Below are 57,671 nucleotides of genomic sequence, written 5' to 3'. Positions count from 1 at the left end.
CATCCGCTTCAACGCGGAGCTGGCTCCGGACAACCTGAGCTCCGACGTCGAGGTCGTCGGCTCTCCGCCCACCCTGGACGTGGGCTCCAGCGCCGCGGGCGTCACCGTGGACCAGGACTTCATCCGCAACATCGCCGTCATCCGCCCCGGCACCAAGGGCTCCGCGTCCCGCTCCTTCGAGGGCCTGGCCGAACTGGCCCCCGGCGCCACCGAGGACCGCTACGGCGTGAGCATCAGCGGCAGCTCCTCACCTGAGAGCCAGTACGTCGTGGACGGCCTGTCCGTGAACGACCCCGGCGTGGGCACGCTGGGCACGCCCCTGTCCGTGGAGTTCGTGAAGGAGGTCAACATCATCACCGGCGGCTACATGCCGGAGTACGGCCGCTCCACCGGCGGCGTGCTCAACGTCGTCACCAAGTCCGGCTCCAACGAGTTCCACGGCTCCGTGTTCGCCAACTACGCGCCCGGCGCGTTCCAGACGTCCGGCAAGGAGATATTGCGCGAAGGCAGCGTCATCTCCGCGCAGGGCAGCGCCCACAACCTGGGCGACTTCGGCTTCGACCTGGGCGGCCCCCTCCTCAAGGACAAGCTCTGGTTCTACGTGGGCGTCGCGCCGTCCTTCAATCGCATCCAGGTGGACCGCCAGCTCAGCAGCTACGAGCTGTGCTCGGAGGTGGACCCCGAGAACGGCTGCTCCGCCGTGGGCGCGCGCCGCAAGGACCCCACCACCGGCTTCTCCCAGGTGAACCCCATCGAAGGCAGCCGCACCAGCCGCTTCGCCGACGAGCGCAGCGTGCAGTACCTGGGCAAGCTCACCTACAACTTCAACCCGGACCACAGCCTGTCCGTGTCCGTGTTCGGCACGCCGCGCTCCTCCGGCGGCAGCGGCAAGTACTCCTTCAGCGACGACGGCGAGCCGGAGGTGTGCACCAGCCTGTCGTGCACCGCCTTCGTGCAGGGCGCGTATGAAGCCATCGCCACCCGGCGCAGCAACAGCGCCATGGACATCGTCGCGAAGCAGGCGTCGTCCTTCTTCGACAAGAAGCTGCTCGTGGACGCGACGCTCGGCTGGCACCATCAGGCGGACTCCATCCTCCCGTCGGACGGCTCCGGCCTGGGCTCCGGCGAGGGCCTGTCCGCGAAGTCCAACATCGCCTGGCGCCGCACCCGCAACCCGGGGTTCCACACCATCAACGAGTTCGAGACGCTCCCGTACGCGGACGCCTGCGGCACCACGCCCGAGGAGCAGCGGCTGCGCTGCCCCGTGGCGGCCTACTCCACGGGCGGCCCCGGCACCATCAGCATCCAGCGGCTGGACCGTGTGCAGGGCAAGGTGATGGGCACGTACCTGCTGGAGGCCCTGGGCCACCACATCCTCAAGGCGGGCGCGGACGTCGAGCGGATGAGCTTCTACAACAAGCGCGCGCGCACCGGCCTCACGCCCTGGCAGGAGTGCACCGGCGGCGACTGCTTCTTCAGCCTCAACCAGTACGGCTACCTGCAGGGCCCGGACATCCCGGTGTTCCTCCCCAACAAGGAAGGCACCTCCACGTCCACCACCGTGGGCGGCTTCCTCCAGGACAGCTGGTCCGTCATGGACAAGGTCACCGTCAACGTGGGCCTGCGCTACGACGTGCAGACCATCTACGGCCTGGACGGCGAGGTGGGCCTGCACCTGCCCAACCAGTGGTCCCCGCGCCTGGGCGTCATCTACGACCCGACGCAGAGTGGCCGCGCCAAGCTCTTCGCCAACTACGCGCGCTTCTTCGAGAACGTCCCCCTGGACATGGCGGACCTGTCCTTCCCGCAGCAGCAGCTGCTGTCCGCCACCTACGACTCGCCCCCGTGCGTTCCCTCCCGTGAGGATTCGCTGCTCGGGGACTGCACCCAGAACGTCAACCGCCAGCCCATTGGCAACCGCGAGAGCCCCAACCAGCTGTGGGACGCGCAGGGCGGCGACCGCGTGCCGGTGGATCCCCAGATTCGCGCCCAGTCCGCGGACGAGTTCGTGCTGGGCGGTGAGTACGAGCTCTTCACCGCGAGCCGCCTGGGCGCCACGTACACCCGGCGCTACCTCAACGACGTCATCGAGGACATGAGCCGCGACGACGGCAGCACCTTCTTCCTGGGCAACCCGGGCAAGGGCTACTCCACGGACTTCCCGCTGGCCCGGCGCGAGTACGACGCGGTCAACCTCTACTTCCAGCGCGCCTTCACCAACGGGTGGCTGGCCCAGGGCAGCTACACCTGGTCCACCCTGCGCGGGAACTACTCCGGCCTGTTCCGCGCGGACACCGGCCAGCTGTCCCCCAACCTCACGCGCGACTTCGACCTGGTGTCGCTCACCGTCAACCGCGAGGGCCAGCTCCCCGGAGACCGCACGCATTCCTTCAAGGTGTTCGCCGCGAAGGAGCTGGTGCTGGGGCCGAGCACCAGCATCAACGTGGGCGGCAACTACCGGGCGCGCTCCGGCGCGCCGCTCAACTACCTGGGCGCGCACCCGCGCCGCAGCGGTTCGGAGACGTTCATCCTGCCGCGCGGCAGCGCGGGCCGGCTGCCCTGGGTGCACGGCGTGGACGGACACGTGGGCCTCAACCAGCGGCTGGTGAAGGACTACGTCCTCACGGTGTCCCTGGACGTGTTCAACCTCTTCAACTTCCAGCAGTACACGGACGTGGACCAGACCTTCACCACCACGCGCGTCTACGCCATCGAGCAGGGCGGCAAGCCGGACGACCTCACCGCCTGCCTCACCAACGGCAACTCCCACTGCAAGGTCATCTCCACCGCCACGAACCAGCCCATTGGCGAGGCGGACATCAACCCCAACTTCAAGCGGCCCACCGCCTACCAGGCTCCGCGCTCCATCCGCCTGGGCGCGAAGCTCAGCTTCTAGGTCTCGAGCCATGAGGACTCCCGCGATGAAGTTTCGTTGGATGGCAGTGAGTGCAGGGCTCGCGGCGGCGGCCGTCGCCGTGGGTGCGTGCGGCAGCGAACCGGAGCCCGAGTGCGTCGTGGCTCGCGCCGTGTCGGACGGCTCCACCGGCTCGTTCGCCGCGACGTACCAGCTCAAGCCCGGGCAGAACCCGGACCTTGTCTGCGCGCAGCTGAAGCCAGAGCCGCTGGGGCTGCAGAAGTTCTTCAGCCCGGACCCGGCCGCGCCCGACACCGTGGGCGTGCGCAGCGCGCGGCTGGGCAAGTTGCTGGCGGACTTCGCGTCCCGGCTGACGGAGGACTCGAAGGCGACCGCCACCGCGGTGGGCCCCTTCGCCTCCGTGACGCCGGGGGCGGACCACTTCTGCTCGGTGCCGGCCCTGACGCCCACGCGGCTGGAGGTGCCCGCTTCCACGGCGCCTGACGGCGGCCCGCTGCCCGCGCAGGACTTCGGCTACGCGTGGAGCAACCTGCGCATCTACAACACGCCAGAGATTCCGGGCACGCAGTTCACCGCGGACCTCGTGTACTCGGAGAACGGCTGCAGCGCCGAGTACACCGTGAAGGGCATCTGGCCGGTGGTGAAGTGCCAGAACAGCGCCACGAAGCTGCCGGACGACGCGCTGTGCGACCCGTACGCGGACTACGACGCGGGCCGGCTGCGCGGCTCCGGCATCAACCCGCTGTTCCCCGTGAAGTGCGACCCGGACGCGCTCATCTGCGTGCTCACGGGTGAGGTGCCGTCGGCGCCGTGAAGCCGTGACTTCCGGGACGCAGCGCCTGCGGCAGGTCCCGGAAGTCCTTCACCAGCCAGTCCGGCCGCTCGCGCACCAGGACCTCGCGCGGGAACGACGTGGCGACGGCGACACACGCCGCGCCCGCGGCCCGCGCGGCCCTCAGCCCCGCCACCGCGTCCTCGAACACCACGCACGCGTGCGGCGGGACGCCCAGCGCGGCGGAGGCCTTGAGGTACACCTCGGGATCCGGCTTGCCCCGCGACACGTCCGTGGACGTCACGCGCACGGGGAACAGGTGCTCCAGCCCCACGCGCTCCAGGGCCCGCTCCGCGTTCTGGGCCAGGGCGCTCGTGCCCAGGGCCCAGGGCACGCCCGCCCGCTTCAAGGACATCAGGTAGGCGCCCACGCCGGGGACGGGGGACACCGGCTCGTGGTCGAGCAGCCGGTGGAAGGCCCGCTCCCGGTCGTCCGTGAGCACGGCCACCTGCTCGTCATCCAACTCCGCGCCGAACCACGCGCGCAGCGTCTCCCCGGCCCGCAGGCCATTGGTGGCGAGCAGCTGCTCGCGCGTGGGCACGTAGCCCCGCTCGCGAGCGAACTCATCCCAGACGCGGTAGTGCAGTTCGGTCGTGTCGATGACGACGCCGTCCAGGTCGAAGAGGACGGCGCCGAAGACAGGGATGTTCGAGTTCGATGGAGTCATGAAGGTCGCGCTCCCTCTCGAAGAACCACACGGCACGCGCCACAAACCTATTCATTGGATGGGGCGCGGGCGTGGCTCCCGCTCCTACGGCCCGTGCCCACCTTGCGAGCAGACGTGGGGACGGCTCCCCGCCGGAGCAGGTAGGAGCGCGAAGGAACGCCGCCTGCCAGGCCCCGGGGCAGCCAGCCCGTTGTAGGCTGCCTGGGAGGTCCATGCCGCTCAAGAACCCCACGAACTTCTCCACGACCGCCGTCCGCACCCAGGGCACGCCTTCACAGGCCGCCCAGGTGATGCCGGCGTTGACGCTCATTGGCCATGCCCAGCCCCAGCGCATCGGGGAGCGGCTGCTGCTGGACGGGTTGCTGTCCGGAGAGCGCGCGGTGGCCCTGTCCCGCAACGCACCGGACTTCAGCCGTCCGGGGGCGGTGCTGGCGTTGCCCCTGGGTGACCCCTTCCTCAGCCGGACTCCGGTGCGCTTCGAGGCGGGGACGGACGGCAGCGTGCGGCTGCGGGTGCCGGAGGGCGGGACGCCGGTGTGGGTGGGCAGCGAGCCGGTGCGCGGCGGGCGGGAGTTCCCCGCGCAGGCGCTGGTGGCAGGCGTGCCGCTGGTGCTCGCCGGGCGCGTGGCGCTGCTGCTGCACCAGGCCACCGTGCGCGGCGCCAGTGCCCAGACGGAGCTGGCGGGGCTGGGCATGGTGGGCGACAGCGAGGGCGTCGTCCGCGTGCGCGAGGACGTGCTGCGCGTGGCCGACCTCCTGGTCCCCGTGCTGGTGCGGGGCGAGACGGGTACGGGCAAGGAGCTGGTGGCGCGCGCGCTCCACGCGCGGAGCCCGCGCCGCGCCGGGCCCTTCGTCAGCGTCAACCTGGGCGCCCTGGCCAAGGACCTCATCGCCGCGGAGCTGTTCGGCGCGGTGCGGGGTGCGTTCACCGGCGCCGCGCGCGACCGGGAGGGCTTCTTCCGCGCCGCCCACGGCGGCACGCTCTTCCTGGACGAGGTGGCGGAGGCGCCCCCGGAGGTCCAGGCGGCGCTGCTGCGCGTGCTGGAGACCCAGGAGGTCTATCCCGTGGGTGCGCAGACCCCGGTGCGCGTGGACGTGCGGCTCGTCACCGCCACGGACGCGGACCTGGAGGCGCACATCCGCGACGGCCACTTCAAGGCCCCGCTGCTGCACCGGCTGGCGGGCTTCGAAATCACCGTGCCACCGCTGCGCGAGCGCCGCGAGGACATCGCGCCGCTGTTCCTCCACTTCGCGCGCCAGGAGCTGGAGTCCACGGGCGAGGCGGGGAGGCTGAGCTCCTCGGATGCGCGCGCGGAGCCGTGGCTGCCCGCGTCGCTCGCCGCGCGGCTGGTGCGCTCCGCGTGGCCCGGCAACGTGCGCCAGCTTCGCAACGTCGCGCGGCAGCTCGTGATTGGAAGCCGGGGACTACCCGGGCTGCGCGTGGATGCGCGGCTGGAGCAGTCACTGGACGCCGACGCGCTCCCCATCCCCGGACAACCCCTGACCGAGCGGTCGCCCTCCCCTGCCTCGGAGGACACGCCCGCGCCTTCGGAGACGCGCGCACCCGCGCGGCGCAAGCCGTCGGAGGTGAGCGAGCAGGAGGTGCTGGAGGCCCTGCGCGCCTGTGCGTGGGACTTGAAGGCCACGGCGGACTGGCTGGGCATCCCGCGCTCCTCCGTGTACGTGCTCATCGACAAGAGCTCGCTCCTGCGGACCGCGCGCGACCTGAGCCCGGAGGAGATCACCCGCTGCTTCCACGAATGCGAGGGCGACCTGGACCGCATGGTGCAGAAGCTGGAGGTCTCCCGCCGCGCGCTCCATCGCCGCGTGCGTGAGCTGGGATTGGACGCGAGCTGAGCTGGTACGGCGTCTGCAATGTCCACCCGCACCATGCCCACCAACACCATCACCATCGACGTCTCCACGACCCCTGTCAGCTACAGCCCCAGCCCCGATGTGAAGCACGGCGACAAGGTGGTCTTCACGTTGGGCAACGCGGTCAGCGCCACCGCCACCGTGACGTTCCCCGACGGCACCTGCCTCACCACGTCCGGCCCGTACACGCTGGGAGGCGCGACGATGGCGACCTCGCCCCTGACCGTCGCCCTAACGGCCTCGCGCGGGGTCTATGCCTTCGACGTCGACTTCAACAACGGCCAGGAGTCCCAGGCCCGCAAGGGCCACGAGTGGGACCGGAAGAACGGCGGCATCGACGTGACCAGCGACCCGCCGAAGGAGCTGCTCCGGTAGACGCCGGACACGTCAGCTCCCGGACCGTGACGTGTCACTGACACGTCCGGGAGCGCGCGTCCGCTGTCGCAGCCGTGAAACATCCGAGCACGTATTCAAGCCATGCATGTTGGTACGGGGGCTGCAATGCTGCGCGGACCTATGGCCAACATCACAGTCGACCTCTCCACGGTTCCCGTCACCTACAGCCCCGGTCCGGAAGTGAAACACGGTGACACGGTGATCTTCTCGCTGGGCAGCTACCCTCCGGGCGCGACCGCCACCATCACGTTCCCCCACGGGAACTGCCTCACCGTTTCCGCCTCGAACCCGTACCCGTACGAGCTCGGAGGGACCCACGCGCTGGCGACCTCCCCGCTGAACGTCTCGATGACGGCGGTGAAGCGGATCTACGAATTCGACGCGACCATCGACGATGGGTCGAGCACCCGGAGCGAGGACAAGGTCGGTCCGCTCAAGCTGGACCGGAAGAACGGCGGCATCGACGTGACCAGCGACCCGCCGGAGGAGCGCGCCTAACCGGCGGACACGTCAGCCCCGGACCGTGCCCTGTCATTGACGTGTCCGGGGTCCTGTCCCGTGTCGCGGCCGTGAAACATCCCAGCGGTGTTCACGGTCCGCGCACTGGTACAGGCGATGCAGTGCAGTCCGGGCCTATGGCCCTCATGACAGTGACTCTCTCCCCCCAGGACATCACCTACGACCCGTCGCCGGAGGTGAAGCACGGCGACCTGGTGGTCTTCGTGATGGCTGGTTACGCGGCTGACGCCACCGCGATCGTGTCGCTCCACCACGATGATTGCTTCACCGCGCGGAGCCCGTTCAAGCTGACCAGCGACAACGCGGTGCCCGTGCCGCTGACCGTCGCCTCCCACGCGAAGCGCGGGATGCATCCCTTCCAGGTGCGCATCCACACGCGCAGGGCCCAGGACGACAGCTCCATCGAGGGGCAATCGGACCGCAAGAACGGCGGCATCGATGTGACGAGCGATCCGCCGGCGGAGGTCCGCCGGTAGTCTCCTCAGGGCGTGGGTGCGTCGACCACGCTCTCCGGGGTCGGGGGTCCGGCACGAAGCGCTGCCAGGCCGGCCCTCACCTCGCGCGCGTGATTCCACCGGGGACGGGCCGACACCACCGCATCGGCCAGCGCCAGCCCTCGCGTCAGCCCGGCCGTCGCGTCCTGCCCTTCACGGATGCGCCACCGCGCCCATGCGCCGTGGAGCTCCGCCGCCGCGAGCCGGTACTCCAGCCTGGGGTCGAGCTTCAGCGCCTCCTCGAAGGCCTCCGCCGCGCGCGTGAACTCGCCGTCCGCCGCCCCGTGGCCCCGCGCCATCCAACGCGCACGGACGCCGGAAGCCTCCGCCAGGTAGCGCCAGGCATTGCCCAGGCGCGGGTTCTGCTCGCGGGCCCGGTTCAGCGCCGTCTCCGCCTTCGTCAGCTCCGCCGCCGGATTTCCCGCCTGTGACAGCGTCCACGCCGCGTGGCGCACCCAGGCCTTGCCCAGGTTCGCCAGCAGGTCCGCGTCGTCCGGCAGCCGCTTCAGCGCCTCCGAGTAGTCGTCCACCGCGGCGCGCAGCGCGACGCTCGGGTCCTCGCCCTTCGCGAGCTGGAGCTCCGCGCGGAAGACCTCCCACTCGCCCAGGTTGTTGAAGGCGAAGCCCTGCGTGGGCGCCAGGGCGCGGGCCTTCTCGAAGGACGCCTTCGCCTCGTCGAGCAGGGCCTTCGTGTCGCCGCCCTCCTCCGCGCGCAGCTCCGCCTGCCAGAACACCGCGGAGCCCAGCGCGTTGTGGAGCGCGGGCTGCTTCGCGTTGAGCGCCAGCCCCTGCCGGTACAGCGTCAGGGCGCGCTCCAGGTCCACGCTCACGTCCTCGCCCTTCAGGTAGCGGGCTCGCGCGAGCTGCTCCGCCACCTCCGCGCCGTTGAAGCACGCGCTGAAGTTGTCCGGGTTGAGGGACAGGGCCCGCGTGAGCGCGCTGTTCGCGAGGCGCAGGTCGCCCATCGCATCCGGCGCGTTCCGGGCGTCCGCCCGCTTGCGGTACGCGACGCCCAGGTTGATCCACGAGAACGGCTGCTGCTCGCTCAGCTGGAGCGCGGATTGGTACTCAGTGATGGCCTTGTCCAGCAGCGGCAGCGGGTCTCCGCCGCGCGCGGCCTCCGCGTCCGCCTGCCCCTGCCACGCGAGCCCCAGGTTGGCGTGGAACGCGTAGTCGCGGTCCTCCGGGCGCAGCTGTTCGAAGGAGGCAATCGCGAGCTTCAGCTGTCCGCGCGGGTCCTCTCCGCGCAGCTGCTGGTAGCGCGCCCACTGGCGATGCGTCAGGGCCCGCTCCAGCGGGATGCGTTCGCTCGGCGTGGCCACGGCCTCCGCGGTGCGCAGCGCGGCCAGGGACTTCTCCAGCAGCGCCTCCACGCCCTCCCCGCCCTGGTTCGTGCGCTGCTCCGCGAGCCGGCGGTGGAAGCGCGACACCAGCACCAGCGAGCGGGCATGGTCCGGCGCGGCGGCGAGCGCGCGAGACAGCGCCTCCAGGCCCCGCTCGTAGTGCGGCAGGATGTTTCCCTCGCCGTACAGCTCCATCACCAGCGCGGCCAGCTCCAACCGCCCCAGCACCGAGTGCACCACGGGCTGGCTCTCCGCCGTGGCGACAGCGGCGGCGTACGCCTCGCGGCTCAGCGCCAGGTCCGCCTGCGAACCCGCGCGGTCCCCGCCGTTCCAGCGCCGCGTGGCGCGTGCGAGCAGGATGTCGCCACGCAGCAGCGGCGCCTCGTAGAACCACGGCGACTGCGTGCCCGGCGCGTCCAGCAGCGCCAGCGCGTCCTCCGGCCGGTCCTCGTAGAAGGCGAACAGGGCCTTCACGAACGACGGCGGCGCGGGCACGTCCGGCCCCTCCGCCTGGCGCAGGTACGCGAGCGCCGGGTCGCGGTAGCGCCCGTTCAGCTCCTTGAGCCGGGCCTCGCGCTGCGCGGGGGCTCGGCGCTCCACGTCCAGCAGCAGCTGCTCGCGGTACAGGTGGCCCAGCGTCTGAGCCAGCGCCCAGGCCACGCGGGGCTCGCGGAAGCCGTGCGCCCACGCGGACTCCAGCTTCTCTCGCGCGCCGTCCAGGTCATCCAGCGCGAACAGGGCGCGGCCCAGCGCGTACTCACCGGGGCCCACCGCCTGCTCGCCCGCGCGGGAAATCTCCTGCTCCAGCGCGGCCATGCTCGCGCGCAGCGCCTCGCGGTCCTTGCGCGTGTCGTGCAGGCGCGACAGGGCGGAGTAGCGCGCCGAGGACTCGATGCGCTCCACGCGCTCGGTGAAGGCGCGGGCCAGCCGCTCGCGTTCGGCCACCTCTCCGCGCGCGAGCTGCGCTTGCGTGAGCGCACCGGCCACCACCGCCACCACCGTGCCACCCAGCGCCAGCGCCGCGCGGTGCTTGCGGACCTTCTTGCCCAGCCAGTAGCGCGCGCCATGGCGGGCTCGCACCGGCTCGCCGGACAGGAAGCGCTCCAGGTCGTCCGTGAAGGCGCGCACGGAGTCGTAGCGGAGCGGCCGCTCCTTCTCCAGGCACTTGAGAACGACGGCCTCCAGGTCCTCCGGGATGTCCGGCTCCAGCGCGCGCGGACGCGGAGGCGGCTCCGTCTGGAGCTTCGCGAGCACCTCCTTCTCCGTCCCGCCGGTGAAGGGAGGCTGCCCGGTGAGCAGCGCATATAATGTAGCGCCCAGCGCGTAGACGTCCGCGCGGCGGTCCAGGCGGTGGCCTTCGCCGCGGGCCTGCTCGGGCGGCATGTAGTGCGGCGTGCCCAGCACCGCGTTCGGGGTGGTGCTGTCCTCGCGCCAGTCCCGCGCCAGGCCGAAGTCCATCACGAACGGGTGGAAGCCTCCGTCCTCCGTGCGCTCCACCAGGATGTTGCCGGGCTTCAGGTCGCGGTGGACCAGCCCCACGCGGTGCGCGGCGTGCACGCCCTCCGCGGCCTGGCACAGCACCCAGACGCGCTGCTCCAGCGTGAGCGAGTTGGAGAGCTGCCCCAGCGACGGGCCCTCCACGTAGCGCATGGCGATGAAGGCGTGGCCGCGCACCTCGCCCACTTCGTAGACCTCGCACACGCGCTCGTGGCGCACGCGGGCCTGGGCGCGGGCCTCGGACAGGAAGCGGCGGGCCAGCTCCGGGTCCCCGTCGCGCACGAACTTGAGGGCGACGTTGCGGCGCAGGAGCGGGTCATAGGCCAGGAACACCTGCCCCATGCCGCCCTGCCCCAGGAAGCGCACGGGCTCGTAGCGGTCCCAGCCGGGCACCGGGAACGAGGGCACGCCATGCACGGCCAGCGAGGACGGAATCGCCGTGCCCAGCGTGGCGGCCTCCTGGATGGGCGCTTCACCCCGGTCCGTGACGCCGCGAGCCAGGTCCTGCCGCAAGAGGTCCAGGGTGTCCTCCGTCAGCCGGCCCCGTTCCTTCAACAGCTCCAGGGGCCCGCGGTGCAGGCGAAGGGCCTCCTCGCGCAGGGCCGCCGCCTCCTCGGAGGACAGCAGCCCCTCGTCCAGCGCGAGCAGGACCTCCTCCTCGTAAGACGCTTGATGACCTGCCCCGGGCACGGACGAAGCATACGGGGAAGGCAGGGGGACGCGGGAGCGCCGCCGGAAGGGCGCCATGAGAGGGAGCGAGGGGGCGCTCCCGGGAAGGGGGTAGGCCCTCCCCTCCGGCGGGCTCCGCGAGGCTATGCGGCGCGGCGCTGACGGCGGCGCAGCCCCGGCACTCCCATCAGGCCCAGGAGGGCCAGCCAGGAGGCATCCGGCGCGGTGCTGCACCCGCCGCCCGCGAAGGCGCGCGTGTTCACCACCGTCCAGGTGTACTCCGCCGGGGTCGCATCCGTGTTGCCGCTGCCGTCCACCGCGCGGACGCGCAGGACGTGGTCCCCGCCGCCGACGGTGTAGCTGTCACGGCACGGGCCCCAGGCGCCACCGTCGAGGCTGCACTCGAACGTGGAGCCCACTTCCGTGGAGGCGTACTCGAAGTCCGCCGTGCGGTCGGAGGTGGTCGGCGCCGGGCCCTTCACGATGGACGTGTCCGGGGCCTGGTTGTCCAGCACCACGCTGTCCACCACGAAGGGGACGGTGGCGGACGGAGGGCTGGTGATGCCCGCGGGCGATTCGGCAGTAGCCGTCACGCTGTGCGGGCCGTCCGTCAGCGGCGTCGTGGGCACGCAACTCCACTTGCCGGCCGCGTCCACGGTGGCGGTGCAGATGACGGTGGTGCCTTCACGCACCGTCACCAGCGCGCCGGGCTCGCCGGTGCCGGTGATGGCGGGCGTGCCGGTGGTCACCGTGGTGTTCGCCTCGGGGCCGGTGATGACCGGGGCCGGGACCTCCGTGTCCACGATGAAGGGGACGGCGGTGGACGGGGGGCTGGTGGTGCTCGTGGACGTCTCGGCCGTGGCCGTCACGTTGTGCGGGCCATCCACCAGCGGCGTCGTGGGCGTGCAAGTCCAGTTGCCGGCCGCGTCGGCGGTGGCGGTGCAGACCACGGTGCCGCCCTCACGCACCGTCACCTGCGCGTTGGGCACGCTGGTGCCGGTGATGGGAGGCGTGCCGGTGGTCACCGTGGAGTTCGCCGTGGGGCCGGTGATGACCGGGGCCGGCGTCACGGGCTGGGGCGCCTGCGCCACGCACAACTGGGTGGACAGGTCGCAGTACGCCTCGCAGACGTTGGACGCGTTGCACGCCTGGCCCACCTCCAGCAGGCAGCGCGGCGAGCAGGTGTCTCCGCCCACCAGGTTGCCGTCGTCGCACACCTCGGCGCCCGCGCGGATGCCGTCGCCGCAGGTGGTGCCGCAGGCGCTGGGCGCGCCGTTGCAGCTGTAGCCCGGCTCCACGGCGCAGGTGGCGTTGCAGCCGTCGCCGCTGGCCGCGTTGCCGTCGTCGCACGACTCGCCTACGTCCACCGTGCCGTTGCCGCAGGTGTTGAAGCACACGTTGCCAGGGGCGGGGCAGCTCCAGCCCGGCTCCACGGCGCAGGTGGCGTTGCAGCCGTCGCCCGCCGTGGCGTTGCCGTCGTCGCACGCCTCGGAGCCCGCGCGGATGCCGTCGCCGCAGAGGGTGGCGCAGGTGCTGGGCTGACCCGAGCAGCTGTAGCCCGGCTCCACGCGGCAGCCATTGGAGCAGCCGTCGCCGGACGACTGGTCCGCGTCGTCGCAGGTCTCGTTCGGATCCAGGGCGCCGTTGCCGCACGACTGGACACACACGGAGGGGCCGTTGGACGGCGTGGAGCAGGCATAGCCGCCCTCCACGCGGCACTCGGTGGCGCAGCCGTCACCGGACGCGAGGTTGCCGTCGTCGCACTGCTCGCCCGGGTCCATGTTGCCGTTGCCGCACGTCTTCGCGCAGGGCTGGCCCGGCGTGGCGCAGGCATAGCCCAGCTCCAGGGTGCAGGCGTTGGAGCAGCCGTCGTTCAGGTTCGTGTTGCCGTCGTCGCACAGCTCACCGGCGTTGAGCACGCCGTTGCCGCACAGCGGGGCGCAGACGGACGGGGCGCCGTTGCAGGAGTAGCCCGTCTCGATGCGGCACGCCGCGGAGCAGCCGTCGGAGCTGAACACGTTGCCGTCGTCGCACTGCTCTCCCGCGTTGATGGCGCCGTTGCCGCAGGTGGCCGCGCAAACCTGGCCCGGCGTGGGGCAGGCGTAACCGTCTTCCACGCGGCAGCTGGCGTTGCAGCCGTCGTTGGCGGTGGTGTTGCCGTCGTCGCACTGCTCACCGGGGTTCAGGTTGCCGTTGCCGCACGTCTTGGCGCAGGTGCTGGGCGCGCCGGCGCAGCCATAGCCGGACTCGATGCCACAGGTGGCGTTGCAGCCGTCGCCCGCCGTGGTGTTGCCGTCGTCGCACTCCTCGCGCGGGGAGACGGCGCCGTCACCGCAGCGGTCGTCGTAGGCGTCCACGAAGAGGTAGCGGAAGGCGTTCGGCGGGCTGGCCTCGTTCTCGTTGCACAGCTCGATGCGGTTGAGGCCCGCGTGCCAGGCCGCGTTGGTGCCGAACTCACGGAAGATGTTCTTCTGCCAGGGCTGGCCGGGCGGGTCGTTCACGGTGACGGGCGAGATGGCCACGCCGTTCACCTTCGCGCCGTCGAACTGGTTGTCATTGAAGGTGGCCAGGCGCAGGCGGAACTGCGCGATGTGGGTCGTCGAGGGGATGAGGAAGTCCTGGTACACGCACGTCTGCAGGCCCTGGGGCGCCATGAAGCGCGCGGTCTGCATCTCCAGCGGCCAGTCGTTGGCGTTGCGCACGCCGGTGTCCGCGCCGGTGGTGGTGCCGGAGTAGAACCAGTGCGTATCCACCGCGCCCGTGGGCAGGCGGCGGTTCTGCGCGTCCACGCCAGTGTTGAACACCGCCACGCCCGCCCTCACGCAGCGGCTGGGGCTGCCCGCGCAGGCGAAGCCGGGCTCCACTTCGCACTGGCGGCTGCAGCCGTCGCCCTCGAAGCGGTTGCCGTCGTCGCAGATCTCCTGCGCGTAGGACGGGTACTGGCGGTTGTCGAACGCGCCGTTGCCACACAGCGACAAATCACACGTGGCCGAACAGCCGTTGCTGCCGCTGACGGTGTCGCCGTCGTCGCACAGCTCGCCGGTGTTCACCACGTTGTTGCCGCACAGGCTCGCCAACGAGCACGCGTTGCCGGGCACGTTGCACAGGTAGCCCGCCTCCACGGTGCCGGTGGACGAACAGCCGTCCCCGCTCACCGTGTTGCCGTCGTCACACTGCTCGCCGGGCTGGAGCCGGCCGTCACCCACGAGCGAGGACGACTGGCTCGTGAGCACGGGTTCGGAGGCAGCGGGCCGCGGCGTGGCCGACTCGCAGCCCGCGAGGAGGAACAGCGAACACAGGGCCAGCGCGTGGAAGCCCGCGCTCAGGGCCATCCGGGGTGAATCTCCCCGGACAAGGGTATGCATCAGGGTCTTGAGCATGAACGGTCTGCCTTACTTCCGAAGGGTGTCGGGGGAAGAGGAGGAGGCCGGCGTCGTCTGCACGCCCTCGGCCTCTCCGACGATCTTGAACTCGACGCGGCGGTTCTTCGCGCGGCCGTCCGCCTTCGCGTTGTCCGCGATGGGCTGCGTGGGCCCGAAGCCCTGCGCCACCAACCGCTCACGCTGCACGCCCTTGCTCACGAGGTAGTCCACCACCGCCTCGGCGCGCTTCTGGGACAGCTCCAGGTTGTAGGAGGCCTTGCCGGTGTTGTCGGTGTGGCCTTCCACGCGTACCTTCTCGATGTCCGGATGGGACACGAGGATGGACGCGACCTTGTCGAGCACCGCGTTGCTGCGCTTCTGGATGACGGCCTTGTTGTTCTCGAAGAACACGGCCTCCATGATGCGGATGCTGCCGGAGTCGATGCGCGCGACGGGCGCCTCCTTGCAGCCGCCGTTGGCCTCGGTGCCGGGCTCGTCGGGGCAGTTGTCCAGGCGGTCCACGATGCCGTCGCCGTCACGGTCGGGCTCCACGTCCGGGCAGCCGTCCTTGTCCTTGTAGCCGTTGAACGTCTCCGGCTCCTTCGGGCACTGGTCCTTGGAGTCCACGATGCCGTCCCCATCGGAGTCAGGGTCGTCCGGGCAGCCGTCCTCGTCCTCGAAGCCGTTCTTGTTCTCCGCCTGCGTGGGGCACTTGTCCGCCAGGTTGGGGATGCCGTCCTGGTCGTCGTCCTTGTCCGGGCAGCCCTGGAGCTGCGCCAGGCCGGCCGTCGTGGGGCACTGGTCGTCGCTGTTCTTCACGCCGTCGCCGTCGGCATCCAGGTCGGGACACTCGGCGGCCACGTGGGGCTGGCCCGCGATACAGACGGGGCCCTTGGGCGCGGGAGGCGTGCCGAAGGACACACCGGCGAGCACGCGGAAGCGCGGCGTGCCTGGCGTCTGGCCAAAGCCCGGGCCGCCCATGACGTACACCTCGGTGCCGTCAGCGGTGGGGACGCGCAGGCCCAGGAGCGCTTCCATCGAGCTGGGCGAGTCCTGGGTGGGAATGGTGCCGCGCAGGATGACCTCTTCGCGCAGGCCCCAGAGGGCGGCGGACAGGTTGACGCCGCCGTTGACCTCCACGCCCATCTCGTCGAGGTAGGGCTGCGTCTGCGGCGTCAGCGCGTACGTCTTCGTGCGCACGAGCGCGCCGACGTCCGCGCCCACGCGGAAGGTGCCGCCCAGCTGCTTGCCGGCGCCCAGGCGCGGGGAGAAGGTGAAGCCCTCGTCGCGGGTGAGGGCGGCCTTGCTGCCCAGGGGCAGGGCCGCGGCCAGGTGCAGACCCAGGTCCATCGGTCCGCCCCGGCTCTCGGAGAGGAAGCCCACGCGCGCCTGGACCCACGGCGTGCCGAGCGCGCTGGTGGTGGGACGGGACACGCCATTCGACGCGGTCTCCGGGCCCCACTGGGCGACGATGGGCACCTGCGCGCCCAATTCCAGCCAGTTCGTGAGGGAGTACGCCGCGGTGATGTGCGTCGTCACGCGGTTGGAGATGATGTCGGCCTGCCGCTCGTCGTTCTCCACCAGGACGAGGGGCCGGTTCTCGTAGTGCGCCGTCAACCCGATGCGGAACTGACCCGCGGGGAGCAGGTCACCGGTGGACAGCACGAGGCTGTCACGCATGGCGGGGTTGAGCTGCAGGCGCTCCAGTTCGATGCCCGGAATGGTGCTCTGGGCCTGGGCGCTGAAGGCGCAGAGGACGGCCAGTCCTCCGAGCCCCAGGTGATGCCTTCGTGCGAACAAGCGTTCCTCCACATGCACACGCGGACGCAAGAGCGTCGCGCGTCCCTTCGCCAGGCGAGGGGTACGCAGGCGGTTGCATGCCAGGGGCCAGGAGGTGTTCGGAAGACAACGTCCAGCAATCACGCGGGGATGCGGCGGGGGCCGGCCTCCCCGGGGGTGGGAATGACGCGTCAGCGCGGGACGCGGACACGGCGCTGACGCGTCATGGGAGGACGCGGAGCCTACAGGTGGAAGTGACCGGCGGCCTCCGGCTGGTAGGGCACGGCGATGATGCGCAGGCGGCGGGTGCGGCCCTGGGGGAGGGGCCACTCCACGGTCTGGCCCACGGACAGGCCCAGGAGGGCGCTGCCCACGGGGGCGAGGATGGAGATGCGGCCGGCGTCGCTGTTGGCGTCCTTGGGATAGACGAGCGTGACTTCGCGCGTCTCGCCGGCCTCTCCGTCTTCATAGACGACGGTGCTGTTCATGGTGACGACGTCGCGGGGAATGGTGCTGGAGGACGTGACGACGGCGCGGGCGAGCTCGGACTCCAGCTGCTCCACGAGTTCGGCGTTGCGGGCGTTGCCGTATTGTTCGACGACGCGCTCCAGGCGCTGCAGGTCGGTGTCGGTGACAATGAGGGAGTGGTCGTGGGTCATGGCGATTGCCTCCTGTGGGAAGGGGGATGGGGACGGCATGCACACCTGGAAAGGTGGGCGTGCGTGGCGCGAAGGTTCAGTGGGGGTGGAGCGGACGCCGTCCGTCTTGAGCTACGCGAGACGGGCGGCGTGGGTGACAAGCCAGGCGGTGGCTCGGCCGTGCGCGGGCAGCGTCCGGCGCACGGAAATCCGGCGCGGAGCACGCTGCAGGCAGGCTGTGAGCGAAACCGTCATCTGACGAGGAACCCGGGGGTTGCGACTGCGGTGAAGTGCTGAATGTAGCCGTGTGCGCCCTGATTGCAACCGAGCCTCGGAAACAAGCGGCCTGGCGGACAGTCGCCGTGACGCACGGAGGCGCGGAAATCAGCGGAGCGGGGACACGTCCTTGAACTGAACACCCGTGGCGCCAATCGATTCCAGCGCGAGCTTGATGTCCTCGGGGATGACGAGGACCACTTCCCAGTGCAGGGGCCGGAAGACCCTCGCGCTACCGAGCCGTGTGGTGTCGATGCGCATGCCCCAGACGGAGAGATAGGTTCCTACCTTCTCCGTCAGCCCATTCTTGGGCGTCCAGTACCGCGCTTCCTCCGAAGCCTCATCGTCGATGCAGTTCACGCGACGAATGGCGTTCAAGATGAAGAAGTCATCGGACTGTCCCTCGATGTTCACGGGGAAGAGCTGGATGTCGTTCGGAGCCAACCGCTCGAAGATGGCGGCGACCCGGGAGGTGACCACCGGCGTGCCGAATGCCGCATGGGAGTAGTCAAGCGTATTGCCTGGAATCTCCACCGGGACCCGCAGGCTTCCTTCCCACGAGCTTGGTCGACCCATCCTGAACTGCCAGGAGTCCTCAAGGTCCCGCCCCTGGGCGTCCTGTGGATGCCCCAGTTCCCAGCGGCCCTCAATGTACACGTCATCAGCGAGTTCGAAATATCGCAAGGACATGGGTCGGGTTCCTGCACTCACTCCGTGCGGGTCACCAGCTTGTTGAGGAAACTGCCCTTCTGGACGATTTCACTCGCCAGAACGCGCAGCGCACCTTTCAACGCCTCTCGGCATTGGTCGATGGTTTTGCAGGTCGACGTTACCTGTTCAAGTCGCTGATGGACTCTTTCATGGTACTCGCGAGGATGCGGACCTCGATGGCCGGGAACGTCCACCTGGTTCTCGGGATCGTTCAGTGACATCCCGCCCTTGTCGAAGATCCGCTGGTAGCGCGGAGTCCACGGGCCACCGTTCGCGGTGGACGTGCTGAACTTGTCCGAGGCGATATGGTGCTTGGGTCCTGGCACCTCCACAGGCCCACCGGTCGCCACCGCGCCCGGCGCCAGGGTGAGCAGGATGTCCCCCGTCGTGGACATGGCCACGGACTCCACCTGAGAGACCGCGCCCAGTCGGAAGCCGCCCTCCGCCACGCCCACGAGTGACGCCTGCGCCGAACCGGGCAGCTTGGGCAGCTTCGCGGCCAGCGTCTCCGCCGTACTGCCCAACGCCGCCGTGGCCAGCATGACGAAGGCCCGCGCGGCGTTCTCACCCAGCACCTCGCCGTACTGCTCCCCCGCGTCCCGAAGCTCGTCGAAGGTCGTGGCCTCCACCACCGCCTCCGAGAGCCGCATCCATCCCTGGATGAGGCTCCACACCGTGTCGACGCCCAGGTACGCGATGAGCACCGCCGTCATCGTCGCCGCGACGCCCTTCGACACCGGCTCGGGCAACAGCCACAATCCCAGATACAGGGCGCCGGTCGTGACGATCATGGAGAGCACCGCCCCGCGATCCGTCATCCCGCGCAGTGCGTCCTCCGTCTCGTCCCACACCGAGTCCAACGCGATGGAGAAGGCCAGCGTGCGCTTGCCGTCCTCATCCAACGTAGACCCGCGCTCCAGCAGGTGGAGACAATCGCCAGTGAGCGCCTTGCGTTTGCACCATCGGCCATACGCCGCCGCCAGCTCCACCTCCGGTGCATCGTTGAGTCGGAGGTGTCCGCGCCCAGGCTCCTGCACGGAGATGAGTCCCAGGTGCCCACGCACGTGAGCGTAGGGGCGTGACGGAAGCGAAGCTGCCAGCAGCCGGCGGGCCGCCTCCATGGGGTACGAGGAAACAGGCGCGGTGCGTGCGAGCCCCGCGACCGCGGACACGAAGGCGTCTTCGTCCAGCGCCACGGGCCGGACGCCCCGCTGTGGCGTGTGGACACGGGTGGGTTCTCGACCCGCACTGAGCCGCACGGTCCGGGACGCCGCACAGCCGGTCCCTACGAACAGCATCCACGCGATGACGGCTGCGTGCGTCATCCGGACAGTGACACTGGATCCGAGCGACCGGTGCGGTTTACCCGGGACGTGGGCCTGCGGCATGGGTGAGTGAAGTCTATCTCGAGCCTCTCCCTCGCCTTACTGAATTGGCCGCACACTGCGGACGGCGCGGCTTCGGTCTCCGTCACCAGGGCCCAGCCCTCGCGTGACAGGCCAATACCCTGCCCCGCCCACAAGGCGGCGCTGCCCACGGGCGAGGATGAAGATGCGGCCCGAGTCGCTGTTGACGTCCTTGGATAGACGAGCGTCACCTCACGCGTCTTATCGGCCACATACGGAGACCCGGAGCGAAGCACGCTGCAGGCAAGCTGTGAACGACACCGTCATCTCACGAGGGACCCGGGGGCTGCGGCTGAGGTGAAGCGCTGGATGCAGCTGCGTCCTCCCTGATTGCAACCGAGCCGCGGGAAACGGGTGGCATGGCGGACAGTCGCCGTGACGCACGGAGGCGCGGACTTCAGCGGAGCGGGGACACGTCCTTGAATTGCACGCCCGTGGCACCGATGGATTCGAGCGCGAGCTTGATGTCCTCGGAGACGATGAGCGCGATGAGCCAGCCCCAAGTGCGGAAGACCTTCGCGTCCCCCGTCCTGGCAGGGTCGATGCGCAGCCGATGAACCGCTTGATAGGTGCCGACCCGCTCGGGCCGTCCATCCTCCGGCGTCCAATAGCGCACCTCGCCCGAAGCGGTGTCGTCGATGCACTTCACGACGCGCACAACGTTGACGAGGAAGTACGGGTCCGGGGCGCCCTCCAACGTGACCGGGAACAACTCCACGTCCCCCGGAGCCAGTCGGGACAGAACCTCCGCGACCCGTTGGGAAACGATAGGGACAGCACCCGCGTCCGCGAGCGAGAAGTCGAGCGCCCTTCCCCGCGCATAGGACGGAACGCGCAGCGCGCCCTCCACCTGCGCGGGAGTTCCCTGCATGAACAGCCACGAGCCGTGGTCCTGCCCCTGGGCATCCACGGGCGTTCCAAGCTCCCAGCGGCCGGGCAGTGTCACGTCGTCCGTGAGCTTGAAGTACCGGGGCGTCACGCGGGCATCCTGCCTCATCCACCACTCCGGGTGACCAGCTTGTTGAGCCAGGTGTTCTCCGTCGCGAGTTCCTTCGCGAGGATCCGCAGCGCCTGCGTCAGGTCGACCCGGCACTGCTGAATCGTCCGGCATGTGCTGGTCGCGAGCCTCAACCGTTCAAAGACCTCCGCGTGGTACTCCTGCGGATGCGGCCCCCTGTGCCCCGGAACATGAACCTGGTTCTCCGGGTCGTTCAGGGACATCCCGCCCTTGTCGAAGAGTTGTTGATAGCGAGGCGTCCACGGGCCTCCGTTCGCGGTGGACGTGCTGAACTTGTCGGAAGCGATGTGGTGCTTCGGCCCCGGCACGTCCACGGGCCCGCCGGTCGCTACCACGCCCGGCGCCAGGGTGAGCAGGATGTCACCCGTCGCGGACACGGCGACGGACTCCACCTGCGCGACCGCCCCCAGCCGGAAGCCGCCCTCCGCCACGCCCACGAGTGACGCCTGCGCCGAACCGGGCAGCGTGGGCACCTTCGCGGCAAGCGTCTCCGCAGTACTGCCCAGCGCCGCCGTGGCCAGCATGACGAAGGCCCGCGCGGCGTTCTGGCCCATCACCTCGCCGTACTGCTCCCCTGCGTCCCGAAGCTCATCGAAGGTCGTGGCCTCCGCCACGGCGTCCGCGAGCCGCATCCATCCCTGGATGAGGCTCCACACCGTGTCGACGCCCAAATAGGCGATGAGCACCGCCGTCATCGTCGCGGCGACGCCCTTCGACACGGGCTCCGGCAACAGCCACAAGCCCAGGTACAAGGCGCCAGTCGTGACGATCATGGAGAGCACCGCTCCGCGATCCGTCATGCCCCGTAGCGCGTCCTCCGTCTCGTCCCACACCGAGTCCAACGCGATGGAGAAGGCCAGCGTGCGCTTGCCGTCCTCATCCAGCGTGGCCCCTCGCTCCAACAGGTGGAGACAATCGCCATCGAGCGCCTTGCGCTTGCACCACCGGCCATACGCCGCCGCCAGCTCCGTCTCTGGAGCATCACTGAGCCGGAGGTGTCCGCGCCCAGGCTCCTGCACGGAGACGAGCCCCAGGTGTCCACGCACGTGGGCATAGGGACGTGACGGAAGCGAAGCCGCCAGCAGCCGGCGGGCCGCCTCCATGGGGTACGAGGAAACAGGCGCGGCGCGTGCGAGCCCCGAGACCGCGGACACGAAGGCGTCTTCGTCCAGCGCCACGGGCCGGACGTCCCGCTGCGGCGTGTGGACACGGGTGGGTCCTCGGCCCGTACCGAGCCGCACGTTTCGGGACGCCGCACAGCCGGTCCCCACGAGCAGCATCCACGCGATGACGGCCGCGTGCGTCATCCGGACAGTGGCACTGGATCCGAGCGACCGGTGCGGTTTACCCGGGACGTGGGGCTGTGGCATGGGTGAAGAGAGTCTACCCGCCATGAAACGCCGCCCCGAGTTCGACAGCCTGCGCGGAGTGCTGCTCGTCCTGATGACGCTGACGCACCTGCCCACCCGGCTGAGTGTCATCGGCAATCAGCCGTTCGGCTTCGTGTCCGCCGCCGAGGGCTTCGTGTTCCTCTCCGCGTTCCTCGTGGGCGTGGTGCACGCGAAGAAGCTGGGGACCTCGAGCCCCGTGGCGATGTTCAAGAGCCTCTGGAGCCGCGCCCTCAAGGTGTACGGCTACCACGTCGCCCTGCTCTCTTTCGCGTTCACCATCATCGCCACGCTGGGCGTCGCCGCGCGCAGGCCCGCCATCCACAACCTGCTCGGGTTCTTCCATCAGGACCCGTTCACCGCCCTGTGGAGCAGCCTGTTCCTCCTCTACTGTCCCCCGCTGCTCGACATCCTTCCGCTCTATGTCGTGCTGCTGCTGCTCACTCCCGCCGTGCTGCTCGGTGCGCGCAAGGAGGGCTGGTCCCGGGTGCTGGGGCTGAGCGCCCTCATCTGGGTCTGGGCGCAGGTGGGCCTCAAGCGCGCCCTGTATGACCTGCTCGTCGCCATCCCCGTGCTGCCGTGGCCGCCGTTGAGCATCGACCTGTCGGGCGCGTTCGACCTGTTCGCGTGGCAGTTCCTCTGGGTGCTCGGGGTGTGGATGGGCGTGGCCCGCGCCACCGCGCCGGAGCAGCGCGAGCCCGTGTCCCGCCGGCTCCTCACGGGCGCCATCGTCGTCAGCCTGGGGTTCTTCGTCGTGCGCCACCTCGACGTGGACCTGGGCGCCGCGGGGGTGCTGTTCGACAAGTGGTCGCTCGCGCCGCTGCGGCTCGTGAACTTCCTGGCCGTGGCGCTGCTGGCGAGTTGGCTCGCGCCCCGCCTGTTCCAATGGCTGCGTCCCAAGGTTCTGGAGGCGCTGGGACAGGCGTCGCTGCCCGTGTTCGCCGTGCACGTGGTGCTGTGCCTGCTCAGCCTGTCGCTGCTGGACGAGAACGAGGACCCGCTGGACTACTGGGATGAAGTCGCGGTCCTCGTGGCCACGTTCTGCAGCATGTACTTCGTGGCGCTGCGCCAGCGCATCGCGGGCCGGAGCGTGGGCCCGCCGTCAACGTCCTGAGTCAGCCGCGCACGGCGGCCAGCGCGGCGTCGGTCTCCACCACCAGGGCACGCACCAGGTCCGCCGCGGGGCCCTCTCGCGAGAGGCCAATGCCCTGCCCCGCCCACAGGGCCATGAAGCGAGTGTCGTTCTGCTTCGACGACGCGGCCCGCAGCGTGCGCGTGGCTCCGTGCTGCTGCGGGAACGGCAGGATGGCTCCGGCCTCCTCCAGCGTGGTCGTCAGCTCGTTGGGAATCGCGCGGGCCGGGCGGCCGGAGAAGGCGCGGGTGATGCGTGACGATTCATCCCGGGCCTCGCGCAACAGCGCCTTGTGGGCCGCCGCCGCGCTGGACTCCTGGCACCGCAGGAACGCCGTGCCCAGCTGCACGGCCGCCGCGCCCAGCATCCGGGCCGCCGCGATGCCTCGTCCATCCATGATGCCGCCGCTGGCGATGACCGGCACCCGCACGGCGTCCACCATCTGAGGCACGAGCGCCATCGTGCCCACCATGCCCGCCTCGAACGAACCGCCGAAGGAGCCCCGGTGGCCTCCCGCCTCCGACCCCTGCGCGACAATCGCATCCACGCCCGCGGCCTCCAGGGCCTGGGCCTCGCGCACGTTCGTCGCCGTGCCCACGACAAGGCTGCCGCGCGACCGGAACGCTTCCAGCACTGGCGCGGGCGGAATGCCGAAGGTGAAGCTGAACACCGTGGGCGCCGCGTCGAGCACGGCCTCCACCTGCTTCGCGAAGTCCGGCATCGCCGCCGCCGGAATCACGGGAGGAGGCAGCCCCAGCGCGGCATGGAAGCGCTCGATGATGGCGAGCGTGGGCCCCGGGTCCGCGGGAGCCACCGCGGGCTGGGGAGCGAAGAGGTTGATGGCGTAGGGCCGAGAGGTGAGTGAGCGCACCGCGCGGGCCTGCTGGACGATGTCCTCCGGCTGCACGTACGCGGCGCCCAGCGAGCCCAGGCCTCCTGCCTCCGACACCGCCGCGACCAACTCCGGCGGCGTCAGGCCCCCTGCCATCGGAGCCTGGATGATCGAATGCACCACCCCAAGCCGCTCCGAGAACCTACGCCACGCCTGCGGATCCATCATGGCCCCACCTCCCGTGACTCACGTCGGACAGCATTAACGGCCTGGCTTCACCTTGGCGCCCCGCGCAAGACAGAATCATCAGTCCTGCTTTCACGGTCCATGCCAGGCACGGAGCGTTTCGTCCGCCTCTCCTGCCCGAACTGGCAAAACCTGTCCGACTGTCGGACAGGTTTCCGCCGCGCGGTCCCGGCCTGTCCGACGGTCCGACAGGTGTCCATTGTCCGAACCTGTCCGACAGTCGGACAGGTTTTCGCGGTCCGCCTCCGGCGGGGGCCCGCTGGGTTCTCACCTTCTCATTCGCAGTCGTAGTTCGGCGCGGGGGCCCCGGGCTCCAACACGATGGGTACCGGGCCGCCCGCCCGAGCCACGGCCTCCCCACAATCCAGCGCCGCGTCCTTCGCCAGGTGCCGGTACAGGACACACGACGCGCGCTCCACGAAGAACGCCTGCTTCGGCCAGTCCGGTCCTCGCGAGGCCAGGATGGCCACCGCATACCGTCCTCCGTCCGGCAACGTCACCAGCCCCACTTCATTGAGCACGTTGTAGCGCGCGTCATCTCCACAGCATCCCGGCGGCAGCCACCCGCCCTTGTGTTGGAGCGACGCGCGGGCGCTCGCGGGCAGGCGCGTTCCCAGCCAGCCGCCGCAGCCGTCCCGAGGCGTCAGTTCCATCCACTTCAGCAGCCGCGCCGTGGGCTCCGGCTCCAACAACTCCCGGCGGTCCAACCGCGCCAGGAACGACACCATGTCGTCCGCGCAGAAGTAGTTGTCCCGCCCCATCACGCGCGGAGAGTTCGTCGCCCAGCGCTCCCGGCCGTAGTTCCACTTCGTCAGCGCCGTGTGCTCCAGGCCCAGGCCGCGAAGATAGACATTGATGGCATCCGGGCCGCCCACCAGGTCGATGACCTCGCCGGATGCTTCGTTGTCCGACGTGCGGAACACCTTCTCCGCGAGCGGTGCCACCGTCGCCAGGTCCCGCTGTCCCAACGCCGCCGCCACCCAGAACACCTTCGCGGAGCTGGCGGAGATGTGCGGCTCCAGGCCGGAGACGCTCGCCGTCTCCCCCGTGCGCAGGTCCATCACCGCGAGCGACAGGTCCGTCCCGGGCGACAGGCGCGTGGCCTCGCCCGCCAGCGACTCCACCACCGCCTTCAGGGACTCACGTGGAGGAGCGCCCGCCTCCGGCTTCGTCGCGCAACCACCCACCGCCAGGAGCCCTGCCCAGAGCAGCACCGTCCGCATCCACGACTCCCTTCAGTGAATCAGCCGGTGCACCTGCTCCAGCATCAGCGCCGTCACCAGCCCGCAGTACGTCCCCAGCACATACCCCAGCACCGCGAGCAGCACGCCCACCGGCGCGAGCGCGGGATGGAACGCCGCCGCCACCACCGACGCGGAGGCCGTGCCGCCCACGTTCGCCTGCGACCCCACCGCCGCGAAGAACACCGGTGCCTTCAGCCAACGCCGCGTGCCCATCGTCACCGCCGCGTGGATGCACATCCACAGCGCCCCCACCGCCACCAGCGCGGGTGCATCCCACAGCCGCCGGAACTCCGCCTGCGCGCCAATCGTCGCCACCAGCAGGTACAGGAACAGCGAACCCATCCGGCTCGCCCCTGCGCCCTCCAGCCTGCGCACCGGCGTGAACGACAGCACCACGCCCACCGTCGTCACCAGCAGTACTACCCACGTGAAGCCCGTCACCACGTTGCCCAGGTCCGGCAGCATCTTCGCCAGCGCCGTGCACACCACCGTCACGCCGAACGCCACCGCCAGCATCGAGAGCAGGTCGGACAAACTCGCGGGCCGGGCGGACGCCGCTTGAATGCGCGCGGACTCCTCGCGCACATGGTCCAGCGCGGTCCGGTCCGCGCCGATGCTCGCGTCCATCGCCTTCTCACGCCCGGCGAAGGACAACAGCACCGCCGTCCACACGTTGGACACGCCCACGTCCACCACCACCAGCATGCTCAACGTGCTGTCCAGCGCGCCCACGCTCTGGCCAATCGCCACGAAGTTCGCGCTGCCTCCAATCCACGACCCGCTGAGCGCCGCCAATCCCTTCCACGCCTGGTCCCCCAGCTCCGCCGGCACCAGCCACCCCAACGCCAGATACGCGAGCGGCCCGCCCACCATGATGCCCACCGAGCCCGCCAGGAACACGCCCACCGCATTGCGCCCCAGCCGCGCGATGGCGGGCAGGTCCACCGACAGCACCAACAACACCAGGCTCGCGGGCAACAGGTACACGCGCGTGAAGCGATACAGCTCCGACTGCGTGGGGATGACGCCCGTGTTCGACAGCAGCGTCGGCACGAAGTACGCGAACACCAGCAGCGGCACCACGTTGAAGAACCGCTCCACCGCCGGGTAGCGCTGCAACGCATACAGCCCCGCCAGCACCGCGAGCAGCACGGCGAGCACCGCCATGGGGTCCTGGATGAGCGGTGGCGTCACCGGGGCTCCACGCCCAGGCCCGCGCCCGCTCCCAACTGGATGCGGCCCTGCACCACCGGATGCGCGCGGTACGGGTCCTCCGCGAGCAGCAGGTTGCCGTCCAGGTCCACCCAGTCCACCAGCGGCGCCAGGTGCGCGCCCGCCGCGATGCCCAGCCCCGTCTCCACCATGCAGCCCAGCATCACCTTCAGGCCGCACGCGCGCGCCGTCTCGATGATGCGCAATGCCTCGCGGATGCCGCCGCTCTTCTGGAGCTTCACGTTGATGCCGTGGAAGCCCTCCGCCAGCTTCGGCACGTCCGACGCCTTCGTCAGCGACTCGTCCGCCACCAGCGGCAACGGCGAGCGAGCGCGCAGCCACTTCGCGCCCTCCACATCCGCCGCGGGCAGCGGCTGCTCCACCAGCTCCACGCCCTGCGTGGACAACCACTGGATGTGCGCCAGCGCCTCGTCCGGCTTCCACGCCTCGTTCGCGTCCACGCGGATGGTCTGCTCCGTGAGCGCGCGCACCGTGCCGAACACCTCCTGCACGCGGTCCGCGCCCAGCTTCACCTTCAGCACCGGGAAGTCCGCCGCCTCGCGTACCTTCACGGCCAGCGTCTCCGGCACGTCAATGCCAATGGACATGGACGTCACCGGCTGCCGCGTCGGGTCCACGCCCAGCATCCGGTACAGCGGCACGCCCATCACCTTGCCCGCCCAGTCATGTAGCGCCAGGTCCACCGCCGCCTTCGCCGCGGGGTTGTCCGGCAGCGCCGCGTCCACGGCCTCGGACACGTCGCGGAAGTGGCGCAGGTCGCGGCCCTCCAGCACTGGGGCCAACTTGTGGAGTGCCGCCTCCACCGTCTCCCACGACTCGCCGTAGCGCACGTTCGGAGCGGCCTCGCCGTACCCCACGTGGCCTTCCGAGCGCACCTCCACGAACACGTTGCGCTTCACCGTGCTCGTGCCCCGGGCGATGGTCCAGGCGTGACGCAGCGGCAGTTCCACGGTGCGAAAGCTCAACGGCGAGGCCATGGCGGAATCCCTCCAGGGCCCTTCCCTTAACACGGCACTCCTTGCAAACACCGCTTCCGTTGCCTTCCCAGGCCGGAAGGGGCGAGCCTCTCCACCATGCGTCTCCTGCCCCTCGTCATCGCATTGTTCGCGCTGGGTCCAAGCCACGCCGCGTCATCCCGTCCCGCGCCGAAGGACGAACTGAGGACGCTGCTCGCGGAGCTCATCGCCGCGGACACCTCCAATCCGCCCGGCAACGAGACGGCCGCGGCCCAGGTGGCGGCGAAGTGGCTGCGCGAAGCCGGCATCGAAGCGGAGCTCATCGAGCCCTCGCCCGGGCGCGGCAACCTGCTGGTGCGCTTGAAGGGCAGCGGCAAGGGCCGGCCGGTGCTCGTACTCGCGCACCTGGACACGGTGCCCGCCGTGAAGACCGAGTGGGTCACCGACCCGTGGACACTCACGGAGAAGGACGGCCTGCTCTACGGACGCGGCATGCAGGACAACAAGGGCATGGCCGCAGCGAGCATCCTCGCGCTGCGCCGGCTGAAGCAGGAGGGCGGCACGCGCTCGCGCGACATCCTGCTGTACCTGGGCGCGGATGAAGAGGTGGGCTCCGGACAGGGACTGGACTGGATGATGGAGCACCGCCCGGAGCTCAAGGAGGCGGAGTTCGCGCTCAACGAGGGCGGCCTCACAGAGCTGTCGCCGGACCGCAAGGAGGTGCGCTTCGTGGCGCTCCAGGCCGCGGAGCGCGTGTCCCGCAACGTGACGCTCAAGGCCACCGGCCCCGGAGGTCACTCCTCCGCGCCGCCCGTGGACGCGGGGCCCCTGGTGCGGGTGGCCGCGGCGGTGGCGCGCGTGGGCGCCCTCACCTTCCCCGCGCATCTGACGCCCGCCGCCAGGCTCCACGTGCAGGGCCGCGCCCAGGCGACTCCCGGCGAGCTGGGCGAAGCGTTGCGCCGCATCGCCGCATCGCCGGACGCGCCGCCCGAGGACGCAGTGACGACCGTGGCCCGGTTGGACCCCGCGCTGGGCGCCGTGCTGCGCACCACCTGCGTGCCCACGGTGTTCAAGGCGGGCACGAAGTCCAACGTCATTCCCGCCACCGCCGAGGCCACCGTGAACTGCCGCCTGCTGCCGGACGCGGATCCGAAGGCCGTGCGCGAGCGCATCGTCGCCGCGGTGAATGACAAGGACATCCAGGTGGAGATGGACGTATCGCCGCCGGACTCGCCCATGTCGCCCGTGGGGGACAACGCCATGTTCCGCGCGGTGAAGGCCGCCGCGGCGAAGGTGTGGCCAAAGGCGCCGGTGATTCCCCGCATGTCCACCGGCACCACCGAGTCCGCCACGCTGCGCCGCGCGGGCATCCACGCCTATGGCATCGACCTCTTCGCTCTCACTCCGGACGACGCACGCACCGCGCACGCACCCAACGAGCGCGTCCCGGTGACGTCACTCCAGCCCGGCGCGGAGTTCGTCTACCTCACGCTGAAGCACCTGACGCGCTGAACGCACCGGCACCACCTCATCACGGGCCCTCGCATCACATCCGGCTCTTGCTCAGGGGGCATGCGTGAACCCCAGCAGGACCGTGGTGGCTCTCCGGCTGGGTGAGCCACCGTCACGGAGCCTCGCGGGCAGCCAGGCTATTTGCGCGTGAGCTCTTCGATTCGGCGGATGACCGCCGCTCGCGTCTGGCTTGAGACCGTGCGGTGCTCGAGCATGTCCGACATCCACAACCCGTCGATCGCCAGACGGCAGAGCGTGAGCTCCGCCGACTCTTGCTCCTGAGGGCTGAGTTGCTCCTCCCGCGCCTCGTCCCAGATGGAGCTCCAGAGCTCCCGGACCTCCGGGTCGAAGAGCATGAGCCCGATGAGCGAGCGCATGACGCGGGCCTCGTCGTCATCAGGGGAAGCGGCGACCGTCACCCGGAGATACGCGCGGGTTCCCCTGCCGTTGGCGTCCGGATCCTTCGCCATCTCGGCGGCGACGGCCCCGGCGAAGCGCTGGGTCACGTCGTCGAACAGCGCATCGAGCAGGATGGGCTTGCTCTGGAAATGCTGCAGTAGGTCTTCCTTTGGGACACCTGCCCGCCCCGCGATGGCATCGAGCGTCACTGCCTGAAGCCCCTGAGCCAGGATGAGGTCCGCGGCCGCCCGAAGAAGCTTCTCGCGGGTCACGTCAGGCTCCTTGTTCCTCGACTCGGTCATCGCCATCACCTCTCGCGACAGGAACGCCGCCGCCCGTCTTTCCCAGTTAATCACGAGTAACGTCGGAATAGGCTCGGAGTCTCATCCGACCTTCCCGTGTCAGGGGGATGCGATGGGACCCGGAAGGTATTGCTGGAGCCAGACCTTCTCGAGCCCCCAGGTGAACAGCATCCAATGGGAGGAGTGGCCGCTGAAGCCCTCCGCCTCGATGGGACGGGTGACGGTGATGATGCGCGTGCCAGGGGCGCAGGTGCGCAGGTGGGTGACGAGCCGGGCCTTCGTCTCCGGGCTGAACGCCACCCAGTTGCAGAAGATGTGGGTCGCGTCACCCAGGGGCTCGCGGGTCATGTCGCCCACGGTGAGCGTGATGCCCGCCGGCTGAAGCCACGGCGCCACGCGTGCCACGTGGTCCGAAATCAGCTCCACGCCATGCGCCTCGGCGCCCCACCAGCGCGCGGCGAGCAGCACGCGTCCGCGCCCCGCGCCCAGGTCCACCACCCGGCTGCCGCGCCCCACGCCCGCCCTCTTGAGGAACCACAACGCCGTCACCAGCGGCGTCTCGCCGTACATCAACTCGCGGAATGACTGGCCCGTGGTCTGGAGCGCCCGCGTCATCTCGAAGGTGCGTCGCCAACGAAAGGGCGTCCACAAGATGCGCTGCCACCACAACCCGAAGTACGGCTTCAGGAGCCGGGGGCGGAGGAGCAACAGCAGCAGGTCGGTGACGCGCAGCACGACCGCGATGACGATGCCTTGCATCTGGAGCGACAGCCGCTCGAAGAACGGCAGCTCGAACTCGCCCATCGTGTCGTCGCGGCGCGGTGGGGGCGAGGGAGGAGGAGCGGGTTCCGTCATGCCGCGCGGAGGCTGTCCGGATTCGGGACGCCACGCAATGGCTGCGCGTCGGACCGGGACGCGCTGGGAGGCCGTTCCCCGTGCCGGCCTCCCCCACCCGCATCGACCTCACCTCGAAGCTGCCGAGCGGAGCGTCACAGCAGCTTCTTCGCCGCCTTGGCCAGGGCCTTGTCCGCGGCCAGCGCGGGCACCTCCATGAGCCGCTGGGCGATGTGCTTGCCCACCGCCGTACTCGACGCCGCCACCTTCAGGTACACGGCCGCGCGAGCCAGCAGGTCCGGATGTTCGAGGGACGCCTTGAGACGGGCCTCCAGCGCCCTGGCCAGGTCGGTGGGCTGGAAGTTCTCGAAGACGCTCCGGAACGCCTTCCGCTCCAGCTCCTCCGGGCGCCGCTCGGCCAGGTCCAGCGCTGGCTGCAGCAGGGCCAGCCCCAGCGAGCGCATGGCCTCCGCGACGACGCCGGGCTTCCACCCGTCCACGAACGCCAGCAGCAGGGCCTCCGCGCCGCGCACGTCGCCCAGCATGCCCAGCGCGTACACGGCGTGCTTCGCCTCCACGTCGTCGTGGCCTCGGCCCTGCACCATCAGGATGAACCGGTCGAGGACCTCCGCGTCCCCCATCCGGGCCAGCGCCTCCGCCGCCTCGCGCCGCACCTCGCGCGCCGGGTCCCCGTGCAGCACCTGGCGCAGCACGGGCATGGCCACCGTGCCCAGGTCCGCCAGCATGGCCACGGCCGCCCCGCGCGCGTCCTTCGTCGTCTCGGACAGCGCCGCCTGCATCAGCGGCACCGCCTTCTCCTTGCGGCGCCGCGAGAGTTCCACCACCGCCGCCTCGCCCGTCTCCCGGGCCTGAACGTCCTCCAGCGTCTCCTTCGCGAACAGGCGCAGGCCCATGTCATGGCCCTTGCGCGTCACCGCATCCAATTCGCGCCGCGCCTGCACTCCGCCCATCGCACCCAGCACGCGGAGGGCGGTGCGGCGCACCATGCGGCTGTGGTGCTCACCGAGCGCGCTCCGCACGGAGCCCAGCGCGTTCTCGCCCAGCGCCGCCACCGTCCGCGCCACGAAGGCGCTCGCCGCGCCGTCGCTCCACGTCGGGTAGAACTCCCTCGCCAGGACGTCCGGCCCAAGGCTCGCGTAGTAGCGCGCCGCGTGCGCCGCCGCCTCGTAGCGCGTCAGCTCCCCGCGAGCCCGGCGCACCATGGCCTCGCCCGGGGTCAGCACCTCCTCCGGCTTCTGCACGTGGATGCTCGGGTGAGTGGGCACGGACTCCAACTGGGACAGGTCCACCTGCACCGCGCCCGACAGCCGCACCAGCGCGATGCCCAGCACCTGGTACACCTTGATGAAGTCGTCCAGCCGCTCCGCCGGATCCGCCCGCTGCGCCAGCGCCTCCAGCAGCGCGCCCGGCTTCTCCAGCCCCAGCTCCTTCAGCCGGGACACCAGCGGCTCCACCGTGCGAGGGCTCACCGCCGACAGGCCGCTGGCGAACGCGTCCGCCAGCTCGTCGCGAACCTCCGCCAGCGCGATGGCCGCCCGCGACGCACCCGCCGCCCGAGCCGCGTCCGCCCAGCCGCTGCGGGGCAGCGCATTCGGCGCGGCCGGGGCCCGCACGCGTCCGCGACGGCGGGGCGACACGGGCACGTCCTCCGCGCGTCCCAGCGTGCGCAGGTCCAGCCCTTCCGGCGTCCGCACCACCACGGCCGAGGGGAACAGCGTGGGCAGCGCCGCCTCCAGGCCCACATCGCCCAGCACCGCCACGAGCTTCGCGTCCTCCAGCGCGGTGGACAGCGGCTCCTCCAGCGACGGGTCCACGGGCAGGAAGAGTCCGCGTCCCGTGCCATCCACGAACTGCGAGCGGGTCCCGCTGGCGAGCAGCGTCTCCGCGCGCACGGACACCGGCAGCAGGTCCGGCGCGAACACGTCCTTGCGGTGCTCCTGGAAGGCCGTCATCACCGCGCCCACGTCCGGCAGCGCCACCTCCACCAGCCGCTCCAGCGCCGCCCGGTCCACCGACGGCGCGTCCTTCCAAGACTCCAGGTCCAGCCGGTGCGGCGCGAAGCCCGGGTACTGCCCGCCGTGCGCACCCTGGAGCACGGCGCCCGCGTGGCTGTTCTTCGGGGCCACCGTCTTGAGGTTCGCGGGGAGGATCTGCTTCTCGCTGTAGTGCCCGCCTGACACCAGGTCCACGAAGCGGCTCTCGCGGACCATGAACCGGTCCGGCGTCACCTTGGAGGAGAACGCGTACTCCACCAGCTTGAGCCCCTCGACGGGCGCGCGGTCCTTCTTCGTCCACGTCTTGCCGATGAGCTCCTCGACGTGGCGGGGCTCCAGCGCATCACCGCCCAGGTGCTTCTCCACCTTGCGCGCGGTGAGCAGCATGTCCGCCACCAGGTCCGCGTACACCGGCGCCTCGAAGGTCCCCGTGCGAGCCGCCGCCGCGTCCAGCAGGCCCGCCAGCTCCACCGCCCGCGCGGACAACCGCCGCAGGCCATTGGCCCGGAGCGCCTCGCCCAGCGCGCGCACCTGCTCCGGCCGGTCCGCGCCCAGCGACGCCACGCCCGACAGCCCCAGCTCGCGCACCAGCGTGGACACCTGCCCCACGCCCGCCTTCATCAGGTCGCCCGTTTCGGCCTTGCCCTTCTTCACGCTCTTCTTCGCGCCGCCAGAGCCCGCGGGCGCGGCCGGGGCCGCCTCCGCCGTGACGAAGGCCTGCGGCGCCCGGGCCCACGCCACCAGCAGCGCCGCCGCGTGCTTGCAGAAGGGGCGCGAGCGCGCCGCCATGCACGAGCACCGCCCCTTCACGTCCGAGCGCGCCTCGCCGAATACCAGCGACACCTTGTAGGGCGTCGCCCCGGAGCCCGCCGCGTCCGCGAAGAGCCGGTTCTCGAAGCGCGACAGGTTGGTGAGCTGCTTGCCGTCGAACAGCTCCGAGCCCTTCTGCAGCTCCGCCTTGTCGCTGATGATCTCCGTCATTGCGCCCATCCCGATGACGGGCCGTACCTCAGCCATGACGCTCCCCCTTCTTGTCGGCGGACGCGAGCAGCGGCGCCAGGTCCTGGTTGCGCATCACCCGCTCCACCACGTCCACCAGCTTGCGGGGCGTGCACCCGAAGCACGGAATCCCCAGCGCGGTGAGCTGCTCCGCCATCGCGTGGTCATAGGAAGGCCGCCCGCTGTCCGACAGCGCCAGCAGGCACAGCACCTTGGAGCGTGAGTCCACCAACTGCCTCAAGCGGGCCACCAACTCCTCGGCGTTGCCGCCTTCGTACAGGTCGGTGATGAGGATGAAGAGCGTCTTCTCCGGCCGGCGCACGTAGTGCTCCTGCGCGTACGCCACCGCCCGGTTGATGTCCGTGCCCCCGCCCAGCTGCGCGGAGAAGAGCACCTCCACCGGGTCCGCCAGCACGGGCGTCATGTCGACAATCTCCGTGTCGAACAGCACCAGGCTGGTTTTCAGCACGTCCAGCGACGCGAAGATGGCCGCCATCACGGAGCTGTACACCACGCTCTCCGCCATGGAGCCGGACTGGTCCACCACCAGCGTCACGTCCCACTCGTGGTGACGGCGCTGGTTGGGCCAGAAGTAGAAGCGCTCCGGAATGAGCCGCTTGCGCTCCGCATCCCAGCCCTTCAGGTTGGAGCGGATGGTGCGGCGCCAGTCGATGTTGCGCGCGATGGGGATGGGGCTCGTCCTGTCCCGCCTGAGCGCCCCCATCACCGCCGTGCGCAGCGGGGACTCCAGCTTCTTGCGCAGGTCCTCCACCACTTCCCGGATGATGGCGCGCGCGGTGTCCTTGGCCTGCTCCGGGATGAGCCCCCGGGCGCTCACCAGCGTCGTCACCAGCTCCAGGTTCTTGTCCAGGAAGGGCAGCGTCTCCGGCTCGAAGAGCAGCTGGGTGAGCCCCTTCTTCTCGATGGCGTCCTTCTGCACCAGCGCGATGACGTCGTCCTGGAAGAAGTCGCGCAGCGCGCCCAGCCACTTGGGCAGGTACGGCTTCGAACCGCCGCGCCCGGCCGAGCGCTCGCCGTAGACGAAGGAGAGCGCGTCATCCAGGCCCTCCAGGTCGTCGCCCGTCAGGTCCACCGTGCCCGCCCCAGCGCCCAGCGCGCTCAGGGAAGGGCAGGAGCCCGTCTTCTCCGCCTCCGGGCCCAGCGCCAGCCGCCAGCGCAACAGGGCGTCGCGGTCCTTCGGGTCCAGGTCCTTGGGGTCCACGCTCATAGCAGGTCATCCAGGTCGTCGAGCGCCTTGCCCAGGTCCGCGCTCAGGTCCTTCAGCGTCGCCTTGTCCTTCTCCTCCAGCACCGCCTTCACCGCGCGGCCCTTGTCCTTCAGCTGGCGCACGCCCATCACGTTCTCCATCAGGTAGCGGCGCTCCGTGGCCCCCAGCGCGCCCAGCGCCCGGCGCAGCACCGGCAGCGTCTGCCGGAAGCGCTCCGGCTCCACGCTGGTGAGGAAGTCATCCAGCGCCTTCACCACGTCGCGGCTCTTCACCAGCACCAGCGCGTTTACCTGGAGGAAGCCCTCCAGGTACGCCGCCGCGTCCGCGGGCTCCACCGCCGCCGACAGCCGCCGGCCCACCTCCAGCGCCACGTCCGCCTCCGGCAGCTCGCGAGCCAGGTACAACAGGCCGGTGGCCAGGCCCGACGTGGACGGGTGCACCGCGTGGCTCCCCATCAACCCGCGAGCCTCCGCGAGCCAGCCCTCCTTGTCCGCGCGGGGCTGGGACAGCGCCACCTCGTGCAGCGTGCGCAGCGCCTCCAGCACCGGGGGCACGCCTTCCGGAGCGCAGGCGCTGGCCTCGCGCACGCGCAGGAGCGCCCGGCCGAAGGTCTTCTCCCCCAGGGCCGCCACCGCCTCGTCGCCCACGTCCGAGTGCGCGCGCGAGGTGCCATAGGCCATCAACCCCGACAGCGCCCGCGCCGCGCTCGCCAGCGACGGCAGGTCCGCGTCCGTGGCCGCGAGCGCGTCACAGGCCTTGAGCGCCTGCGCCACCGTCTGGGAGCAGCCGGTGATGACGGACTCCAGGAGCACGTCCGCCGCCTCGGCCGTCGTCTTCGCCTGCGTCAGCCGCTCCTGGAGCACGCGCGTCGTCACGCCCTCCAGCGAGTCGCCCAACACAATCTTCTCCACCAGCGCCACGTCCGTGGACGGCGTCCACTGCGCCTGCCAGGCCTCGCGCACGCGCGTGAGCGCCGCGTAGCCGCCGGCCTCTGCTTCCGCGCCCTGCTTGCGCGACGAACCCGTCCCGGACAGTGACGCGTACGGGATGCCCGCCACGCGCAGCCGGTGGAGGAACACGGAGGAGCCCACCTCCACCGGGTTGTTGAGCCGCAGCGTGAACGTCTCCGGGCTGTCCGTGCGCGGCAGCCGCCGCTCGCCCACCTCGCGCCAGAACTCCGCCTGGAGCGAGTTCTGCCCGATGCGGCTCGCCACCTGCCCCACTTCGTGGCCGATGACGCTCTTCCACAGGAAGCTGTCCACGTGCGTCGCGTCACCACGGCACAGCGTGGCCACGGTGGCCTCGCGCAGCTCGTCCAGGCCCGGGGCGCTCTTCTCGCGCAGGTCCGACAGCGTCACCGCCAGCCGGTACGCCTCCAGCACGTCCGACAGCGACGCGGAGAAGCCGCGCATCCGCAGGTGCGACGCGAAGTCCAGCAGCACCTCCAGCGTGGCCCGCCGGAAGTCGCAGTTCGCCTCGTGGGCCTTCTGGTAGAAGTGCGGCGCCCGGTTGCCCGCGCCGTATCCCAGCTGCTCCGCCAGACGCGGGAAGCTGTACGGAATCACCGTCACCGCGCACGGCCCGGCCGCGGGCAGCTTCGCCTCCTCCCTCGGATCCACGTCCCCCGCCAGGAACGCCGCGGTGTGCGCCGCGCCCGCCACCACCGCCACCTTCTCCGGCGCCACGCCGCCCGCCACCACCTCCAGCACCTTGCGCGCCATGAAGGCGTCTCGCTGACGGTGGTAGGCCAGCCGGGGCCCCGCGTTGACCACGTCCGCCCAGGCGGTGAGCACCGGCCGGAACTGCTCCGGGCTCCAGTCCGGCGCCTCGAAGGACGCCTCCCAGAACTCCTCGAAGGAGCGGAACCCCTGCGAGCGCGCGAACGCCTCCGTGAGCGGAATGGCTTCATCGGGAACGGGCTCGCTGCCCTCCGGGGCCTCCGTCTCCACGCCTGGCCCGGGCACATGGCGGTCCACCGCGAGGCTGACGCCCACCGGGATGTCGATGAACTCCGCCCGCGCGCCGTTCGCCCGGGCCCACTTCAGCGCCTGGTACTCCGGCGAATACGCAGCGAAGGGCCACAGCGACGAGGACGGGGTGCCATCCGTGCGGTAGCCCAGGATGGCCACGGGCGGCCGGGTCTGCTTGTCGCACAGCACGTCCACCAGCGCCGTCGCGTCGCAGGGCCCCTCCACCAGGACGACGGCGGGCTTCACGCGCTCCAGCCACTTCAGGAGCACCGCGGTGGTGCGCGGCGAGTGGTGACGGACCGGGAAGTGCTGCACCCGGGAGAGCAGTGCCAGGTCCATCAGCCCCTCAAGAGCTTCTTGCTCGCGGTGTACAGCTCCTTCCACGGGCCCGTGCGGCTCTTGGCCACCGTCTCCATGTATTCGCGCAGCGCCTTCACGTCGTCCTCCTGCTCCTTCACCACCGCGCCCACCAGCGACGCAGCCAGCTCCTGCGACGTCACCGTCCCGGAGCCGAACTGCTGCGCGAGGATGGAGCTGTTGAACAGCACGCTGATGGCCTCCGCCGTGGACAGCACCGCGCCCGGCGTGCGCACCTTCGTCTTGCCGTCCTTCGTCACGCCCTTGCGCAGCTCGTGGAAGAGCGTCAGCAGCACGCGCGACAGCTCCTCCGGCGGCGGCACGCCCACCTGGTAGTCCGTGCGCAGCTCCGCCTCGCGCTTGGTGACGATCTGGATCTCCTGCTCCAGGTCCTCCACCACCGGCACGGTGACGAAGTTGAAGCGGCGCTTGAGCGCGGCGCTCATCTCGTTGACGCCGCGGTCGCGCGTGTTCGCGGTGGCGATGAGGTTGAAGCCGCGCTGCGCGCTCGTGATCTCCCCCAGCTCCGGCACCGACACCTGCTTCTCCGACAGGATGGAGATGAGCGAGTCTTGAATCTCCGGCGACGTGCGCGTCACCTCTTCAAAGCGGGCGAACTTGCCCGTGCGCATGGCGCGCAGGATGGGCGACGGCACCAGCGCTTCGGGCGTGGGGCCCTGCGCGAGCAGCAGCGCGTAGTTCCACGAGTACTTGATGTGGTCCTCGCTGGTCCCCGCCGTGCCCTGGACGACGAGCGCGGACGTGCCGCTGACCGCCGCGGAGAGGTGCTCCGACAGCCAGCTCTTCGCGGTGCCCGGCTCGCCCACCAGCATCAGCGCGCGGTCCGACGCGAGCGTGGCGATGCACACCTGGATGAGCCCCTTGTCACCTACGTACTTGGGCGTGATGGCCACGCCCCCCACGGGCTTGGGACTGCCCAGGATGTACGTCTCCACGGCGCGAGGCGACAGCGCCCAACCCGGTGGGCGGGGCTTGTCGTCATGCGCGGCGAGGGCGTCCAGCTCGTTCTTGTACTTCGCTTCGGCAGGCAGGCGGATGTCCGGCATGAGCTGCACGCTATCCACTCAGTCTGACACCCGGCAAACGCTTCGGCTGCCTGGCGGGTCGCTTCGAAATCGGCGGCACTCCCCACCCGATGGGGACCGTGCCGCTACCCGGACGCCTGCCCCACGACGCAGGCGCGCGACGGCCCGGCGGGAACGGTTCGCACGGTGAAACCCTGCGACTCCAGGTTCCGCGCGGCCACCGTGGCGAAGCGCTTCGCGTGAGCGGCGACGGGCGCTTCATGAAAGAGGTAGAGCGCGCCACCGGGACGCAGGTGTTCCCGCAGCCGCGAAAGCTCCACGCGGACGTCGTCCTCCGCGAACAGGCTGACGTTGATGGCGAAGGCGACATCGAACAGCTCGCGCCCCAGGTCCACCTCCGCGAGCGTCCCGATGCGAGCCAGGACATGTCCCGCGCGGACGGCATCCGCGTTCCGTCGCAGCGCCTGGGTGACCATCTTCTCCGAACGGTCGATGCCCAGGACGCACCCATCGCGCAGCCGCGAGGCCACGAGCCCCAGCGCGATGCCATGGCCACACCCCACCTCCAGCACCCGCGCGTCCGGAGCGAGGGACAGCACCTCCATCGCCCAGCGGAACCGGGGCGCGACCGGACCCGTGCTCATGCGCGCAGCGTGGCGTCCGGACCCGACCCCCTCAACTTTTCGAGTCCTGCTCGGCTTTTCGAGCCCTCTGGAGCGCCCTCCCTCCCGTGAGGAGGTGTTGGCATCCTCATTGCTGAGGCCATCGGACACACGTCCTTCCCAGGAGCCTCCCTTGAACATCCATCGACTGCGTCGTCTCTTCTCGCGGGCCTCGCTCGCCCTGCCCCTGGTGCTGGCGGGCTGTGGCGGACCGGAGGGCAGCGTGGACCTGACGGGTTACTCGGAGATCGCTTGCACGGACCAGGGCATCTCCGTCAGCGGCCTGACGGTGACGCCGGCACCGGACTTCGTGCAACTGCGCTACTTCGACTCCTACAAAGAAGATGGCCAGGCGCCCGCCCCTCCCCTCAGCCTGAGCTCCTCCGGCCAGCCTTGCGCGACGGCCACGGACGTCCCCGCGTGTGAGACCGCGCTGGAGAACGCGATCGTCACCGACGGATTCCACTTCGGCTGCCAGGGCAAGGGCGGCTGCACCAGGTCCCACTTCCTGGTGACGACCCGGGGTGACGAGGTGAAGACGTATTCGACGGGTGTGGAGGTCCAGCGGTTGCTGGGTGTCATCGACACGGAACAGGAGGCGGTGCTCAAGGCCTTCGCGTCCAGCTACTCCTTCCTCTGCGGAGACAAGAAGCAGGGCGCGGTGAAGAAGAACACGGATGGCAGCTTCAATGTCATTGGGACGAATGGCTACGCCTGCGGGCCGGGCTCGGAGCTGACCCAGCACGTGCTGAAGGTGAAGGGCTCCGGTGAGGTCGAGGAGCTGGAGACGCGCGTCCTGGAGGAGGGCGACTCGGTCTGCCCTGCCGGCCAGTAGGGCTTCAGGTCGCCCTGCGAGCGCGGCGCCCAGGTCGCGTCCCCCTCAACTTTCCGAGTCCCTCTCAGCTTTCCCTGAGGAGATCCCCAGGGAAGACGCCCTGGCATCCACATTGCTCAGGGTCCCGGACACACGCCCTTCCCAGGAGCCTCCCTTGAACATCCATCGACTGCGCCGTCTCTTCTCGCGAGCCCTGCACGCCTCGCTCGCCACGCCCCTGGTGCTGGCGGGCTGTGATGGCTCGGAGGGCAGCGTGGACCTGACGGGCTACTCGGAGATCGCTTGCACGGCTCAGGGCCTGTCCGTCAGTGACCTGACGCTGACGCCGGAGCAGGACTTCGTGCAGCTGCGCTACATCAACGCCAACGGAGGCCAGGCGCCCGCCACCTACGTCAACGTGAGCTCCTCCGGCCAGCCCTGCGCGACAGCCACCGACGTCCCCGCGTGCACGACCGCGCTGGAGAGCGCGAACGTCACCACGGGCTTCCACCATGTCTGCATAGACTTCTGCAGCGAGTCCTTCCTGGTGACGACCCGGGGTGACGAGGTGAAGACGCACGCGACGCTGGAGGAGCTCCAGCAGGTGCTGGGCACCATCGACACGGAACAGGAGGCGGTGCTCAAGTCCTTCGCGTCCGACTACTCCCTCCTCTGCGGAGACAAGAAGTATGGCGCGGTGAAGAAGAACGCGGATGGCAGCTTCAACGTCGTCGCGACGAAGGGCTACGCCTGCGGACCGGGCACGGAGCTGACGCAGCACGTGGTGCGCGTCTCCGCTTCCGGCGAGCTCCAGGAGCAGGAGAAGCGCGTCCTGGAGAAGGGAGACCCCAACTGCAACATCGGCCGTCGGCCGGTGGGGCTCCAGGTCGCGGAAGCCTGCGAGAGCCCGGAGGCGCTGGGCCGCTACTTCGCGAACGCGGCGCACCTCGAAGCCGCGTCAGTGCATGCGTTCCTGCGGCTGCGGGATGAACTGGCGATGCACGGCGCGGACGTGGGCCTCCAGGACGCGGCGCGAAGGAGCGCCATGGAGGAGGTCCAGCACGCCCGGGTGACAGAGCGGCTCGCGCACCGCTTCGGAGGCACGCCCCAGCGTCCGGTGGTGGAGGAACTGCCCCCGCGCTCCCTGGTGGACGTGGCGCTGGAGAACGCGGTGGAGGGCTGCGTGCGTGAGACGTACGGCGCACTGCTCGCGCACCACCAGGCGCTGCACGCGCGGGACCTGGAGGTGCGCGAGGCCATGGTCCGCATCGCGGAGGACGAGACGCGGCACGCCGCGCTGTCGTGGGACATCGACCAGTGGGCCCGGCCGCGCCTGTCCGCGGAGGAGCGTGAGACGCTGCGCGAGGCCCAGCGGCGCGCGGTGGCGGCCTTGCGCGAGGACGTCGCGGTGCAGCTCGACGCGAGCGTCATCACGATGGCGGGCATGCCCACGCCGGAGGCGGCCCTGGCGCTGCTAGACACGCTGGAGCAAGACCTCTGGGCTTGAGCCGCCTCTTCTCATGAGTCTCTGAGGCTCTGCTCCGGCGCCTTCCACCGCATGGCCAGTTCCCGGGCCATGCGGAAACGTTCGCGCCAGGACTGCAACTCCGCTTGAGCGGAAGGCCCTTCAGCCGCGGACTCCTTCTCCACGAAGTCACTCAGATCCTTGAGCGTGCGCATGGATTCTCCAAGGGTGAGGCCATGCCTATGACCCACGGAGCGTGATGCCGCACCGCAGGGTCGCGCACGGCGATCTAGCAACCGCGTCTGACATTCCATCCCCTGGACCCGAATCTGTCTGCCCGGCTCGACTTTCCAGGAATCCAACTTGAGCCCACGCATGAGCGTTTGCGAAACTCGCCCCCGTGAACGCCCGCGCTCGCGTCCTCTCCGCTGTCCTGCTGGCCACCTGCATCTGGGCCTGCGCCTCCTCGCCGCCGTCGGCCCCGCCGGACACGTCGTCTCCGGAGGCCGGCTCGCCCGCGCGCCTCTGGCAGAAGACGTCCGTGTCAGGCGACCTCGCGCGCTTCTCCCGTGACGGCACGCGCGTCACCGCCGACGGCGCGCTGGAGCTGGACCCCGCCACCGCGAAGGACGGCACCGACCCGTTTCCCGCGGGCGGCTGGTTCGACGGCGGCAGCTTCTACAACGGCGGTACCTTCCGCGTCGGCACCGCCACCTCCGAGGTCCAATCCGTCCCCGGCGGCTTCGACAGCGTGGTGCCGTCCTTCGACGCGCAGACGCCTCCCGGCACCTGGGTGAAGCTCACCGTCTCCGCCCGCATCGAAGGCACCTGGACCAAGGACTACGAGCTGGGCGTCTGGGCCTTCGACACCACCACCGTCGCGCGCCACAGCGTGGACAACCAAGGCGACGCCGACGGCAACGTCCTCACCGACACCCTCAACCTCAAGCGCCGCGCGGATGCCCTGCGCGTCACCGCCCACCTCTTCTCCGAACGCACTGACATCAGCCCTCGCGTCCGTGCGCTCGCCGCCGCCGTCACCGATACGCGCCTCAAGCCCCAGGACGCCACGTCGGACCGCACCGGGTGGGGCGTCGTGCTCGACGTGCCGGGCTACTCGCAGATGATCTACCCCGACGGCGGCGAGGTCTGGTGCTCCCCCACGTCCACCACCATGCTGCTCGGCTACTGGAGCCGGAAGCTGGGCCGCGCGGACCTGGAACACCCCGTGCCCACCGCCGCCGCCCATACCTATGACTGGGTCTACAAGGGCACCGGCAACTGGAGCTTCAACACCGCCTACGCCGCCAGCATGTCCAACGGCGCCCTGCACGGACTCGTCGCCCGCTTCGACTCGTTCGCCCCCGTGGAGCGCCTCGTCGCCGCCGGCATCCCCGTCAGCATCAGCATCGCCTACGAACCCGGAGAGCTTCCCGGCGGCGCCTCCCGCCGCACCGACGGCCACCTCATCGTCGTGAAGGGCTTCACCGACACCGGCGACGTCGTCGTCAACGACCCTGCTTTCGGCTCCAACGAAACCACCCACGCCACCTACCCCCGCGCCGAGCTGTGGCGCGCCTGGCAGCACTCCCGGGGCGCCGCGTACGTGCTGTGGCCCGCCGGCACCGCCCTGCCCGAGCAGGGGCTCGTCCCCCTCCCGTAGCCCGCGTCCGAATGCGGACACGCGACCAACGCAGCGCGGCGCGCAGTGTCCACTGGCCGGGGCGTCAGACACCCCGTCCCTTGACGTTCAGGCGTCCGTGCGCGACCCGACAAGACCTTTAGCCTTCAGTCCGCCTAAATTAGGCTTGATTTCGGGTCGTGGAATGTAAATACCTGCGACCGCGATTTTGATGTTCCCGCCGGTACTCCGGAACCGGGGACACGCCTGGAGGCAGGACCATGGAGCAGAAGCCGCTGCGGGACTTCCTGGAGATTCCCTACGACGAGCTGGAGGAACTCAACCTCAAGGTGAAGCGCCAGCGCATCAAGCGCGAGTCGCCGGACAAGGTTCGCGAGGAGCGGATCAAGTACCTGACCGACGAGAAGCGCATCAAGGCCGTCACCGTGTGCTTCACCGACCTGGAAGGTCGGCTGCACATGCTGGACTACGACAAGAAGTTCCTCCTCAAGAGCGCGGACAACCTCACCTTCGACGGCTCCTCCATCCGCGGCTTCTCCGCGCAGGCGGAGAGCGACCTGCGCCTGAACGTGGACTGGAGCGCGTTCTACTGGCTGCCGTCCGACATCTTCGGCCCCGGCAAGGTGCTCGCGTTCTGCGAGGTGCTGGAGCGCGACGGCACGCCGTACCACTCGGACATGCGCGGGCAGCTCAAGCGCGCCACCGAGCAGCTGTTCCAGAAGGACGGCACCGTGTTCCACGCGGCGCCGGAAATCGAAGGCTTCCTCTTCAAGAGCCGTGACGCCGAGCGCCACTACCACGAAGAGGGCAAGTTCGAGTTCATCTCCATCGGCGGCTACTACCACGCGCTGCCGGGCGACGGGCTGCGCACCTTCATCGACAAGGCCGCGGAAGCGCAGCGCGCCATGGGCTTCGAGAACGAGAAGGACCACCCGGAGGTGGCGCCCTCCCAGTTCGAGATGAACTTCTCCTACAGCGAGGCGCTGGTCGCCGCCGACCAGATCCAGCTCTACAAGCTGCTCTGCCGCCAGGTCGCCGCGCAGCAGGGGCTGACGGCCAGCTTCCTGCCCAAGCCCGTCACCGGCGTGAACGGCAACGGCATGCACATCAACATGTCGCTGTCGAAGAACAACAAGAACCTCTTCTACGACAAGGGCGGTCAGGACGGCCTGTCGTCCATGGGCTGGGAGTTCATCGACCGCATCCTGAACAACGCGAACGACATCTGCCTGGTGCTCAACTCCAGCGTGAACTCGTACCGCCGGTTGGATCCGCACTACGAGGCGCCCAACCAGATCAAGGCCTCCGCGAACAACCGCGGCGCCATGGTGCGCATCCCGTTCGGCAACGAGCGCAGCGCGCGCGTCGAGTGCCGTTCGGTGGCGCCGGACGCGAACCCGTACATGGTGCTCTTCACGCTGCTGAAGACCGGCCTGGAGGGCCCGCAGCCGCAGGAGGACGCGGAGACCAAGCGCAGCCGCACGCGCTTCCTGCCGGACAACATCTACGACGCGGTGCGCTTCTTCAAGGGCAGCCAGTTCATCGCGCAGACGCTGGGTGAGCAGGTGCAGGGCAAGTACGCGGAGCTGAAGGTGTCCTCCGCGGACCGTTGCCCCAAGCAGCTGGGAACCCGCGTGAAGGACGCGGAGATCCAGTTCCACCATGAGGTGACGAACCAGTACCTCTGGAACCTCTTCTAGAGTTCGCGGTAGCGCGCCTGGAGGAACAGGTAGGCGGCGTAGGCCACCAGGCCCGCCGCCACCACTCCCAGCAGCACGTCGCCCGCGGGTTGGCGGGCGACGACGGCCAGGGCCTCGCCCAGGCCCTTGGCCTCGCCCGGGTTCGCGTCCACGCCCGCGAGCACCAGGAAGCCGCCGATGACGGCGAACACCACGCCGCGCGCGGCGATGCCGAACTGGCACACCCGCTCCACGCGGTGCTGATGCGCCGCCGCCAGGCCCGTGAGCGTGAGCTTCTCCCGGAACTTCGCCTTCCACGCCGTGTGGAACTGCTTCAGCGCGAAGCCGACGATGCCCAGCCCCACCAGCACCACCAGGACGCGGCCGAAGGGCTGCTCCATCAGCGTCGCCGTCCAGCCCTGGGTGCCCTTGCCCTTCCCCTGTGACGCGCCCACCACGGTCTTCACGGCGAACAGCGCCAGCGAGCCGTGGATGACGCCGCTCACGAAGTACATGGCGCGCGTGGCGATGCCCTTCGCGTCCGAGCCCTTGTCCTCCGTGTCCGCGAACGCCTGCGCGAATCTCCAGATGACGTAGCCGACGAGGCCCACGGCCAGCAGCGACAGGAGCACCATGCCGAAGGGCCCGCGCGCCACGGTGGAGACAGCGCCATGGCTGTCCGTGGCGCGTCCGCCCTCGCCCGCCGCGAGCTTCAGCGCGAGCACGCCGATGATGGCGTAGACGCAGCCCTTGGCCGCGTAGCCCATGCGGCCCAGCTTCTTCGCCCACGGGTGGTTCGCGGCTTCCTTCGCGCCGCGCGACAGCCGCTCCATGCCCGGCCCGCGCATCACGTCCATCGTCGCCATGCGGTCTGCTCCTCCCGGCCTTCTGGACCGAAAGGACAGGGTGCGCATCCGGCGGCGCGAACGGACGCAAGGCGCTCCCCCCGGTTCCCCATCCGGACCGGGAGCAGAGGGCCCGGCTGGCTGGCCGCTCAGGGAGCGGCAGCGCCCGGGATTGGCACCCAGGTCAGCGCCTCGGGCGCCTCGGCGAAGAGCGACTTCAACGCGGGAACCTTCGCGTGGTGCCGCTTCATTTCGACCCACACGGTCGGGTGGCTGATCTGCAGGAGCGCGTCTCGCAGCAGCTTCAGACGCTTGGCGGACGCACCTGCGCGCTTCTCCGCGCAGTACTCCCCCAGCCTCGCCCGATACCCGTCGAAGGCCTGCTTACGAGCGGTCGGTAGGGGGACACGATTGAGTCCGAGCACATTCAGCGTGTACTTCGCCCGGGCCTCGTCGCGCGTCCTGCCCTTCGCTGTCACGACGAATTCAAAGGTGTTGAGGATGTCGAGCGTCAGCCACTGCGTGGCATCATCCTTGCGCGGGTCGAGGAGCACCGGCTTGCCGGCGGCAGGTTTCTTGAGCGTGGGCGCGGGCTGGCCCTTCTTGCGCTTGGGGTGGGCGAGCAGCGTGGGGCTGCGGCTCGTGCCGACGAAGACCGCGAACTGGTTGTTCTTCGGACCGTTGCAGGGACCGCACGCGTAGCAGTAGTTGTCCCAGACAAAGGCACGCTCCGGATAGAGATCCTTCGGCCAGATGTGCTCGACCTCGTCGGCCACGGAGTCTTCACAGTAGGAACAGCGCCGTGCGCCGGAACACATTCGCGTGAGAACCTCCTTCACGCTCGTGAAGGTCGCGTTCTTCTTTGCATTGTACCGGGAGAAGAGCCGCTTCGCCTCCGCGACGCGGGCGGTGTAGCCGCGAAGGGCGAGGACCTCGCGCTGATACGCCTTCAGCCGCTTCGCGACCTTCGTGTCGAGGCGCAATGGGGACAGCCGGATCATGCCTTCGGCTCCCGCGGCTCCGAAACGTACGCGACGGTCGGGGAGGACCGCCGCAGTTCCTGCTGCCGCGCCATCTCCTTCTTCGTCAGTCCGTCCGTCAGTTCTTTGGCGTTCAGGCCCGCGAGCTCATCGACGCGCGCCTGCGACGTGCGCGAGCGGGTCGTCCGCTGCAGACCAAAAGCACCGGTTCCGAAAGCCTCAAGCACATTGCCGAAGACAAGACGTTCCCGGTCGAGGCCAGTGAGGAACCGCGACTCCTCGTCAGCACCCGGCGCGGCGAGCTTGAACACGGTGCCAGACTCCGCCGCCTGGCAGACCAGCGGGCTGTGGGTCGTGACGATGAACTGGATGTTGGGAAAGTGCCTGCAGAACCAGGGGCCAATCTCCCGCTGCCAGGTCGGATGAAGATGTGCATCGACCTCATCAATCATCACGACGCCGGGCCGGGAGACGATACTCCCCGTCTTGTCGAAGAGCGCGAGCTTGGGGTACGCGAGCGAGAGCTGCCGGAGCAATTCGAACGTGATGCTGAGGACGGCACGGTACCCGTCGCTCAGGTTCTCCGCTGGCACGCGCGCCTTGGAGGCATTGCGGAACACGACCTCGTGCGGTGTGACTTCGTCGATATGCATCCCATGGGGAAGAAACCCGGGCTGGTTCACGAACGTGATCACCTTGTCCACGGTCACGGGTGCAGCGCTCGGTTTCCGCCGTCCTCCCGGCGTGTACTCGAGCAGCGCGAGCTCGCACAGCCACCTGAGACCGGACGTCAACGCCACCGACTCGCCGAAAATCGAGAGGTGGCGAGCCACGCGCGACTGCGCCTCAAGGAGCTTCTCCCACTCCCGGTCACCGCCGGTGAATCGGCGGAACGGCCCGTAGGACGCCGAGAACCATCCGTGCGGGCTCCACCAGATGTTCGACTCGGGCGGCGCGCCGCGCGTCCTCCACTGCGGGGACCCGACGACCCGCGGTTTGGGGTGACGGAGCACGTCGACGCCCACGCGCAGCGGCCCTTTCACGGTGGACCGGTCGGGAAGCCGATCCGCCTTCGGATCGGTTTCGACCCGGAGATGGATTTTCGCCGAACTGGTACCGAAGCGCACCCAGTCATTCCAGTTGAGGCGCAGCATGGGCGCCTCTTCCCATCCGACGAGCGCGAGTGCCGCGGCCCTCAGGACGGAGCTCTTCCCCACTCCGTTGTCTCCAATGAACACATGCCACCCGGCTCGTGGAGCCTTGGGCGGCAACTCCCAGTCGAGTTCCTCGATGCCGCGGAAGTTCCGGATGGAGATTCGGCTCAGGTACATGAACGGCACGATACCAGTGCATACGACGACAGGGATGCCCGACTGGCATTGTCGCTCAGCGCAGGGTGCGCACGGCCTGGACCACGCGGGGCCACTCCTTGGAGCGCGGGTCGATGAGCTCGAAGTGGCCCGCGCCCTTCAGGGGGACCAGGTGCACGGGGTCCTTCTGCTGGATGCCCCGGGCGTGGAAGCCCTCGCTGACCTTCAGCGGAACGGTGTCGTCCTCGGTGCCATGGAGGAGGACCTGCGGCAGCTTCAGGGGCTGGAGCGCGGCGGGGGACGCCACGGCGTAGCGCTCCGGGACCTGTTCCGGGGTGCCTCCCATGAAGGTCTTCACGATGCCGTTGCCCAGGTCCAGCGCGGCGCCCTGCGCGAGGTCCAGCACGCCGGCCAGGGACACCACGCCCTTCAGCTTCAGCGGGGCATCGCGGTACAGCGGATGCTTCGGTGTGAGGCGGTGCCGCGCGGCGAGCCACATGGCCAGGTGTCCGCCCGCGGAGTGGCCCATGGCCACCACGTTGGAGAGGTCCAGCCCCAGCGACGGAGCCGCGCTCATCAAGTGGTCCGCCGCGGAGGCCACGTCCTCCAGGGTGCCGGGGAAGCCGCCGCCGTCCTGGCCCACGCGCCGGTACTCCAGGCTCCACGTCGCGAAGCCGCGCTTCGTCAGGTCCGCGCACAGGTGGCCCGCGTGCTCCAGGCCGTACTCCGCGCGCCAGAAGCCGCCGTGGACGAAGAGGACCACGGGGTGCGGGCCCTTGCCCTTGGGCTTGCGCAGCTCGGTGAACTGCTGCGGGGCTTCGCCATAGGCGATGCGCGCGTCCGGCGGCGGCTGCGGCGTTTCCAGGACCCACATGGAGCTCATGCCGCGCATCTTGGGAACGGGCGGCCGGGCACCGCAAGTCGCGCCGCGCCGCCGTGCGTGGAGGCCGGGGGCTCCGGTACGCTCCCCGCGTGCTTGAGGCGAATGAAGCGGAGCTGCGCATGGCCCTGGCCGAAGGCCTGCTCTCCCGTGAGGACGTGGACGCCCTGCGCGAGGAGGCGGGGCGGCGCGGAGTGTCCCCGTTGCAGCTCCTCGTGGAGCGGGGGCGGCTCACCGGGGATTCGCTCGTGTCGCTGCGCCGAAGCCTGGAGGTGGAGACGCCGCTCCCCGCGAGCAAGGGAGAGTCCCCGCGCGACAGCGCACCGCATGCACCTCCCATCGAGGAGGAACGTCCGCGCGACGGTGCGCCGCACGCCACGCCCGAGCGCGTGGCGCATCCGCCAGACACCGCCGACGACACGTTGCCTCCAGGCGCGGCCCCCGCCGCCGTGGTGGACGGTCCCGCGTTTCCGGTGCCGCACTGGACGCTCTACCGGCCCATTCGCTTCCTGGGTCAGGGCGGCATGGGGCGCGTCTTCCTCGCGCGGGACCTGCGGTTGCACCGCGACGTGGCGCTGAAGTTCGTTCGCGACGAGGACCCGGAGCTGTCCCGCCGCTTCATCTCCGAGGCCCGAGCCCAGGCCCGCGTGGACCACGAACGCGTCTGCCGCGTGTACGAGGTCGGTGAAGTCCAGGGCCGCGCGTACATCGCCATGCAGTACATCGCGGGGGCGCCGCTGCACACGCTCGCCGGCACGCTGTCCGTGGAGCAGAAGGCGCTCGTGCTCCGTGACGCCACGCTGGGCGTGCACGCGGCCCATCTGGCCGGGCTCGTGCATCGTGATCTCAAGCCCTCCAACATCCTCGTGGAGCGTGGCGAGGACGGCGCCCTGCGCCCCTACGTCATGGACTTCGGCCTGGCGCGCGATTGGTCCAGCGACGATGCCGCCACCGCCACCGGTACCGTGCTGGGCACGCCCCAGTACATGGCCCCCGAACAGGCTCGGGGCGAAGTCACCCGGCTGGACCGGCGCGCGGACATCTACAGCCTGGGCGCCACGCTGTACCACCTGCTCACCGGCCAACCGTCTGTCACCGGTGCCAATGGATTGGAGGTGCTCGGCCGCATCGCCACCCAGGAGCCTCGCCGTCCTCGGGAGCTGGACGCCGGGATTCCGGCGGACCTGGAGGCCATCGTCCTCAAGTGTCTGGAGAAGGACCGCTCGCGGCGCTACGGATCCGCGAGGACACTGGCGGACGACCTCACGCGGTTCCTCGAAGGCGACCGGGTGCTCGCGCGCACGGGCCCTACGTACCGCGTGCGCAAGTGGATGGCCCGTCACAGGGTCGCCGTCGTCGTCGCGAGCATCACCGGGTTCGCCGTGGCGGGCGCCGTGGGCCAGGGCGTGATGGCCCGGCGGGAAGTGTCTCGGCGCGAGGCCCTGACCCGGCGCTTCACCGAGGGCGTCGAACGCATCGAGGCCCAGGCCCGCTACTCCGGCCAGGCGCCCCTGCACGACACGCGGCCGGACCGCGAGGCGATGCGCGCCCGCATGCGTGACATCGAAGCCTCCATGCGCGACGCAGGTCCCGTCGCGGAAAGCCCGGGCCATTACGCCTTGGGGCGCGGGTTCCTGGCGCTGGGGGACGAGGAGTCCGCGCTCACGCACCTGGAGACCGCCTGGGCGAAGGGCTTCCGTGAGCCTCGCGTGGCGTATGCGCTCGCGCTGGTGCTGGGCCATCGCTACCAGCGCGAGCGATTGGAGGCGGACCGCATCCCGGACGCGGCCAGCCGCGAGGCGAAGCGGCGCGAAGCCTGGACGCACTCTCGTGACCCGGCACTGGCCTTCCTGGAGCAGGGCCGAGGCGCGGAGGTGCCCGCCCCCGAATACGCGGAGGCCCTTCGCGCCTTCCATCAGGAACGCTTCGAGGACGCGCTGAAGTCACTGGACGCGCTGGGCGCGCGGCTGCCGTGGTTCCACGAAGCGCCACGGCTCCGGGGCGACGTGCTGCTCGCTCGCGCCGTGCGCCATGCCCTGGCGAGTGAACGCGACGCGGCCCGGGACGACCTGGAGGCCGGACGGCGGGCCTACGACGCGGCGGCGGACATCGGCCGCAGTGTGTCCGCCGTGCACCGAGCGCGGGCGGAGTTGGAGCAGGAGGCCTTGTTCCAGGAACTGTCCGGCAAGGGAGACGTGCTGCCCGCGTACACGCGCGGGATGGAGGCCGTCTCCCGCGCGCGCACGGCGGCTCCCGATGAAGCGGATACCTGGGTGCTGGAGGCCCTGCTCCACCGGAGCCTTGCGCAGGCGAGCCTCAGCAGTGGAGGCGACGTGGAGCCGCTCCTCACACGCACGCTCGACGCGGCGAAGGAGGCGCTGCGGCTTGCTCCCGAGAAGGTGGAGGCGCGCCACGCGCTGGCCATGGGCTGGTGGCAGTGGGCCCGGTACCGTCAGGACCGGAACGAGGATCCGCGCGAACAACTGCGGGCCGCCGTCGCCGCCTTCGAATCCATTCCCGAGTCCTCGCGCGACTACGACTTCCACCTGGACCTGGGGCTCGTCTTCAAGGTGTGGGCGGATTCAGAGGACGGGCGAGGCGGGGACTCGCTGCCCTTCCGGCAACAGGCCATCGCGTCCTACCGACGGGCGTTGGCGCTGGACGCGAAGCGGCCGGATGCGTGGATCAACCTGGGCACGGCCTACGTGAACCGGGCCAACCATCCGCGCGCACCGTCGAAGGACGCGGACCTGGAGGAAGCTCGAACGGCACTGGAGCGCGCGAGCACGCTCGACCCGGGGCACGTCGTCGCGTGGTTCTACCTGGCGGAGGTGCACCGCGCGCTCGCCTTGCGCCTGCGAGATCACGGCGGCGACGCGGGGCCAGGACTCGCCCGCGCGCTGGAGGCCTATCGCCAGGGCGTCGCCATCAACGCGAAGCTGCCGCCGCTCCAGAACGGCGTGGGCACCATCCTGCTCGACCAGGCCCGCGAGGCGTGGGACCGGGGAGATTCACCAGAGCCCCTGTTGGACCAGGCGGAGCAGGCCTTCCAGCAAGCCATCGCCATCGCGCCCAAGGTGGGCTTCGCGCACAACAACCTGGGTGAAGTGCGCATGTGGCGCGCGACCTGGCGCCTGCTGCGCGACCAGGATCCCACCGCGAGCGCGAAGGAAGCTCAGGTCGAACTCCAGCAGGCCACCACGTTGCTGCCCGGACTCGCGGAGCCGTGGGCCAACCTGGGCCAGGTGCACCACACCGTGGCCGCGTACGCGCTGAGGCACGGGAAGGATCCACGACCTGCGCTCGCTCAGGCCACGGAGGCGCTGGAGCGTGCGTTGAAGCTCAACCCATCACTCGCACAGGCATGGCGCTGGCGGGGAGAAGCGCGGGCGCTCCAGGCTCGCGAGGAGGCCCGGCGGGGACAGAAACCAGACGCGTCCTTCCAGGCCGCGGCGAGCGATTTCCAGAAGGCACTTGAGCTGGATCCCGAGAACCTGGATCCGCGCCTGGCCTACAGCGCGCTCCTTCGCGAATGGGGCGCGACGGCCTCCAGTCCGGACGCACGAGCCCACCTCCAGCAGGGACTGTCCCTGACCGAGACCGTGCTCACCGCGCGCCCCCGGTGGAAGGACGCGAGCATCTTGCGCGATGATCTGCGTCGCGCACTCGCGAAGCTGCCACCGGAATGACGGCACCCACTGCGTGCCGTGAGGAGGCATTGCTTGAGCCACCGCGCATGACGGCCTGGCGCGGGTTGGTGAATGCACGGCATCTTCGCCGCTCCAGGTGTTGCCGCGCAGATGCAACGTTCATAGCGTCGGCGCATGCCGCTCGCCCTCTACGCCGGAATCGCCGTCTCGGACTACGCCACGGCTTGCGACTGGTACTCGCGACTGTTCGGCGGACCGCCCACGCTCGTCGCCACGCCCACGAAGGCGGTGTGGGATCTCGCGGAGCACCGGTCCATCTTCATCGATGAACGCCCCGAGCACGCGGGCCACGCGAACCTCTCGATCTTCGTGGACGACCTGGACGGCCTCGTGGCCCGGCTCGCCGAGCGGGGGATCCACGCGGAGAAGCAGGAGACGTACAAAGACGGCGTCCGCAGGGCCACCTACCGGGACTCCGACGGGAACGAGCTCGGCTTCGGCAGCGCCCCCCAGCGCTGACCACCTGGAGCATTTCCATGAGCACAGGCAGGCCACCCTTTGGACCGCGGGTCTTCACCCCAGCGGACGCCGCTTTCGAGCAACGCGTTCGCGACAGCTTCGCGCGCCAGCGCGTCATGGACACGATTGGCGCGTCGCTGATCTCCGTGGCACCGGGCGAAGTCATCATCGAGCTGCCGTTCCGGGAGGACCTCACGCAGCAGCACGGCTATCTGCACGCGGCCATCGTCACGGCCATCGTCGACAGTGCATGCGGTTACGCGGCGTACTCGCTGATGCCCGTGGACGCCGCCGTCCTGACGGTGGAGTACAAGGTGAACTTCCTCGCGCCCGCCGCGGGCCGGAAGTTCATCGCGCAGGGCCGGGTGACGAAGCCCGGCCGGACGCTCACGGTCACCACGGGTGACGTGTTCGCGGAGACCGATGCGGGCCTCAAGCCCATCGCGACCATGCTCGCGACGATGATGGCCGTGAGCCAGCGGGAGACTTCGGGCTGAGCTGAGTCATCCGGGGCAGCGTCGCCCAGACCTCCCCGCTCCCCACCTCCTGCCAGCGACCTTCCAAAACCTGTCCGACTGTCGGACAGGTTCGTGCGCTGCGGCCGGGGAGGCCCTGCCGGGCTCTCACCTTCTCATCCGTGCGGACGGACAGACTTGTCGTCCGATTTGCGCGAACGTGCGCCCTCCCCTCGCCCATCGGACAGCAGGACGCCGCCGGTCCAGCGACTCCCGAGCGGCCTCGTGTCAGACCCGGCCCGTAGAACCGGGACGCCAGCGCTCCTCCATCGCGCTCACAGGATCGTGCCAGCGTCCGGTGCGAAGTAGTGGTCGTCGTCGAGGTCCGCCAGGAGCCCGGGCCCTTCGGGTCGCCAGCCGAGCTGTTCACGCGTGCGGGCGCTCGACGCAGGAGCATCGATCGCGAAGAGCGTCCCCAGGAAGCCGAGGAAGTCGCCCGCCTCCGCTGGCGTCTTCGAAGCGACCGGCACCCCCAACCGGCGGCCGATGACAGCCGCGATGTCACGGGCTGGCACGCCCTCGTCGGCCGCGGCGTGGAGCCTTGAACCCGCGGGGGACCGCTCCAGCGCGAGCCGGAAGAGCCGGGCCGCGTCGGACCGGTGCACTGCGGGCCAGCGATTCGCCCCATCCCCGACGTAGGCGGCCACGCCCTTGCGCCGCGCGGAAGCGATGAGGTGCGGCACGAAGCCGTGGTCGCCCTTGCCGTGAACCGACGGTGCAAGCCGCACGATGGACGTGCGCACACCGCGCTCGGCCAGCGCGAGCATCATCGCCTCCGACGCGCCGCGCCCCGATGGAGCCGCCGCGTCGGTCTCCACGGCGATGCGTCCCGGCGCCAGGCCCAGCAACCCCGCCGCGATGACGAGGGGCCGCTGGGAACCCTCGAGCGCCTTGCCCATGGATTCAATCGCGCGCGCGTCAGCACGCACCGAGTCCGCGAAGCGGGAGAAGTCGTGGATGAACGCCAGGTGGATGACGCCGTCCGCCTTCGCCGCTCCCGCACGCAGGCTGTCCGGGTCGTCCAGCGAACCGCGATGCACCTCCGCCCCCGCCGCCTCCAGGGCCCGGGCCGAAGCATCCGAGCGGGCAAGCCCCACCACCTGATGCCCTGCCCCCAAGAGTTCAGGGACGACCGCCGAGCCGATGAAACCAGACGCACCCGTCACGAATACGCGCATGGAAAGCTCCTTGATGTCAGCTACTGACATCACTACTAACAAGTGATGTCAGTGACTGCAATCAGGTTAAGCTTGGACCCATGGGCCGCTGGGAACCCAACGCACGAGACCGGCTTGCACAGGCCGCGATGAGCCTGTTCCAGGAGCACGGGTACGACCGGACGACGGTGGAGGAGATCGCCGCGCGCGCGGGGCTCACCGAGCGGACGTTCTTCCGCTACTTCACCGATAAGAAGGAGGTCCTGTTCGGAGGCTCGGACGCGCTCCACAAGCGCATCGTCTCCACCATCGCGGAGGCCCCTCAGGGGACCGCGCCGCTCGACACGGTCGCCGCCGCCCTCGAGTCCCTGGCCCCCTTCTTCAAGGACCGCCGCGAGCATGCCCGGGCGCGCCAGGCGCTCCTCGCCGCGCACTCGGAACTGCGGGAGCGCGAGCTGATCAAGCTGGCCTCCCTCGCCTCGGCCGCCGCGGACACGCTTCGAAAGCGCGGCGTCACCGAGCCCACCGCGAGCCTGGCCGCCGAGGCAGGCATCGCCGTCTTCAAGGTCGCGTTCGAGCGCTGGCTCGAGGACCCGAAGGCGCAGGACCTCTCACGGCACATCCAGCTCGGCCTCGAAGAGCTCAAGGCCGTCACCGCGAGCACCAGTCCTCCCGTGGCTCCGGCCGCGCCGCCACGGCAGTCCGCCAGGCCGGTCAGGGCTCGCAAGCCCTGACGTGGTCCGCATCACGGGGCGCGGGCGTCAGTCCTCGTTGCGCCCGGTGACTTCCAGCGTGCCGTTGATGGTCTGTCGGATGCCATCGGACTGCGTGGGCTGCGTGCACTTGGAGCAGTCGCTCGTCGGGCAGGACCACAGCGACGTTCTCGTCCCCGGCTCATCCCCGGAGCTCAGCGTCCAGGAAGCGACCTGACACGCGGGCACCGACAGGGGGTTCCGCCGAGGGTCCTCGAGGAAACTGCTTTCATGCACGCGGATGCACCGGTCCTGCTGCACCTGGGACACGAAGCCCACCGTCTGCCCGGGCAGCACCTTCACCGTCGTGCTGCTGAAGTGCACCTTACCGTCCGTGCTGGCGGTGATGGTCACCAGCACGTCCGCCTGGGGCGGCGTCGGGTTCACCGTGCAGGGCTGCACCGGCTCGCTGTCGGACGACGCGGCTTCGGATGAGGTGGAACGGGCGCCACTGGCACAGGCCAGCAGCAGTCCGGTGAGGCACAGCGGGAAGAGGACGCGGCTTCGCATGGGGAACCCTCCAGGGGATGAAGACGGATGACGCGACGGCTCAGCAGCAAGCGTGCCACTGCGTTCATGGGACCTTCGCCGTAAGCCCCAACTCCTTCAACCGCCGCCCCAGCGCGCGCTTCGATACCTCCAGCGTGCGCACCATCGCGTCCAGGTCGCCGCCGCAGGTCTCGAAGCAGCGGATGATTTCGTCCGCGCCCAGGTCCCCGGCGGTGCGCAGGTTCGGGCTGCGCTCGATGAGGTCGTAGACGGACGGGCGTGGAATGCCCAACGCGTCCGCCGTGGCCTTCAGGTCCCATGCGCTCGCCCGCAGCGCGGCCAGCAGCTCCGCCTCCGTCACCTGCGATGGCTTGCGCCGGGGCACCGCCGCCTCGCGCGCCTCCGGGGCGTCGGCGCCTTGAGCCGGAGCCGCGGGAACGCCAGCCGAGGCCTGTGCTCCTCGCGGAATCGGCGCGGCCCCCGCTCCCGCCGCCGAGCCCAGTGCTTCCTCCAATTGGGGATCCAGCTGCAAGCGAGCCTGCCCCCGGCTTCCAATGACCAGCTGCCGAGTGAGGTTGCGAAGCTGCCGGATGTTCCCCGGCCACGCCGCCCGCACCAGCCGCGACGCCAGCGGCGCGGGCAGCCACGGCTCCGCGTGCGGATCCTCCGTGTCCAGCCGCGCCGCTTCTCCCAGCGCCGCCAGCTCCTCGCGCGCGAAGTGGAAGAACAACCGGCCCACGTCCTCGCGCCGTTCACGCAGGGCGGGGACGCGCAGGTCGTAGCCCGCCAACCGGTGCAGCAGCGGCGCCTTGAAGCGCCCGTCGCGGATCTGATCCTCCAGGTGCGCGTCCGTCGCGGCGATGAGCCGCACGTCCACCTTCACCGGCTGGCTGGCGCCCACGGGGTACAGCTCGCCCGTCTCCAACACGCGCAGGAGCATCACCTGCACTTCCGGCGGCGCCTCGCCCACCTCGTCCAGGAACAGCGTGCCCCCGTGCGCGGCGCGGAAGAAGCCCTCGCGGTCCTGCGTGGCCCCGGAGTACGCGCCCTTCCGCGAACCGAACAGCTCCGCCGCCGCCAGCTCCTTGGGGATGGCCCCCAGGTTGACGCTGACGAAGTGCCCATCCCGGCGCGGTGACAGCTGGTGGATGGCCTGCGCCACCAGCTCCTTGCCCGTGCCCGTCTCGCCCCGGATGAGCACCGACACGTCCAGGTCCGCCACCCGCTCGATGTGCTTGCGCAGCCGCCGCAGGCCCGCGCTCTCGCCCACCATGCCCGGCGTGTCCGCCATGCCCTCGCCGTCCAGCTCCACCGTGTGCAGCAGCAGCACCACGCGGCCCGACAGCTCCAGCGCGACTCCGTCCATCAACTCCGCCGGCCCGAAGTCCCTCGCGCCATGGAGCGGCACGCCCGCCGCGACCACGTGCGTGCCGTCCTCCGGCACCGTCAGGCGTACGCCCCCATCCGGCAGGGCGGAGAGCTCCAGCGGCTTGCGGCTCACGAATGGATCCGCCAGCGGCAGCCCCAGCGAGCTGCCCGGCTTCGCGAAGTCCGGCCCGTTGCGCGACAGGGCCAGGGTCCGCCCCGCCACCACCGCGTCCAACAGCAGCCGCTCCCCCACGCGCCGGGGCACCGGATGGGACACCACCGTCAGCGCGGGCACGGCGCGGGGAGCCGCCCGCGAGCCTCCGCGCTCCTTCATCGCGGCAGTGGAGACATCGGCGAGGGGGTCGTGCGGCATGGCCCACGACCCTACCGCACGCGCGTCAGCGCTTCGCCGCCTTGGGCGCCAGGCTCACCGTGACGGTGTAGTTGCCGGAGCCCTGGCTGAACGACACCGTGGAGGAGATGTCGTAGTTGCTGCTCTTCGCGATGACGCCAGGGCCGGAGGCGTGCGACCAGCGGTTGTCCCACCACAGCACGAACTGGTCCGTCGACGGGCTGGCGCCGCACGAGTACGTCACGGCGCCCTCGTCCCCCATCAGCCCCCAGTTGGGCTCCGCGGTGAACAGGTTCTGAGGGCCCGCCTGCGTCGACACGTTGGGCGGCGCCGACGGGCTGAGGGCCCCGTGGTCGATGGTGGGAGTGCCCGGCAGCCAGTTGGCACCGCTGGTGTTGTTGGCGACGAAAATCACGGAGGGAGTGCCCATGGTCTTGCTCCTAGGTGGGTTGAGGTGACGCCTCCTCCCCCAAAGCAACCGCGATGCCATGCCCCGCCCCCTCGGAGGAGTCGCTCCAGCCCCCCCTTTCGACGCGTCGAACC

The 57,671-nt window shown here is 70.2% G+C and carries 45 protein-coding genes (1 of these 45 running past the window's edge); 16 read left to right on the top strand and 29 right to left on the bottom strand.

Annotated features, from left to right (window positions below; all coding sequences use genetic code 11):
* Both D7Y11_RS05315 and D7Y11_RS05310 read left to right on the top strand, forming a co-directional pair.
* Window positions 1-2,896, top strand: the 3' portion of a protein-coding gene (locus tag D7Y11_RS05315; protein WP_126933168.1) for a TonB-dependent receptor. It extends 308 nt beyond the left edge of the window; only the last 2,896 of its 3,204 coding nucleotides appear in the window; its start codon lies beyond the left edge, outside the window; its stop codon occupies window positions 2,894-2,896.
* A 40-nt stretch (window positions 2,897-2,936) separates the two neighbouring features.
* The gene (locus tag D7Y11_RS05310; protein ID WP_233604991.1) at window positions 2,937-3,689 is read left to right on the top strand and encodes a hypothetical protein; all 753 of its coding nucleotides are present in this window, start codon (window positions 2,937-2,939) and stop codon (window positions 3,687-3,689) included.
* Here the strand turns inward: D7Y11_RS05310 and D7Y11_RS05305 are convergent.
* Window positions 3,661-4,374 carry an HAD family phosphatase gene (locus tag D7Y11_RS05305; RefSeq protein ID WP_120577663.1) on the bottom strand — a complete coding sequence of 238 codons (714 nt, stop codon included), beginning with the start codon at window positions 4,372-4,374 and terminating at the stop codon, window positions 3,661-3,663. The genes D7Y11_RS05310 and D7Y11_RS05305 overlap by 29 nt on opposite strands.
* Window positions 4,375-4,586: 212 nt before the next feature.
* On the opposite strand from D7Y11_RS05305, the gene D7Y11_RS05300 reads away from it, so the two are divergent.
* The 4 genes from D7Y11_RS05300 (at window position 4,587) to D7Y11_RS05285 (ending at window position 7,639) form a co-directional block, all read left to right on the top strand.
* Window positions 4,587-6,230: a sigma 54-interacting transcriptional regulator gene (locus D7Y11_RS05300; RefSeq protein ID WP_120577662.1), complete on the top strand. Its 1,644-nt coding sequence runs from the start codon at window positions 4,587-4,589 to the stop codon at window positions 6,228-6,230.
* An 18-nt stretch (window positions 6,231-6,248) separates the two neighbouring features.
* Window positions 6,249-6,623, top strand: coding sequence for a hypothetical protein (locus D7Y11_RS05295; RefSeq protein WP_233597094.1), 375 nt, complete (start codon window positions 6,249-6,251; stop codon window positions 6,621-6,623).
* Window positions 6,624-6,764: 141 nt separating this feature from the next.
* The gene (locus tag D7Y11_RS05290) at window positions 6,765-7,142 is read left to right on the top strand and encodes a hypothetical protein (protein ID WP_233604992.1); all 378 of its coding nucleotides are present in this window, start codon (window positions 6,765-6,767) and stop codon (window positions 7,140-7,142) included.
* A 137-nt stretch (window positions 7,143-7,279) separates the two neighbouring features.
* The gene (locus tag D7Y11_RS05285) at window positions 7,280-7,639 is read left to right on the top strand and encodes a hypothetical protein (RefSeq protein ID WP_126933167.1); all 360 of its coding nucleotides are present in this window, start codon (window positions 7,280-7,282) and stop codon (window positions 7,637-7,639) included.
* Between the two features lie 5 nt (window positions 7,640-7,644).
* On the opposite strand, the gene D7Y11_RS05280 is transcribed toward D7Y11_RS05285, so the two are convergent.
* From D7Y11_RS05280 to D7Y11_RS05240, 8 genes are all read right to left on the bottom strand, one after another.
* On the bottom strand, window positions 7,645-11,187 hold the full coding sequence (locus tag D7Y11_RS05280; RefSeq protein ID WP_126933166.1) for a serine/threonine-protein kinase: 3,543 nt from the start codon (window positions 11,185-11,187) through the stop codon (window positions 7,645-7,647).
* Between the two features lie 122 nt (window positions 11,188-11,309).
* Window positions 11,310-14,498, bottom strand: a complete 3,189-nt coding sequence (locus D7Y11_RS05275; RefSeq protein ID WP_126933165.1) for a DUF4215 domain-containing protein — start codon at window positions 14,496-14,498, stop codon at window positions 11,310-11,312.
* Window positions 14,499-14,558: 60 nt separating this feature from the next.
* Complete coding sequence (locus D7Y11_RS05270) at window positions 14,559-16,328, bottom strand: OmpA family protein (protein WP_120577658.1); 1,770 nt, start codon at window positions 16,326-16,328, stop codon at window positions 14,559-14,561.
* A 221-nt stretch (window positions 16,329-16,549) separates the two neighbouring features.
* Window positions 16,550-16,966, bottom strand: a complete 417-nt coding sequence (gene rnk / locus D7Y11_RS05265) for a nucleoside diphosphate kinase regulator (protein ID WP_121753342.1) — start codon at window positions 16,964-16,966, stop codon at window positions 16,550-16,552.
* Between the two features lie 363 nt (window positions 16,967-17,329).
* Entirely contained in the window at window positions 17,330-17,797 is a 468-nt protein-coding gene (locus D7Y11_RS05260) for a DUF1629 domain-containing protein (protein WP_306770416.1), read from the bottom strand.
* 131 nt (window positions 17,798-17,928) lie between these two features.
* Entirely contained in the window at window positions 17,929-19,128 is a 1,200-nt protein-coding gene (locus D7Y11_RS05255; protein ID WP_306770415.1) for an AHH domain-containing protein, read from the bottom strand.
* 607 nt (window positions 19,129-19,735) lie between these two features.
* Complete coding sequence (locus D7Y11_RS05245) at window positions 19,736-20,335, bottom strand: DUF1629 domain-containing protein (protein ID WP_211486776.1); 600 nt, start codon at window positions 20,333-20,335, stop codon at window positions 19,736-19,738.
* Window positions 20,332-21,663 (bottom strand): AHH domain-containing protein, encoded by a 1,332-nt coding sequence (locus tag D7Y11_RS05240; protein ID WP_126933163.1) that lies wholly within the window; start codon window positions 21,661-21,663, stop codon window positions 20,332-20,334. Before D7Y11_RS05240 ends, D7Y11_RS05245 begins: the two co-directional genes overlap by 4 nt.
* A gap of 85 nt (window positions 21,664-21,748) precedes the next feature.
* On the opposite strand from D7Y11_RS05240, the gene opgC reads away from it, so the two are divergent.
* A complete protein-coding gene (gene opgC / locus D7Y11_RS05235; protein ID WP_120576465.1) occupies window positions 21,749-22,858 on the top strand; it encodes an OpgC domain-containing protein in 1,110 nt (369 codons plus the stop codon).
* 1 nt (window position 22,859) lies between these two features.
* On the opposite strand, the gene D7Y11_RS05230 is transcribed toward opgC, so the two are convergent.
* The 4 genes from D7Y11_RS05230 to D7Y11_RS05215 form a co-directional block, all read right to left on the bottom strand.
* Entirely contained in the window at window positions 22,860-23,936 is a 1,077-nt protein-coding gene (locus D7Y11_RS05230) for a nitronate monooxygenase family protein (protein ID WP_121753343.1), read from the bottom strand.
* A gap of 293 nt (window positions 23,937-24,229) precedes the next feature.
* Window positions 24,230-25,177 carry a serine hydrolase gene (locus tag D7Y11_RS05225; RefSeq protein ID WP_126933162.1) on the bottom strand — a complete coding sequence of 316 codons (948 nt, stop codon included), beginning with the start codon at window positions 25,175-25,177 and terminating at the stop codon, window positions 24,230-24,232.
* Between the two features lie 12 nt (window positions 25,178-25,189).
* Entirely contained in the window at window positions 25,190-26,392 is a 1,203-nt protein-coding gene (locus D7Y11_RS05220) for a DUF819 domain-containing protein (RefSeq protein ID WP_233604994.1), read from the bottom strand.
* The gene (locus D7Y11_RS05215; RefSeq protein WP_126933161.1) at window positions 26,389-27,408 is read right to left on the bottom strand and encodes a dipeptide epimerase; all 1,020 of its coding nucleotides are present in this window, start codon (window positions 27,406-27,408) and stop codon (window positions 26,389-26,391) included. The genes D7Y11_RS05220 and D7Y11_RS05215 overlap by 4 nt, the downstream gene beginning before the upstream one ends.
* Before the next feature lie 96 nt (window positions 27,409-27,504).
* Between D7Y11_RS05215 and D7Y11_RS05210 the strand changes: the two genes are divergently transcribed.
* A complete protein-coding gene (locus D7Y11_RS05210) occupies window positions 27,505-28,899 on the top strand; it encodes a M20/M25/M40 family metallo-hydrolase (protein ID WP_120576469.1) in 1,395 nt (464 codons plus the stop codon).
* Window positions 28,900-29,036: 137 nt separating this feature from the next.
* Here the strand turns inward: D7Y11_RS05210 and D7Y11_RS05205 are convergent, their stop codons facing one another.
* The 7 genes from D7Y11_RS05205 to D7Y11_RS05175 all read right to left on the bottom strand — a co-directional run bounded on the left by D7Y11_RS05205 (window position 29,037) and on the right by D7Y11_RS05175 (window position 38,693).
* Complete coding sequence (locus tag D7Y11_RS05205; protein ID WP_158624386.1) at window positions 29,037-29,570, bottom strand: TetR/AcrR family transcriptional regulator; 534 nt, start codon at window positions 29,568-29,570, stop codon at window positions 29,037-29,039.
* 129 nt (window positions 29,571-29,699) lie between these two features.
* On the bottom strand, window positions 29,700-30,455 hold the full coding sequence (locus D7Y11_RS05200) for a class I SAM-dependent methyltransferase (protein ID WP_306770414.1): 756 nt from the start codon (window positions 30,453-30,455) through the stop codon (window positions 29,700-29,702).
* A gap of 134 nt (window positions 30,456-30,589) precedes the next feature.
* The gene (locus D7Y11_RS05195) at window positions 30,590-33,466 is read right to left on the bottom strand and encodes a HEAT repeat domain-containing protein (protein WP_126933160.1); all 2,877 of its coding nucleotides are present in this window, start codon (window positions 33,464-33,466) and stop codon (window positions 30,590-30,592) included.
* Window positions 33,459-34,676, bottom strand: coding sequence for a VWA domain-containing protein (locus D7Y11_RS05190; protein WP_121753349.1), 1,218 nt, complete (start codon window positions 34,674-34,676; stop codon window positions 33,459-33,461). The genes D7Y11_RS05195 and D7Y11_RS05190 overlap by 8 nt, the downstream gene beginning before the upstream one ends.
* On the bottom strand, window positions 34,673-36,985 hold the full coding sequence (locus D7Y11_RS05185; RefSeq protein ID WP_126933159.1) for a DUF5682 family protein: 2,313 nt from the start codon (window positions 36,983-36,985) through the stop codon (window positions 34,673-34,675). The genes D7Y11_RS05190 and D7Y11_RS05185 overlap by 4 nt, the downstream gene beginning before the upstream one ends.
* On the bottom strand, window positions 36,985-38,070 hold the full coding sequence (locus tag D7Y11_RS05180) for an AAA family ATPase (protein ID WP_120576491.1): 1,086 nt from the start codon (window positions 38,068-38,070) through the stop codon (window positions 36,985-36,987). The genes D7Y11_RS05185 and D7Y11_RS05180 overlap by 1 nt, the downstream gene beginning before the upstream one ends.
* 104 nt (window positions 38,071-38,174) lie before the next feature.
* Window positions 38,175-38,693, bottom strand: coding sequence for a trans-aconitate 2-methyltransferase (locus D7Y11_RS05175; RefSeq protein ID WP_158629068.1), 519 nt, complete (start codon window positions 38,691-38,693; stop codon window positions 38,175-38,177).
* 151 nt (window positions 38,694-38,844) lie between these two features.
* Between D7Y11_RS05175 and D7Y11_RS05170 the strand changes: the two genes are divergently transcribed.
* Entirely contained in the window at window positions 38,845-39,546 is a 702-nt protein-coding gene (locus tag D7Y11_RS05170; RefSeq protein ID WP_121753352.1) for a hypothetical protein, read from the top strand.
* A gap of 154 nt (window positions 39,547-39,700) precedes the next feature.
* Entirely contained in the window at window positions 39,701-41,032 is a 1,332-nt protein-coding gene (locus D7Y11_RS05165) for a ferritin-like domain-containing protein (RefSeq protein WP_120576476.1), read from the top strand.
* A gap of 11 nt (window positions 41,033-41,043) precedes the next feature.
* On the opposite strand, the gene D7Y11_RS43170 is transcribed toward D7Y11_RS05165, so the two are convergent.
* Window positions 41,044-41,205 carry a hypothetical protein gene (locus D7Y11_RS43170; protein WP_158624387.1) on the bottom strand — a complete coding sequence of 54 codons (162 nt, stop codon included), beginning with the start codon at window positions 41,203-41,205 and terminating at the stop codon, window positions 41,044-41,046.
* 185 nt (window positions 41,206-41,390) lie between these two features.
* Here D7Y11_RS43170 and D7Y11_RS05160 point away from each other — a divergent pair, with 185 nt between their 5' ends.
* Window positions 41,391-42,653 (top strand): C39 family peptidase, encoded by a 1,263-nt coding sequence (locus D7Y11_RS05160; protein ID WP_120576477.1) that lies wholly within the window; start codon window positions 41,391-41,393, stop codon window positions 42,651-42,653.
* A gap of 239 nt (window positions 42,654-42,892) precedes the next feature.
* Window positions 42,893-44,332, top strand: a complete 1,440-nt coding sequence (locus D7Y11_RS05155) for a glutamine synthetase family protein (protein ID WP_120576478.1) — start codon at window positions 42,893-42,895, stop codon at window positions 44,330-44,332.
* Here the strand turns inward: D7Y11_RS05155 and D7Y11_RS05150 are convergent.
* The 4 genes from D7Y11_RS05150 to D7Y11_RS05135 form a co-directional block, all read right to left on the bottom strand.
* Window positions 44,329-45,177, bottom strand: coding sequence for a DUF1206 domain-containing protein (locus D7Y11_RS05150; protein ID WP_120576479.1), 849 nt, complete (start codon window positions 45,175-45,177; stop codon window positions 44,329-44,331). The genes D7Y11_RS05155 and D7Y11_RS05150 overlap by 4 nt on opposite strands.
* A gap of 128 nt (window positions 45,178-45,305) precedes the next feature.
* On the bottom strand, window positions 45,306-46,157 hold the full coding sequence (locus tag D7Y11_RS05145) for an aminoglycoside phosphotransferase (RefSeq protein WP_120576480.1): 852 nt from the start codon (window positions 46,155-46,157) through the stop codon (window positions 45,306-45,308).
* Window positions 46,154-47,467, bottom strand: a complete 1,314-nt coding sequence (locus D7Y11_RS05140; protein ID WP_120576492.1) for an AAA family ATPase — start codon at window positions 47,465-47,467, stop codon at window positions 46,154-46,156. The genes D7Y11_RS05145 and D7Y11_RS05140 overlap by 4 nt, the downstream gene beginning before the upstream one ends.
* Window positions 47,468-47,522: 55 nt before the next feature.
* Window positions 47,523-48,329, bottom strand: a complete 807-nt coding sequence (locus D7Y11_RS05135; protein ID WP_120576481.1) for a S9 family peptidase — start codon at window positions 48,327-48,329, stop codon at window positions 47,523-47,525.
* 89 nt (window positions 48,330-48,418) lie between these two features.
* Between D7Y11_RS05135 and D7Y11_RS05130 the strand changes: the two genes are divergently transcribed.
* The 3 genes from D7Y11_RS05130 (at window position 48,419) to D7Y11_RS05120 (ending at window position 52,992) form a co-directional block, all read left to right on the top strand.
* Entirely contained in the window at window positions 48,419-52,015 is a 3,597-nt protein-coding gene (locus tag D7Y11_RS05130) for a serine/threonine-protein kinase (protein WP_233607200.1), read from the top strand.
* A 135-nt stretch (window positions 52,016-52,150) separates the two neighbouring features.
* Complete coding sequence (locus tag D7Y11_RS05125; protein ID WP_120576482.1) at window positions 52,151-52,495, top strand: VOC family protein; 345 nt, start codon at window positions 52,151-52,153, stop codon at window positions 52,493-52,495.
* Between the two features lie 17 nt (window positions 52,496-52,512).
* Window positions 52,513-52,992 carry a PaaI family thioesterase gene (locus D7Y11_RS05120; RefSeq protein ID WP_120576483.1) on the top strand — a complete coding sequence of 160 codons (480 nt, stop codon included), beginning with the start codon at window positions 52,513-52,515 and terminating at the stop codon, window positions 52,990-52,992.
* A gap of 293 nt (window positions 52,993-53,285) precedes the next feature.
* On the opposite strand, the gene D7Y11_RS05115 is transcribed toward D7Y11_RS05120, so the two are convergent.
* Window positions 53,286-54,188, bottom strand: coding sequence for an SDR family oxidoreductase (locus D7Y11_RS05115; RefSeq protein ID WP_120576484.1), 903 nt, complete (start codon window positions 54,186-54,188; stop codon window positions 53,286-53,288).
* 80 nt (window positions 54,189-54,268) lie between these two features.
* Between D7Y11_RS05115 and D7Y11_RS05110 the strand changes: the two genes are divergently transcribed.
* The gene (locus D7Y11_RS05110) at window positions 54,269-54,901 is read left to right on the top strand and encodes a TetR/AcrR family transcriptional regulator (RefSeq protein WP_120576485.1); all 633 of its coding nucleotides are present in this window, start codon (window positions 54,269-54,271) and stop codon (window positions 54,899-54,901) included.
* A 27-nt stretch (window positions 54,902-54,928) separates the two neighbouring features.
* Here D7Y11_RS05110 and D7Y11_RS05105 read toward each other — a convergent pair whose 3' ends face one another.
* The 3 genes from D7Y11_RS05105 to D7Y11_RS05095 form a co-directional block, all read right to left on the bottom strand.
* The gene (locus tag D7Y11_RS05105; protein ID WP_120576486.1) at window positions 54,929-55,429 is read right to left on the bottom strand and encodes a hypothetical protein; all 501 of its coding nucleotides are present in this window, start codon (window positions 55,427-55,429) and stop codon (window positions 54,929-54,931) included.
* A gap of 64 nt (window positions 55,430-55,493) precedes the next feature.
* Window positions 55,494-57,149, bottom strand: a complete 1,656-nt coding sequence (locus tag D7Y11_RS05100) for a sigma 54-interacting transcriptional regulator (protein WP_120576487.1) — start codon at window positions 57,147-57,149, stop codon at window positions 55,494-55,496.
* A 25-nt stretch (window positions 57,150-57,174) separates the two neighbouring features.
* Window positions 57,175-57,558: a hypothetical protein gene (locus D7Y11_RS05095; protein WP_120576488.1), complete on the bottom strand. Its 384-nt coding sequence runs from the start codon at window positions 57,556-57,558 to the stop codon at window positions 57,175-57,177.
* Window positions 57,559-57,671 lie beyond the last annotated feature (113 nt).

The organism is Corallococcus sp. AB018 (assembly GCF_003986945.1).
In the GTDB taxonomy this organism is placed as follows: Bacteria; Myxococcota; Myxococcia; order Myxococcales; family Myxococcaceae; genus Corallococcus; species Corallococcus exiguus.
Note: the sequence above shows the minus strand (reverse complement) of the source record. Positions and strands in the feature narration are given on the sequence as shown.

Excerpts from the sequence above, each read along its gene's own strand:
- D7Y11_RS05095 (WP_120576488.1), bottom strand. The coding sequence starts at position 57,558 with ATGGGCACTCCCTCCGTGATTTTCGTCGCCAACAACACCAGCGGTGCC.
- D7Y11_RS05245 (WP_211486776.1), bottom strand. The coding sequence starts at position 20,335 with ATGAGGCAGGATGCCCGCGTGACGCCCCGGTACTTCAAGCTCACGGAC.
- D7Y11_RS05155 (WP_120576478.1), top strand. The coding sequence starts at position 42,893 with ATGGAGCAGAAGCCGCTGCGGGACTTCCTGGAGATTCCCTACGACGAG.
- D7Y11_RS05195 (WP_126933160.1), bottom strand. The coding sequence starts at position 33,466 with ATGGCTGAGGTACGGCCCGTCATCGGGATGGGCGCAATGACGGAGATC.
- D7Y11_RS05295 (WP_233597094.1), top strand. The coding sequence starts at position 6,249 with ATGTCCACCCGCACCATGCCCACCAACACCATCACCATCGACGTCTCC.
- opgC (WP_120576465.1), top strand. The coding sequence starts at position 21,749 with ATGAAACGCCGCCCCGAGTTCGACAGCCTGCGCGGAGTGCTGCTCGTC.
- rnk (WP_121753342.1), bottom strand. The coding sequence starts at position 16,966 with ATGACCCACGACCACTCCCTCATTGTCACCGACACCGACCTGCAGCGC.
- D7Y11_RS05240 (WP_126933163.1), bottom strand. The coding sequence starts at position 21,663 with ATGACGCACGCGGCCGTCATCGCGTGGATGCTGCTCGTGGGGACCGGC.
- D7Y11_RS05150 (WP_120576479.1), bottom strand. The coding sequence starts at position 45,177 with ATGGCGACGATGGACGTGATGCGCGGGCCGGGCATGGAGCGGCTGTCG.
- D7Y11_RS05120 (WP_120576483.1), top strand. The coding sequence starts at position 52,513 with ATGAGCACAGGCAGGCCACCCTTTGGACCGCGGGTCTTCACCCCAGCG.
- D7Y11_RS05230 (WP_121753343.1), bottom strand. The coding sequence starts at position 23,936 with ATGATGGATCCGCAGGCGTGGCGTAGGTTCTCGGAGCGGCTTGGGGTG.
- D7Y11_RS05145 (WP_120576480.1), bottom strand. The coding sequence starts at position 46,157 with ATGATCCGGCTGTCCCCATTGCGCCTCGACACGAAGGTCGCGAAGCGG.
- D7Y11_RS05210 (WP_120576469.1), top strand. The coding sequence starts at position 27,505 with ATGCGTCTCCTGCCCCTCGTCATCGCATTGTTCGCGCTGGGTCCAAGC.
- D7Y11_RS05200 (WP_306770414.1), bottom strand. The coding sequence starts at position 30,455 with ATGACGGAACCCGCTCCTCCTCCCTCGCCCCCACCGCGCCGCGACGAC.
- D7Y11_RS05300 (WP_120577662.1), top strand. The coding sequence starts at position 4,587 with ATGCCGCTCAAGAACCCCACGAACTTCTCCACGACCGCCGTCCGCACC.
- D7Y11_RS05100 (WP_120576487.1), bottom strand. The coding sequence starts at position 57,149 with ATGCCGCACGACCCCCTCGCCGATGTCTCCACTGCCGCGATGAAGGAG.
- D7Y11_RS05285 (WP_126933167.1), top strand. The coding sequence starts at position 7,280 with ATGGCCCTCATGACAGTGACTCTCTCCCCCCAGGACATCACCTACGAC.
- D7Y11_RS05180 (WP_120576491.1), bottom strand. The coding sequence starts at position 38,070 with ATGCCGGACATCCGCCTGCCTGCCGAAGCGAAGTACAAGAACGAGCTG.
- D7Y11_RS05275 (WP_126933165.1), bottom strand. The coding sequence starts at position 14,498 with ATGGCCCTGAGCGCGGGCTTCCACGCGCTGGCCCTGTGTTCGCTGTTC.
- D7Y11_RS05225 (WP_126933162.1), bottom strand. The coding sequence starts at position 25,177 with ATGCGGACGGTGCTGCTCTGGGCAGGGCTCCTGGCGGTGGGTGGTTGC.
- D7Y11_RS05115 (WP_120576484.1), bottom strand. The coding sequence starts at position 54,188 with ATGCGCGTATTCGTGACGGGTGCGTCTGGTTTCATCGGCTCGGCGGTC.
- D7Y11_RS05190 (WP_121753349.1), bottom strand. The coding sequence starts at position 34,676 with ATGAGCGTGGACCCCAAGGACCTGGACCCGAAGGACCGCGACGCCCTG.
- D7Y11_RS05125 (WP_120576482.1), top strand. The coding sequence starts at position 52,151 with ATGCCGCTCGCCCTCTACGCCGGAATCGCCGTCTCGGACTACGCCACG.
- D7Y11_RS05215 (WP_126933161.1), bottom strand. The coding sequence starts at position 27,408 with ATGGCCTCGCCGTTGAGCTTTCGCACCGTGGAACTGCCGCTGCGTCAC.
- D7Y11_RS43170 (WP_158624387.1), bottom strand. The coding sequence starts at position 41,205 with ATGCGCACGCTCAAGGATCTGAGTGACTTCGTGGAGAAGGAGTCCGCG.
- D7Y11_RS05135 (WP_120576481.1), bottom strand. The coding sequence starts at position 48,329 with ATGAGCTCCATGTGGGTCCTGGAAACGCCGCAGCCGCCGCCGGACGCG.
- D7Y11_RS05140 (WP_120576492.1), bottom strand. The coding sequence starts at position 47,467 with ATGTACCTGAGCCGAATCTCCATCCGGAACTTCCGCGGCATCGAGGAA.
- D7Y11_RS05110 (WP_120576485.1), top strand. The coding sequence starts at position 54,269 with ATGGGCCGCTGGGAACCCAACGCACGAGACCGGCTTGCACAGGCCGCG.
- D7Y11_RS05305 (WP_120577663.1), bottom strand. The coding sequence starts at position 4,374 with ATGACTCCATCGAACTCGAACATCCCTGTCTTCGGCGCCGTCCTCTTC.
- D7Y11_RS05105 (WP_120576486.1), bottom strand. The coding sequence starts at position 55,429 with ATGCGAAGCCGCGTCCTCTTCCCGCTGTGCCTCACCGGACTGCTGCTG.
- D7Y11_RS05290 (WP_233604992.1), top strand. The coding sequence starts at position 6,765 with ATGGCCAACATCACAGTCGACCTCTCCACGGTTCCCGTCACCTACAGC.
- D7Y11_RS05185 (WP_126933159.1), bottom strand. The coding sequence starts at position 36,985 with ATGGACCTGGCACTGCTCTCCCGGGTGCAGCACTTCCCGGTCCGTCAC.
- D7Y11_RS05310 (WP_233604991.1), top strand. The coding sequence starts at position 2,937 with ATGGCAGTGAGTGCAGGGCTCGCGGCGGCGGCCGTCGCCGTGGGTGCG.
- D7Y11_RS05260 (WP_306770416.1), bottom strand. The coding sequence starts at position 17,797 with ATGGGTCGACCAAGCTCGTGGGAAGGAAGCCTGCGGGTCCCGGTGGAG.
- D7Y11_RS05175 (WP_158629068.1), bottom strand. The coding sequence starts at position 38,693 with ATGAGCACGGGTCCGGTCGCGCCCCGGTTCCGCTGGGCGATGGAGGTG.